We start from the raw sequence: 57,671 nt of genomic DNA on the forward strand, positions 1-57,671 counted from the left end.
AAGGCGGCGGTCTATCCTGGCAATGATCTTGAGAGCGAGGTGAAGCCTGTGGAGGTGAAGGGCGGCAGGCAGATTACGCTCGTCGGCGAGACGGTAAAGCCTGTGAGCTTCAACAAAGACCGTTCTCAGGATGATCTGTATCGCTGGAGTCAGCTGCGGTCGCAGTATCTGGGTGAGGCGAACGTTAATCTGGCGGCACAGTACGCCGGGTATGGTCCTGAATATGGCTACGGCGGATTTGCACCTGGTTGGGCATGGGATCCCTATCTCTACGGATATGACTGGCTGCCGGGCGGTGGGCCGTTCTTCAGTCCGTTCGGCTACGGCTTCTACTCGCCGTACTACCTGTATGGCGGCGGCTTTGTGTATGGCCGTGGGTTCTATGGGCGTGGGTACGGCTACCGTGGCGGCTATGGGTTCCGTGGCGTCAGCGGCGGCTACCGTGGCACAGCAGTCGCAGGTGGAGGCTTCCACGGCGGTGGTGGATTCCAGGGCGGTGGTGGTGGCGGTGGATTCCACGGCGGCGGCGGTGGTGGCCACCGGTAAGTCCGGGTTACACACGCGAGAGAGGGCTGGATGGTCGAAGACGATATCCAGCCCTCTTCTTTTTTGTTGACTCTGTCGACTGGAGTACAGACATGCCGTGTCCAGAGGCACAGCATCTTGCCAACGCATGAAGAGGTCGGTGGAAAGGGACGAGACCATTCGTCGGGATCCTTCACTGCGCTCAGGATGACAGCAAAGACTAATACGCCAGCTTGATACAGCTTCGCCAGCTTGATACGGCTTCATCAGCCCAAGACAAAACGTGTGGACTGACAAGCTTCCTTCGCTGGAAGAAGTTGTGTAACGGTCTTTGGATTGAGGTCACTACTATGGCGTTGCCGCTCTTTCGCCAGTCTGGTGTCTTGGCGGAGCAGGCTGGCGTGAAGGAGTGGCGTATCCGATGGAAGGGTTTGAGTCAGGTGAGCCTGGAGTAGAATCCGGCGGCTATCGGGGTTATCTCGAGGCTTCGGCGTGACGGATTTTTATGTATGAATTCGTCGCGGATACCGCATAATTGTCCAACAAACCGCGTTTGAATGTCTGTAAGGCTGACGAATAGGTGGCGAGTATCAGGGTCCCCGCTTAGTGAATGCGACTAGTGCGAAGACCCCAGCGGGAGGGTCCGGTATTTTGGTCTGTAGTCTTTTCCGTTGTCTTCAGTAGAGTTGGTCCAGGCAGCGGTTGGCCCATCGCAGGATGGTCTGCGCTGAGTTCTCATTCTGGGCTGTCGTTCCTTATAAATTTTTGTTTTGTAAAAATCTCATTCGCTATCGCGCGAACGATGGTTTGTGGACTATTGTTCTCGTTCAGGGTTTCAAGGTTTCAGGGCTTTACGGTGATGGCCAGGTTGCTGTCATCGGACAAGGTAATAAACGCATCCCGCGTGGCCTCTGGGTCAAGGCCAAATCCAAGTGCGACGATGCCCGGGTCCCCGATGAACTTTGCTTTTCTTCCCGATCTTCTGGCGTTGTTGATCCTGATTGTGATCCTGATGCTGCTGCGCAAACGGCATCCTCAGGAGCGTGCCGACCTGTGGCTGCTGGGCCTGTTCTTTACGCTGGTGGAGGCGGCGGCGCATACGTTCTACGCGCCGAACGGACCGCCGCAGAAGATTCTGCATGTGGTCGTAATGGACTGCTACCTGCTAACGGGGATGATCTTTGTGTGGGCGTCGGGAGTTTACCCGGTCTCGAAGACTGCGCGGATGCTTTACCTCTCGCTGAATACGCTGCCGCTGCTGGCGCTGTGCACAGTGTATGGGCTGCACTTGAATCAGGGGATTGTCTTCTTTCCGTGCATGGCGGCGGGGATGGTGATCGGGGTTTCGAGCTCGCTGTATCTTCGCCGCAGCTGGATAGCGGCGGTGCTGCATGTGTGCGGGTGGATGGCGATGGGATATCTGATCCACATCTCTGACTACCGGGCGGCGGTGTACTGGAGCCTGTGCTGCGTGTACGCGACCGCGGCGCTGAACTTCCAGCGGCGGCTGCCGGCGGGAAGCACGGGCAGACTGGCGATTGTGACCGGCTTTACGATCTGGGCGCTGTGCCTGTTGCTGCATCCGTGGATCGTGCAGTATCGCGCGTATGCCGATATTGCCTCGCATATTTGGAATATGCAGAAGTCGCTGATCTCGATCGGGATGATCCTGGTGATGCTGGAGGAGCAGATCTCGAGCAACGAATGGCTGGCGCTGCATGATGAGTTGACGGGGTTGCCGAACCGGCGCCTGTTTGCCGACCGGCTGACGATGGCGATCGACCGGGCCGACCGCACGCGCAACCGGCTGGCGCTGATCGTTCTGGATCTGAACGGCTTCAAGAAGATCAACGACACGTTGGGACACCAGGCGGGCGACGCGGTGCTGCTTGAGGTTTCGAAGAATCTGCGCCGGGGTGTGCGGACGTCGGATACGCTGGCGCGGCTGGGCGGCGATGAGTTCGTGATTGTGGCGGCGGATGTGGAGCCGGAGCAGGGACTGGATCAGCTGATGGAGACGGTTCGCAGAGCGCTGGAGCGGCCTCTGGTGGTGGAAGGAAAGCAGATGGTGGTGTCGGCGAGTGTGGGGATGGCGGTGTACCCGCAGGATGCGCAGGATGCGATCCGGTTGCTGCGGGTGGCGGACCAGAGGATGTATGCGTCCAAGCACCGGCCAGGAGCCCAGTCGGCCAAGGGTATTGGTGGCTTAACTGCGGCGGCGGTGGACTCGCAGATGGCTGCGGTGGCGAGTGGCAGAGGTCGAGTTTCAGCACTGTGAGATGAGCGAGTGAAAGACAAAGGGCAAGGACTTTGAACGGTCTGTGCCCTTTTTCTTGGGCCTTTTTTCTCGGCCGCAAAACTTTTTGTGACTGCTTTGGTTGCTAACCATTTTTTGTGTAACTGCTTTGGTTGCGAATCAAACCGATGTCCTCCGGCTGTATGTCCGCGGCCGTCGCGCAACTCGTTGCCGTGGAAGTTCTCCAAGTGGTCTACGCAATTCGGCGGCCTCTCTAGAGGCCGCCGAAAGGGAAAAATGTTGAATCGGTTGAGGATTAGCGAGTTGCTGCGGCTGGTTCGCTGATCTCGCTGAGACGTTTTTCGAGGATCACTTCGAGATCGACGATGGCCTTGGAGAAGCCGTCGATGCCTTCCTTCAGCTTGTCGGTGGCCATGCGATCTTCGGCGTGCATCTTGTCGAAGGTGGCTTTGTCCATGGGGATCTTCTTGATGTCCAGGCTCTGTGCTTTGGCGGGATCGAGCTTGCGCGGCAGCGAGCCCTGGGCTTTTTCAAGCTCGTCAAGCAGCTTCGGTGCGATGGTGAGAAGGTCGCAACCGGCGAGCTCAGTAATCTCACCGATGTTGCGGAAGCTCGCGCCCATGACGACAGTCTTGTAGCCAAATTTCTTGTAGTAGTTATAGACGGTGGTGACGGAATGAACGCCGGGGTCATCGGCAGGAGCGTAGTCCTTGCCGGTGTCTTTCTTGTACCAGTCGAGAATGCGTCCGACGAAGGGCGAGATGAGGGTGGCCTTGGCTTCGGCCGCAGCGATGGCCTGGTGAAGACCGAAGAGCAGTGTCATGTTGCAGTGGATGCCCTCCTTCTCGAGGATCTCGGCGGCACGGATTCCCTCCCAGGTGGAGGCAAGCTTGATGAGGACGCGGTCGCGTGAGATACCGGCCTTGTCATAGAGAGCGATGATGGCGTGGGCTTCGTCGATAGACTTCTCGGTGTCGTAGGAGAGGCGGGCGTCAACCTCAGTGGAGACGCGGCCGGGGACTATGTCGAGGATCTTGAGGCCGAAGGCGACTTCGAGAGGCCGGAAGGAGGCTGCGGCGATTTCTTTGTCCGAAAGGTTGGGGCCTACTTCTTTGCGTACTGCCTTGAGCACGTCGTCGACGACGGACTGGTATTCAGGTTTCTCGGCGGCGGCGGCGATCAGAGATGGGTTCGTCGTCGCATCCTGTGGGCGGAACTGCTGGATGGCGTTAAAGTCTCCGCTATCGGAGACGACGGTAGTGTATCCGCGGAGCTGTTCGAGTAACGATGCCATAATTGTTCTCCTTGGCTGTTGGTACAGATTTTATCAAGCTCTGAGCGATTGCGCTGTCTGTTAGAGCGCGGCGGGGGCTATCCGGCGGCAAATTGATTTTCGAGGACGCCGAGACTGTCTATTTCCACTTGGATGCGGTCACCGGGCTGAACGGCTCCTACTCCTGCGGGAGTTCCTGTGGGAATGAGGTCGCCGGGCTCGAGGGTCATGGTGGCGGTGATGTAGCGGAGCAGGTCGGCGATGGGGAAGATGAGATCGCGGGTGCTGCCCTGCTGCTTGACGACGCCGTTGAGCCGGGTGGTGATGGTGACGGGCGACGGAGCTTTGGCATCGGGTCCGTTTGGGAATCCGACCGGGTCGATCTCGTCCGAGACGATGGGGCCGACGGGGCAGAAGGTGTCGAAGCCCTTGGCGCGGGTCCACTGGCCGTCTGACTTCTGGATGTCGCGGGCGGTGATGTCGTTGACGCAGACGTAGCCGCGAATGTAGGGGCGGACGTCTTCGTCGGGACCGATCCGGTAGCAGCGGCGGCCGATGACGATACCCAGTTCCCCTTCGTAATCAACGCGGTTGGAGATGGCGGGCATGCGGATGGTGCCTTTGGGGCCGAGCAGCGAGGAGGGCGGCTTGAAGAAGAGAAGTGGCTCTTTGGGGACTTCGTTGCCTAGCTCGGCGGCGTGGTCGCGGTAGTTACGGCCTACGCAGAGGATCTTCGACGGGGTGACGGGAGGCAGGAGATGCAGGTCGTCGAGCGGAGTGGGGTCGAAGTCGACTGCGAGGGTGGGGATGGGGACGCCGCCGAGGATGCGGGTGTTGAGGTCTTCCTGCGGGGCTTGCATGGGAAGCGTGGCCCAGAGGATGCCGTTTCGCTTCTCGACCAGGGCATAACGTGGGAGAAAGGTGCCGTTTTCAGACGACAGATACTTGCAGTAACGCATGTGTTTTTTTATTGCTCCCTTAATGTTTCCTGCACGTCAGCGCTTGGGGCGCTCTCGTTACCTGTGGCATCAACCGCGGTGACGCGATAGGCGTAGTGATGCCCTGGGATGGCGGTTTGATCGCGGTAGGCAGGACCGACGATCGGGGATGGGTTCAGGCGCGTTGCTGGTCCCGCAACTTGGCCTGTCGAGCTAACTTCCTGTCGATACACACTATACCCGGCAAGATCGACATCTGTGTTGGGGGTCCATGAAAGATCGATGGATCGGTCGGATGGGGTGGCTCCTCCGGGTACGGCTTCTAGGCCGGTAGGGATGGCGGGGGGGAAGGTGTCGAGCATGGTGATGGTGACCGGGGCGGAGACCACGCTGCGAGCTTCGAGCGAGTGGCCGGCGAGGGAGAGCTTGCGAATGCGCCTGGCCGTGTATTGGTAGCTGTCGCCCTTCTGGGTGGTCTGGTCGATGGTGCCGCCTGCGTCTGCTGCTTGTTTTGGAGTCTCCAGCTTCACTTCGTCCAGGGTCTTCGGCGAGGTTGATGGTGTCGCCTGAGGCTTGGCGGAGGAGAAGGCGGAGGGAGGCGAGACCTTTCTGGATTTGCTTCGCAGTGCAGGCTTCGGTGTGGTGGAGGAGGCTGCATTTGCTGGGGTGGAAGTTGGAGTCCCCGTGGAGGGCGAGACCAGATGGCGGTCCAGCTGGACCTGCGAGTTTCCTGGGACCTGCGAGTAGCCTGTGGTAACCCCTTTCGGCTGCTGCCACTCGAGCTGAATGCCCGCCCGGACGGACGTTGCGCGGAGCTGCTCGACTGGCGGGGGGGCGGCGCCGGCGGCGGCGAAGGCTTCGGCGGAAGAGCCTGCGGAGCGGTTGTGGGGGTTGAAGAGCTGGACCTTGTAGGCGAGGAGCGAGGGCGGATCTGCCATCAACGAGCTAGGAAGAACCTCTTCGGCGTGGCTCGGTCCACTTTTCACCGGGAGACGCTTCACCACGGTGCAGGCGGGAGTAGAAGCGGGCGCCGGGAGAGAGGTGCGGCAGATCTCCGCGGTGATTATGCCTTTGATTGCAAGGTGATCGGTAGTCTTCTCAGGGGTCGTCCAATGAAGTATGACGCTGTCGCCGACTCTTTCGGCGGTGAGGTCCTTTGCGACCTCGGGCAGATTGAGGGAGGGGGCATGGGGCGGGCCGGGACTGGCGCAACCCAGGGCGAAGACGATCGGCAGCGCGGCGGCTGCGAGGGGGAGCCATCGCCAAGTCTGCGAACGGCTGGGGATGAGCAGAGACTTCATGGTCTGTGACCATCATAGGTCATAGGCTAGAGTGTCGAGTTCGATAGACCGGAGGGTCGGAGAGCGTGGGGGTCCGGCGCGGGATCTGGACTGGCGCTTCGTAACAGATCTTTTTTCGAAGAGCGCCGTGTGCAGATTAAAAACCTGCATCCAATCCAAGAAATGAGGCCATCCGTACATCTTTTGACTGGGTATCAACGTCTGTTGGTGTAGCGAATAAAATCTATGAGCAAAACTATCTCCTCCCCCCTTCTACCCCCCGCTGAGATTCCCGCTCTAACTGACAGCCTGATTCCAGGCAGCGAGGCAAGGCGGTCGATAGGCGTTCGCCACCTGCAGATCGATGGGGAGGCCGCCGAGTCGTTCATCGCCGAAAAGCGCATTGGGGAGCGCATCAAGCACCTGCGGCTGAAGAAGTCGATGGGCCTGGTCGAACTGGGCCGCCACACAGGACTGTCGGCCAGCTTTCTGTCGCAGTTGGAGACGGGGCGCGTGGTGCCGACACTGCGCAATCTGGCGCGCATTGCGATGGTGTTCTCGAAAGACCTGAGCTACTTCTTCGATCCTGAGCCGCAGACGCTGTTCCGGGTGCATCGCCGGGACGAGCGGGTGCGCCTGCCGCAGACCGGGGCCGACGATCCTGCCTACTTCTTCGAGAGCTTGGGTTATTTGGTTCCCGATCGCCAGCTTGACCCTTACTTCGCGGAGTTTCTGCCGGAGAAGGAGGGCCGTTTGCCGCGCGCACACCAGCACGTTGGCTGCGAGTTTCTTTACCTGCTCTCGGGTACGCTCGCTGTGCGGCATGGCGAGGCGGTTCATCATGTGGAGGCAGGGGACGCGATCTACTTTGACGCGAACACGACCCACAGCTACATGTGCACGGGCAAGACAGCGGCGACGGCTGTGATCGTGACGCTGCAGCATCCGCTGCTGATGCAGCTTGGGAGTGGAGCGCGGTCGGTGAATTCAACAGCCAACGGCAAGGTTCGGGGCATTCCGGGCTCGATGCTGTCGCAGGCTGCTGCCGCATCTGCCAAGAAGGCTTCTCCGCAGATGCACTAGGATTCGCGGAGGAGTTTGCTTAGCGGGCCGACGAGATCGTCTTTGCCGCCGGTAGCTTCGCTACTGCCGGCAGCTTTGGAAGATTGACCCTCATGACATCGAGGCGTTGAAGCACTTTGCGAGCCAGCCCAGTGAGCGGCCTGGAGTTCAGCCTGCTGGTCGGGACCCAGTGCAGATCGCCCTTTGCGGCGGGAACGGCACGGCGCAGGCCGCGGTCCTGCGGTCCACTGGCGGCGTAGACCTGCACATAGTAGTTCGTGTTGGTGATGGCGTGGCGCAGGCGCAGCAGAGGTTCGCGGCCCTGGACTGCATCCTGCGGCAGCGGCGGCAGCTCGTACATATTCGGCATCAGGCTGGCTTCTTCGGCGCGTAGCTCGAGGAGAACTTCGGTGAGGGTGCCGCGCTTTCGCAGGCTGAGCAGGTACGCGGCAGGACGGCTAAGCTGCGCGACGCGAGGCGGTGTGAGGTGCTCACCGCGGGTCTTGCACATCGCATAGACAGGGCAATGAAGACAGAGCGGAGCCTTGGGCAGACAGATGGTTGCGCCGAGCTCCATCATGGCCTGGTTGTGATCGCCGGCGGCGTTGGTCTGTTCGCCGATGCGCCGGTTCGGCACAAGGGCAGTGGCCTGTTGCTGGACGAAGGCACGGCCGGCGGCGTCTCTCTGCTCCGGCCTTCCGGTGAGGCGCAACAGGACGCGTTCCACGTTGCCGTCAACAACGGCAATACTTTCTCCGAAGGCAATGCTGGCGATGGCGGCGCTGGTGTACTCGCCGATGCCGGGGAGAGTGCGCAGCTCCGCGGCGGTGCCGGGCAGGATGCCACCACGCTCTTCGATGAGGAACTTCGCAGCCTTGTGCAGCATACGCGCCCGGCGGTAGTAGCCAAGGCCCGACCACAGGGCGAGAACTTCAGCCTCGGGTGCGAGCGCGAGAGCGAGGATGGTGGGGAAGCGCCGGAGAAAGCTCTGGTAGTGCTCGACGACGGCGGCGACGCGTGTCTGCTGCAGCATGACCTCGGAGAGCCAGGTGCGGTAGGGATCGCTGACGTGGCGCCAGGGGAGCTCGCGTGCGTGGGTACGGTACCAGCTCATCAGCCTTCGCCGGAAGAGGGCGGCGTCGAGAGGTGTGCTTCTGGGATGCACTCGATCTTCGTTGATGATCGCTGGCCTGGGTAGGGAAGACATCGCTGCAAGTCTATAGCTTCGTGGAAGGATGCATACTGAAAATTTAGTCGAGCAGATACCCCACAGTGCGTTCATGGAGATAGAGGCGAAGAACAGACCGGGCAGAGCCGCTAGCAGTTCTGATACAGCGGCTAGCAGTTTTGATACTTCCAGTTGCGCTGCTTGCCCTCGGCAATCCACTCGATTGCAGTGGCGACGCGTCTTTCGCGTGTCTCGGGGCGTTTGGCGTCGGCGATCCACTCGGTATACTCGCGCTTGCAGCTCGGGCTGAAGGCTGCGAAGACTGCGGCGGCCTTTTGGTTCTTCTTCAGGGCGGCGGCGAGCTCCTCCGGGGCTTCGACCGCAGCCTTTGGAGGCTTTACCACTTTGTTTCTGCCTGCCATAGGGCTGGTGTACTCGCCACGGTCGATGAAGCCGGTGGCCTGGCGGATGAGGGAGAGCATCTGCTTGTCGGAGGGCAGGTCCTTGACGGTGGTGATGCGGCCAAGCGTGCCCATGCCGCCCCGCTGGACGATGCCTGCCTCGTCTAATACTGCGCCGATCTCTTTGCCCCAGAAGCCGAAGCTGCAGTGCTCTTTGAATGCCGCCATGTTACCGAGGTTGACGCCGCCATACTCGAAGAACGGCATGCTCCACTTGATGCTCTCTTCGACGTTGGGACAGGCTTTGTGGATGAGGCAGCGTAGATGCTCCAGGATTGGCTGCGCGAAGGGCTTCGACTTCGCGACGTACATGTCTACCCGGGGGTTGAAGTTTGCAGCTGGCATGCTTTCTCTCCCTGTTTTCGAGGACAGCAGTTTACACGGTGCTCGACCTTACACGGTGTTAGACCGTCTCGCCCTCCTTGGTTTTGGGCACGATGGGTTCGGGTTTGACCGGGTACGGCGGCCCCTTGGAGAAGACCTTCTGCATCTCGGTGTCGTAGTTGTAGATGTCGTCGAAAAAGTGAACCTCGCTGTCGTCCTCGACGATAGCGGTGAGATAGAAGATGACGATCGGGAGAGGCGTCTTGAGGCTGACGGTCTTGTTATCCGGGCCGCTGTTCATCGCCTCCTGCACCTTGTCGAAATCCCAGTCGCCCTGGCCCTGGAGAACCCAGGCGGCGAGGTCGGCGGGCTTCTGGACGCGGATGCAACCGTGGCTGAAGTCGCGGCGGGTCTGCTCGAAGAGCGAGACGGCCGGGGTGGAGTGGAGGTAGATGTCGTACTGGTTGGGGAAGATGAACTTGACCAGGCCGAGGGAGTTCTTGGGGCCGGGCTTCTCGCGGACCATCACGGCGCCCTGTGCCACCTGATGGGCGGTGTAGTCGGTTTGGACGATGCCCTTGTTGTTGGTGACCTCAAAGTTTTTGCTGGCGAGGTAGCCGTGGTTGGATGCGATGTGCGGCACCAGCTCCTTGCGGGCGATATCGACCGGGACGCTCCAGTAGGGGCGGAAGACGAGGTACTTCATCATGTGCGTGAAGACGGGGGTTTCGTGCTGGCCCATCACTTTGCCGACGACGACGCGCATGGTGAAGTCGAGCTTGTGGTCGGGGTCATAGCCGCGCAGAACGAACTCCGGCAGGTTGACCATCAGGCGGGCGTGGAGGTAGGGCTCGGGGAGCCACCGCCAGCGCTCGAGAGAATCCTGTAGCTGGGCTACGCGGAAGTCCATCGGGACGTTGAGCGACTTGATCGTCTGCGGCGTGAGCTTGCCGTCTTCGGTTAAACCGTGGCGATGCTGATAGTGCTTGACGGCATCAGAGAGTGTGGCATCGAATGTTATGGGCATCGGTGGTACGGGGTCGCCTGGCGCTGGCAGGTCACCTTCAAGTCGAAGCCGGGTCACTAGCGCGCTCTCTCCCGGATAGGTGCCTCCAACTGAAACAGCCTTGGTCACTGTCGGGAGCGGCTCTTCGTTTGCCTGCGACTGCAGTTTGGCGAGGTTCATGTAGTGTGCCAGTGCAGCTTCGGTCTGGCGATATTCTTCGGAGTCAGGTTCGACTCCGAAGATGAGCTTCGGCACGTCGGTGGCGTCTACGGCGTTGTCGGAGACGAACTCGGCGAGGTCGTACTTCTTGTCCTGTACGGGGATTTCGAAGTTGAAGTGCGATGGATTGACGCGGCCTATGCGCAGATCGGAGATGTAGCGCATCACGTTGACCGTCATCGCCACGTCGAAGAGGGAGATGGCGTCTTCGGATTTGCTGTTGAGGGCCTGAACGCGGTCGGCCCAGCGAGGTGCGTCGTAGTCTTCTGGGATCAGACCCTTCGTCGCGGCGTCCTGGAATGCCTGAATGAAACCCTTTGCTGAGACGGTGGGTGCTCCGTCGCGAGTCCAGGCGACCTCGTAGTTGCGGTCGTCGTAGAAGGTGGCCACGATGGATTGGTAGTCGGAGAAGTTCGGCCAGCGCAGGTTGGGAACCTTGGTGGTGTCGACCTTTTCGGGCGGCAGCACTTTTTTCTCAACCATCTCGTGCAGCTTGTCCGCGTACGCCGTCGTGTTGGGTTGTGACTTCGACTTGCGGTGACGGTGGCATCCGCCCACCAGCAGCAAAACCGTAAGAGCAGATGCGGTGCAGGCGGTGCGGAGAGAGACTTTCATCATTACGGACGAGACCATCCTTCAGGGCGCAGCAAATTTATAAGGGTGCGGACCCATTATGCCGTATCTCCGGACAATTCCGCGCAAATCGGCCGGGCGAACAGTGGCGATGCGGATACAGTTCGGCTTCGCGACTGCCGGTCCTGCCGGACGGGCCCGCTGCGCGCGGAGCGGGCGTTCACACTCCTTTTTAGAGCTTCGCGTGGTCCTCCCGTTGGTCGGAATCAACATCCTCGCGACCAACGGGAGCGCCAACCGAAGGGGTACACCCATCACGAAGTGATCGCCTCCCGCGCAGGGAGCCCGTCCGGCAGGACATGGCTTCTAACGCGCGATCTCCGGTAGCAGCGAGAGGCAGAGAATCGCCTGCATGAAGAGGATTGCACCGGAGAGCACGAGAAACATCCTGCGCTGGCGCATCTCCAGCACGTCCGCAAAGACTCCGCCGACGAAGGTGAAGAGAAATGGCAGCGCCCACAGCCAGGGTTGCGATACCGTCTGCGTAGTGACCAACGGAAAGAGCAGCAGAATCATGACGAGCGGCGCGGTGTTGCCAAAGTAGCGGCAGCGCCGGGTGGAGACGTAGAGCAGGAGCGCCACGAGCGTCGCTACGACGATGGGTGCATTCGCGGGGCTGAGGAAGAAGCGTTTTGCTCCATCAAGCGAAAACCAGAGACGCGCTCCGCCGCCGGTGAAGATGTAGCTGAACGGCGCGAGGCGGAAGGCATAAGACGCGAAGAGGATCGCCAGTGCGCCGACGGCCGCGAAGACGAGAATCTGCATGACGTAGCTGCGCCGGCGCTCCGCGAGATACATCATCCAAACGACCGCCATGACAAAGCCGATGATCGCTGCGAGCAGATGCGCAGCGGCGGTGAGTCCGAGGGAAAGAGTGAGCAGCGCGATTCGCGGCCGCCATTTACGGCGCGGCCCCTGCATCGCATGGGCGACCCCCATCGCGGTGTAGACAAGGCCATAGAGTCCCCACATCGCCAGAACTTCGTTGTTGGGTGTTACGGCGGACCGGACGATTGCAGGACAGAAGCAGTAGAGCCCGAGCGCGAAGAATCCGCCTTCGTTGCCGAAGAGCCTGCGCGAGACCCACCAAAGGCCGCCGCCAAGCCAGATCGCGAAGAAGAGGAAAGGCAGATGCAGAAGATATTTGACGCTGAAGAGCTCGTGCCGCGCCTCCCACGTCGAGCCGTTCAGCGAACCCTGTGTGTAGAGCCGGTTCTCAGGCTTACGAATCTTGTCCGCGCCGAGCATCACCAGCCGCTGTACTGTGAGTGGAAGGCCAGCTACGCGATAGGCGAAGGTGCCGTCGCCGTTGAGATTGCCGCAGGTGGTGAAGTAGCCGGCCAGCGGCGAGGGGCGCTCCCACATCTCGCGGCCGCACTCAGCGTAGCGATAGTCCTGTTGCGAGAGCTGCTGTCGGCTGACGACCCAGAGGCACTCGGCGAGAAAGACCAGCAACAGCAGCGCAGCCAACTGCTGCGGTCGTCCGAACTTGATGCGGGGGAGCTTCATTCCCATTCTGAGGTATGCCGGCCTTTATCTTTCTTTCGAGTCTGATCTCGCATCCGGTTGTCCGGGTGCAACTGGCGTGCACTTTGCCGCGTGACCTGCACCGCCGGAGGGCTTCGGCAGCCGCCTCATCGAGTGTATCGTGAGAGATATGCAGTCGCTCTCTTTTACCCCTGGCCGTGCCTTTCTCTCTGTCAACTCGCCCGTCGTTCCGTGGACCGTGGTCTTTGAAGACGAAGGTGTCGCCGGATACTTTTATGCCTGCGATCGCTCGCAGGAGGTGCATGAACACAGCATTATGGACGCGATGCTGATCTACAACGTGGCCGCGCTGGCCAAGAGCGACGCCGAGCTCAACCGCCCTGAGCCGCAGCGCATCGCCTCGGTGGAGTGGTCGCGCGATGGGCTGCAGGCGGTGCTCTATCTCGATGGAACCGCGCAGGCTCTCTATGACTTTCAAGCGCGATGCGGGTACTGCCGCATGAACTTTCCAAACTTCATGTCGGAGCAGGGCGATACATGGCGCAAGTCCAGCCATGCATGGTCGGATGCCGCGTTGCAGCGCTTTGAGTCGAGTCTGTACGCGTGACGAAGCGGCTTCGAGCCGCAGCTCAGAAACGGCTTCGCGGGTCAGCTCAATAACAGTTTCTCGGTCAGCTCAAAAACAACTTCTCCACGTCGAGCCAGTCGTTGACGCGCTTGTAGCCTGTGACTCCGGCGTTGTGGGGTGAGCTGTAGAGGATGCCTTCGCCCATGAAACGTCGGAGCTGCCGCGGGTTGTCGTCTATCAGATAGTCTGCGCGGAGGATGCTTTTGTCGCCACAGTAGACGATGTTGGATGCGGGGATGAACGGGAAGTGCTTTGCCAGCCAGCGGTACTTCGCCTGGAAAGAGGTCGGCACCTCCATCGCGGCGGTGGCGATAAAGACCTCGTAGTTACCGTGCAGCCGCTCGAGGACACGCTGCGACTCCGGCATCACGGCCAGCACCTCGAAGAAGTCGTCGGACCGCAGATAGGCGTCGAGTATGGCATGACGATCTGTTGAGACGACGTCCCACAACCACTTACCTTGCAGGTCTTTGAGGGTGACGTTCTCGCCGAAGTGCTGGTTGTAGCGCAGTAGATGCTCGCCGAGCGCATCCGCCATCACCTCGTCCATATCGATGCAGATTCGGGGGATTGCCATCAGATCTTTGTTTTAGCAGGTGTCCACGCAGGTGTCCAAAAAAAGCGGGCCCGTGCCCTTCTCGACCCGCTCTTTGGGTGCTTCGCGCGCGCGAATCGCGATAGGCTAAAGTCAATGCTCACGATCACCCTCCGCAACCTGCTCCTCAGGTTTTTCCTGGTGTCCTGCAGTCTCTCGCCGCTCTTCTCCCAGACTTCTAAGCCTGCTGCCAACGCAACGACGCCGCCAGCGATCAACGAATCAACGCATAAAGAACCCACCCACGCCGACCTTCTGCGCGGAGCCTACGGGCCCTATCGCGCCAACAACGATCTTCTCTTTTATCGTCTCGACCTGCGCGTCGATCCTGAAAAAAAGTTCATCAGCGGAAGCAATACGATCCGCTTCAAGATGCTTGCGGATGGCACGCGCATTCAGCTTGAACTCTTTGCTACTTTGCAGATCGACAAGATTTCTATGGGCAAGACCACGTTGAAGTATGAGCGCGATGGTGGAACCTTCTTCGTTGACTTCCCCAAGACTCTGCACGCTGGCCACACGTACTCGATCGACGTCCACTACTCGGGAAGCCCCGTGGAGACTGGCCGTTTCGGCTGCTTCACGTTCAAGCAGGACACAGCCGGCCATCCCTGGATCAACACCGCCTGCGAAGAGACCGGCGCGAGCGTCTGGTGGCCAAATAAAGACCAGTGGCGCGACGAGCCGCAGGAAGGAATGGAGATTAACGTCGCTGTTCCGAACGGCCTGATGGATGTTTCGAATGGAAAGTTCATGGGAAAGAAGGATCTTGGCGACGGCTTCACGCGCTGGGACTGGAAGGTGCACTACCCCATCAATAACTACGACGTGGCGTTGAACATCGGCAACTACGTCCACTTCGACGACAAGTTCGGCGACCTGCCTCTGGACTACTACGTTCTGCCGGAGGATCTTGACGGGGCGAAGCGCCAGTTTGCGCAGGTGCCCGGCATGATGAAGGCTTACTACCACTACTTCGGCGAGTATCCGTTCAAGAAAGACGGCTACAAACTCATCGAGGTTCCGTACGCGGGCATGGAGCACCAGAGCGCCGTGGCCTACGGCAATCACTTTCACAACGGCTATCTCGACCGCGACTGGACCGGCGTCGGCATCAGCCCGCGCTTCGACTTCATCATCATTCACGAGAGTGGACACGAGTGGTTTGGCAACGCCATCACGGCCGCCGACAAGTCCGATATGTGGATCCACGAGGGCTGGACCACCTACCTGGAGTGCCTCTACGTCGAGTACAACTACGGCCACGAGGACGAGGTGAAGTACGTCAACGCGCTGAAGAAAAAGGTGAAGAATGACCGACCGATCATCACGGCACGCGGCACCAACGCCGAGCCTCCGCAGGATCAATACTTCAAGGGCGCACTCTTTATCAACACCCTGCGCAGCATCGTGGATGACGACGCCCGCTGGTTTGCGCTGATCCATGACTTCTATCAGCGCTTCAAATATCAGAACATCATGACCGAAGATGTCGTACAGTACTTCAACCAGCAGACCGGGAGGAACCTGACGCCGGTCTTCGATCAGTACCTGCGCCATACGGCGATTCCCACGCTGGAGCTGAAGTTCGACGAGCCCGCGGGCACGGTCCAATACCGCTGGCAGGCCGACGAAAAAGACTTTGCCATGCCTGTGCGCGTAGGCTTGAAGGAACATTGGGAGATGATCCATCCCACCACCGAGTGGCAGACCATGAAGACGCCGCTCACCAGAGATCAGTTCGATGTGGCGACCGATCTGTACTACATCAACGTCGACAAACAGTAAGGCGCATACTTAACAACTGGCGAAAGCAGTGCTAGACTTCGAGTTTTCCGCTGTAGTTGAATTTTTTCAGCGATCGAAGTGAGTGGAAAGAGAGACGTCAAATGCATCCGGATCTTGAAAAGATGATCGTATTGCAGGCGCACGACGTAGAGGCCAACCGGCTTCGCGATGAGATGGTGGCTTTGCCGAAACACGTCTCGGCGCTGGAGACCAAGGCGAAGGCGTACCAGGGTCAGCGCGCCGTCATCGTCGACCTGATCGCCAAAGAGGAGGCACTGCGGCGGCGGCAGGAGTCCGATGTGAAGGATCAGAAGGCCAAGATCGACCGCACGCGCAAACATATGGACCTCGCCACGACGACCGTGCAGGTAACCGCGTTCGAGCACGAGATTGCCTTTGCGCAGGCAGAGATCAGCAAGCTCGAAGATGCCGAGATCGAGAGCATGGAGCGTAGCGAGGGGCTGGAGTCGCAGAAGAAACTTGCTGACGATGCCGTCACCGACGCGACCGCAACGCTTGAGCGTGAGCGAGTCCGGGCGGCCGACACCATCGCTGCGGATAAGACCCTGCTGGCTGCGGTTGAGGAGAAGCGCATCGCCGTGCGTGCTGAGATCGGCGAGGCCGCGCTCTCCACCTACGACCGCATCGCAAAGGCGAAGGGAACGGCCGTAGCCGAAGCGCTCAATCAGAAGTGCATGGCCTGCCAGATGATGGTGCGGCCGCAGCGCTGGAACGACCTTCGCGATCGCAGCAACGACGAGACCATGATGACCTGCGAGAGCTGTGGCCGCCTGCTCTACTACGATCCGGCGCGCGACGCCCCCCAGCGCAAGACCGTACCAGTGGAGAGCATCGCGGCGTCAATTATTCGATCGCTCTAAAACCATCAAGCACAATACCGGCAGTGGTCTGCGCGAGATCTTTTAGAGCGGGCCTTTGCGTGCGGTCTGTCTTGTCCCTGGCGAGGCACCCTCGGCTTTTCAACGGCTCTCGTTCAGCATTTTGTCCGAAACTCTCTGAATCCCGGCCTCGCCGATAGAAATCTAATTCCCACACATGGCAGCTACCGTAGTCGACCTCCCCGAGGCCCAGCTCTCTGAAGCGAGTAGTCCAGAGCACCACCCCACTGTGGAACGCCCCTGGCGTCCGCGGATCAACCCGTGGATCATCGCCATGACGGTGACGCTGGCGACGTTTATGGAGGTGCTTGACTCCTCGATTGCCAACGTCGCGCTGCCACATATCGCCGGCGGCCTGGGCGCTACGCAGGACGAGGCCACGTGGGTGCTGACGGCGTATCTGGTCGCGAATGCCATCATCCTGCCTGCCGGCGCCTACATGACGACGTTCATCGGGCGCAAGAAGTTCTACATGATCTGCGTTGCGCTGTTTGGCATCAGCTCCGCTCTCTGCGGCTTTGCTCCTTCGCTTCCGATCCTGATCTTCTGTCGCATCCTGCAGGGCGTTGGCGGCGGCGGTCTCGCGCCGTCAGAACAGGCGATTCTTGCCGACACCTTTCCTCCCGAGAAGCGCGGGCAAGCCTTTGCGATGTATGGCCTCGCCGTCGTCTGCGCGCCCGCGATCGGGCCCACGCTGGGCGGCTACATCACCGACAACTTCGACTGGCGCTGGATCTTCTTTCTCAACGTCCCCATCTGCCTGATCTCGCTGTTCCTCACCTCGCGCATCGTCGAAGATCCGCCTTATGTGAAGAAGCAGGTCGAGCTCTCGCAGAAGGGCGGCATCAAGCTCGACTTTCTCGGCTTCGGCCTGCTGGGTCTCACCTTCGGCTCACTCGAGTTCATTCTCGACAAGGGCCAGGAGGACGACTGGTTCTCCTCTCACCTCATCACCTTCTTCGCGGTGACCATGGTCGTTGCGTTCATCGCGATGATCTGGTGGGAGCTAAAACAACTGCGCGAAGGCCATCGCCCGATCCTCAATCTCACACTCTTCAAACGCCGCAACTTCGCCATCAGTTTCCTGCTGATGTTCGTGCTGGGCTTCTCGCTCTACGGCACGACGATCCTGATCCCGCAATTCGTGCAGACACTGCTTGGCTACACCGCCGAACTGGCCGGGCTTGTCCTCTCGCCTGCAGGACTGATGATGATGTGCATGATGCCAATCGTTGGCCTTCTTGTGGGCAAGGTCGATCCGCGCAAATTGATCGGCTATGGCTTCGTAATGTTGACGCTGTCGCTGATCACGATGCATACGCTGAACCTTGGCGTCAGCTATGGCTATCTGGTGTTTGTACGATGCTTCCAGGCATCGGGACTCGCCTTCCTGTTCATTCCGATCAACACGATCGCTTATATCGGCGTGAAGCAGTCGGAGAACAATGATGTGTCCGGCCTGACGAATCTGGCGCGAAATATCGGTGGCTCTGTAGGAACCGCGTTCGTCGCCACGATGCTCACACGCCGCACGGCGAACCATGAGACGAACATGGTCCGCAATCTTACGACGGGCAATGCTTCCTTCATGGACCGGGTGGCAAAGCTGAAAGGAATGTTCGGCGGCCATACCAGTGGCAACCCCATGACTGGCACCGGCTCCCACACCGCCCAGGCTTATCTCTACAACGAGCTGCACCGTCAGGCAGGGATGCTTGCCTATCTCGACATCATCCAGTACATGGCAGTCTTCTGCGCCTGCATGCTGCCTCTGCTCTTTTTCATCCCGCGGCCGCCCAAACATGCAAGCCCTTCCGCCGGCCATTAGACCTGTGCAAGTTACAAATTGCCGATTCCTACGCCCGGGATAACTCTACGCTGAGCAAAAAGCACGATCGTCTGCACGAAGCTGCACCTTCGAAGCAAACGCCTGAAACCACTTCCCAGACTGCATTCATTTTCCTGTCGGGGCCAACATCAACAGCCTCTCTCATCCCAGGCAGAGCTTCCACATTGACATTCCTTGCGGCAAGGCGCACCATCTTTGCGTTATCAGGAATCGATGGGTTGCAGCGTTGAACCGCAGACAAGTTCAAGACTCCCCTCGGTAATTCCCCGGCCCCTCCTTAAACCCGGCCCCGAAGAAGGAGAAATCTATGAAGAATCTCACAGCTAAAGTGTTGCTTACCGCGGGCCTGGTCACGCTCGTGGGCGCCATCCATCACACCGCTCGTGCCGACGACGAAGATTCTTTCTTCATCGAACATCAGCGTATCGCCGAAGGCTTCAGAATTGCACCGGTACGGCTCAATCTCGAGCATAAAAACCCGGAGATGGTGGGCCTGGGCAGCTATCTGGTAAATGCCATCGGCGGCTGCAACGATTGTCATACCAACCCCAGCTATGCCGTTGGAGGCAACCCGTTCCTGGGCCAGCCCAAGCAGATCAACACGGCTGGATATCTCGCCGGCGGCCAGACCTTCGGTCCGTTCATTTCGCGCAATCTCACCCCTGAAAACGGACTCCCGGCCGGCCGTACCTATGCAGAGTTCAAGAACATCCTGCGAACAGGCATCGACTACGATCACCTTCACCCACAGATCAGTCCGCTTCTCCAGGTGATGCCGTGGCCCACTTACCAGAGCCTGAAGGACCATGACATCAAGGCCATCTACGAGTACCTGAGCGCCATTCCATCGATTCCGCCCAGTTCGTAATTAGGTGATTTTAACTGCCGGACTCACTCGGATCTTCCGCGATCTTTGCACCGCAGTCTTGGGACGACGAGCACCTCGGCTCGCAGGAGCCGTCCAGTCCAATACAAGAGCAGTGGTGCGCCAAATGGGGTCCTTATCAGACTGATGCGACCTAATTGAATTGCAACTCCGTCGTAGGGCGAGCAGTCCTTTACGAATTCATTATGCCTTCTTGACGAACTCGTTATAGCCGGCTCGTTAGGCTCTGAATATCAGCGCCCTGCGGCATGGCAGCTCCTTCTGCCAGCCACCGCGGCTGGTTGGAATGGAGAGCTTCAGTGAAAAACAGGATAACGTCATGCGGCCAGCGATTCGGTCTGGCTGCATTCACCTTTGCAGCGGGAATGGCTCTTTGTACAAGCGATCTCCGGGCTCAGACGGCAGAGCCGAATCTGCAGACGGCCGTAGAAAATACTCAGGCTACACCGGAGCATCAGACAGCTCAGGATCAGAAGATTCAGCAACTGCAGGACAAGCTCGAAGAGATCCAGAAAGAGCTGATGGAGCTCAAACAGGCAAGTTCCTCGGCTCCGGAGACCCACCACACCACGACGGCGAAGGCCTCAGTTGCCGCGGCCGATCTGAGTGAAACGGAGTCGGAGGTCACCGACCCAGCCAGCCCGCACTCAGAGCCGTTCGCCTTCGCCGACTTCACCTGGCTCACCGGCAACCCACGAACCAAGGACACACCGTATGCCACCAAGTTCTTCACGCCGGATATACGTTCGGACGTGAGTTACACGTACGACTTCCGCCATCCGCAGGACGACACGATCGTAGGGTCGAGCGAAGTGTTTCGCTCCAGCGAGGTTGCACTGACGGACCTTGGAATCGGCGGCGACTTCCACTACAACAATGTGCGTGCCCGCGTTTTGAGTCAGATCGGTCTTTACGCCACGGCCACGCCGCGCAACGATGCCAGCCCCTCGCGCGGCCAGTGGGACCTTGCCGACGCCTATCGTTATGTAGGTGAGGCCAACGCCGGCTACCACTTCAACCTGCAACACGGCCTGAACGTCGACGCCGGCATCTTCCTCTCCTACATCGGCCTGTTCTCGTTTTACCAGTTCGATAACTGGGCCTATCAGCCGTCCTACGTGTCGTCCAACACGCCCTGGTTCTTCAATGGTGTGCGCGTGCAATGGTTTCCTACGGCAAAGTTGAAGATTGAACCCTGGTTCATCAACGGCTGGCAGTCCTACGGCCGGTTCAACAATCGGCCCGGGCTGGGCGGATCGATCCTCTATCGGCCAAACGGGAACTGGTCAATCGTCGGCAATCAGTACGGCTATGGAGAGGATGCGCTGGGCGTAGGGTCACGTACCCGCTACCACACCGACGATAGTGTTCAGTACAAGTACTACGAGCGGCGCGACTCCTTCCTCAGCAAGGCCGCCGCAACTCTGACCGGCGACGCAGGTTGCGAAAGCGGCGGCGGCGTAAGCTGCTTTGGCAACGGGAAGACTGGACCGAAGCAAAGCTTTCTCGGCTTCATGGCCTACAACCGCTTCTGGTTCGACCATGACATCTTTGGCCTGACCCTTGGTGGAGGACGCATCAACAACCCAGGCCGTTACTTGGTCCTTCTTCCACCGATCAACGGAGCGACCGCTGCTTCAGGAACACCCTACTTCACCGAGAACCCGGGTGATCCGTTCAAAGCGTGGGACGCCTCCGTGACGGCAGACTACATGCCGAACCAGTACTTCACCTATCGGCTGGAGTACAACCACCGTGCGGCGAACGTCCCCTACTTCGCCGGCCCCGGTGGCGTCACTCCGCCCGGAGGCAACACCGGCGCGGCGGGTTCTCTCGTCTCAGGTTGGAGCCCGGACCTTCGCAACAGCGAGAACCGCCTGACCGTGGCGTTTCTGATGAAGTTCTAAACCGCCGACAGAGCCGCAATGCAGTTCAATGCAGTTTGAGGGAGCCTCCGGCAATACGCCTGAGGCTCCCTCTTTTTTATTTGAAGCGATCTCGCTGGTGGAGGGAAAGATGGACTTGGAAATCGGCGAGGCCCACAGCGCTCTACGAGCCTCGAGATCATCGCCAACTCCACGTACCTAAACCGGGAACGGATTCCGTTCATGGAACTGGACCTGGTGCCAGTACGGATAAGCCTTCGGCAGCTCGCTCGCCTTATCGAGCTTAGCCACCTGCTCTTTGGTGAGCTCCCAGCCGATGGCTCCGAGGTTCTGCTTTAACTGCTCTTCGTTTCTCGCGCCGACAATCAAAGTTGAAACCGTAGGCCTGCGCAGCAGCCAGTTCAGCGCGATCTGCGGCACGGTCTTGCCGGTCTCCTTCGCGATTTCGTCGATGGCATCCATCACGGTGTAGAGATACTCGTCTGGAACCTGCGGCCCCGCATCAGTCGCCAGCTTCGAGTTCAATCGACTCTCCTTGGGAATGCCGGTGTCACGGCGGATCTTACCGGTCAAACGTCCCCAACCCAGCGGCGACCACACCAGCGCGCCCACACCCTGATCGGCGGCCAGCGGCATCAGCTCCCACTCGTAGTCGCGCCCAACCAGCGAGTAGTACACCTGATGGCCAACATAACGCGACCAGCCGTAGCGCTCGCTTACGCTCAGGGACTTCATCAGATGCCATCCCGAAAAATTAGAGCAGGCGATGTAGCGAACCTTGCCTTGGCCCACCAGGTCATCGAGCGCACGCAGCGTCTCCTCCACCGGCGAGGTGGCATCGAACGCATGCAGGTGATAGATATCGATATAGTCTGTGCCGAGCCGCTTCAGCGAGCGCTCCGCGGATTGAATCAGATGGTAGCGCGACGAGCCCACATCGTTCGGCCCCTTGCCCAGCCGAAAGGTCGCCTTGGTCGAGATCATCACATCGTCGCGATTGTGCTTGGCCAACGCCTTGCCCAGCGCCTTCTCGCTCTCGCCATCGGAGTAAACATCTGCCGTATCGAACAGGTTCATCCCCGCATCCATACAGATATCGACGATCCGGTTAGCTTCCTCCTGCGTCGTCTCCGACCAAGCCTTGAAAAACTCGTTGGCAGTGCCAAACGTCCCCGCACCGAAGCATAGCTCCGGCACCTTCAGGCCCGACCTTCCAAGCTGTCTGTATTCCATGCGAATTTGGATGCAGCCAGAGGTCATTCCGCACTAGATTTTTACCTCTGCTATTTTTGTTTTGGTTTTTTTCGGTTTGTGGGCCGCGTTATCCATTTAACTCCCCAGTTGGAGATAGGTCAGATACTTCCGGTCCCCGACCGAGGTAAAAGGAACCATCTTCACCGGCCCGTTGGTGCTCTCCAGTATCCACTGGCCTTCCTTGTCCTGCTGTACAGCGAGGGCCTGCGCCCTGCGCGCCACCACTGGGCCGGAAGCCAGCGCAAACAACACCCTCGGTCCAAACATTACTGCTACAGTCTCCGGATGCGCCTCATCCAGTATCTCGATTCTCGGCTTCATCGGCAGTTCCAACTTCACCGTATCACCCGTTCGCCATCTGCGTTGAACCGTCGCAAAGCCCGACCTGACCGTCATCGGGACAGGGCTTCCATTTACTTCTAGTGAGGCTGCATCCGCCCATGCTGGAATTCGCAGCTTCAGCCCAAACAAGGCCGGTTGCGAGGTCTTCATCCGCAGACGAATCTCCGGCGACTCCGGGTAAGTTCCCTCCTGCTCCATCTCTATCTTTGCTTCACCCTCGGCCCACCGCAGAGTAGAAGAAAGATAGAGATTCACCGACACTGCTCCGGGCTCGTGAAAGTACCCGTTGATCCAGTAGTCTGCGACAACCTGCGGCAGCGTACCCGAACAGCAGGGCCACCGGTGGACCGAATAAACTCTCTCGCCACCAGATCCAGCGACGCCGCTGGACGAAGGACGTGAGTGATAGTCCGAATAGTAGAACGCATGCCCATCCTGTTGTAGCGGCATCGCTCCGAGGACGGTGTTGTACATCACTCGTTCCATACTGTCGCCGTAGCGCCCTTCGCGTGTGCATCGCAACAGATAACGGGTCAGCTTCATGTGCGCATACGATCCACAGGGAGTCTCGAAGCTGTTATGGCTCGTCGCGAGACTCGCAAAGACCTTTCCCGAATCCGGCGCCTGCAACATCTCATCGGGTCCCCACCCGCCAGTCGCAAAGCTCTGAGCAAGAAGCATATCGAAGCCATTCTTCGCTGCCTGCAGATGTTTTTCACTTCCTCCCACCATGTAAGCCTGCATGGCCGAACACAACGCATTCACATAGCTGTATGCGTGCTTGCCGCCGAGCACGTTCTCCCCACGCGCGAGAGGGTCGAAGTAGGTCGCGTCATCCATATAGCGCTTCGCCATCTCGCGATATTCGCCTCTCTCGGCTCCCATCTGTGCCGATACGAGATACAAATTCTCCGGAAGCGTGTAGCTCTCGTCCCAGGTCCAGGAGACATCCTTCCCATTCCGCCAGATCACTTCGCGATCCACTGCGTGCCCTGGCAGTTCAGGTAATGCGGCCTTGCGTGTGCGCTCAAGAATCGCGAGAGCTTCCTCGTCGCCGGCCAGCCTATGAGCATCCATCAAGCCGCAGACCAGCTTGTCGAAGCAGTAGGCCGGAAATCTATTCTTCGCGAAATATTCGGTTGCAATCGTCTGTGAGTAAAGCTGGTTCAGATGCACGGCTCGCTCACGCAGCGCCGGATCGCCCGTGATCGCATACATTCGCGACAGTGCCGAGACCCACTGTCCAAACGTTGCACTCGGCGCCAGCCCCGCGTCTTCTTTCCTGTAGTCGTAGTCCGCCCGGTATTGATACCACCCGCCGATATCTTCGCCCGGCGCATCCTGTCCCACCATCTTTCGGAAAGGCATCAGCAGGCTGTCATCACTAAGCCCCATCAGAACAGTCCGAACGTTCTCGATCTGAGCTAGATGCGGCGTACTAGTCAGCGTCACCTGACCGTAGCCCACCTCTTCAAGCGGCTGTGCACCGACCGCGGCGAACCCCACTCTGTGCAGCGCTCCGCCCGCGGCTACGGCGGCTCCCCCCTGCAATAACGCGCGTCTGGAAATCCCAACTCTCACTCAAACATCCTCCGCCTGAGCAGACACATCTGTCACTAACCAGCCACATTAGGAGTAAAGAATCCGTCGGCGTGCAACTAATTCGGCTGCTCCGAGCTACTTCGCGTATTGCGCATGTTGATCTTGCAGGTGGCGGACTCCGGCGGATTTCGCCACCATATCTGGAAGTCGCGGGTGACGTCGGTCAGGCACATCGAGCGAAGCTGAGCCTGTACATCCGGATCGCGGTCGGTAAAGTACGGGACGTGCGTCGTGTCCTCGACCACCACCTCGGCCGCGCGAACACCGGCGAGGATGCGCTCGCGGTCCGCAGGAAGCTGCTGGTGCGGCATCAGAAACCATGCGTCCGGAGAGCCGATCGTTGGATAGTAGCCGTGGACTCCCGTCGCGTTCGACATCATCAGAACTTTCTTCGTCGAGGCAATCTCGAGAATCTTCGCCATCTGCGCAGCATACTCGGGCTCTGCGTAGAGGTTCTTTGTAATCAGGGAGCGATGAGTGCCCCTCCACTCGGCCAGAGTGAGCCGAGCCTGCCCCAGCTGCGCACAAAGTCCGATGCCGATAAAGAGGATCAGAGCGCGATTTTGCCAGCGAGGAACGACGAGCAGCGAGATGCCAAGCAGCACACCCGCCACAACGATGGGATCGTAGATGATGTGCTGCCCGTCGCCCTTGTAGGCTGCGAGTGCAAAGAAGATCTGCAGCGCAGCGCAAAATGCGACGGCGGCGTGCCTGGGATCGGGTTTACCGCTGCGGATCATTACGGCGATCGCCCGGGCTCCCATAACAGCCAGGGCGAGCGTGCTGAGGATCCACCATGTAATCGGTGTGACGACGTAATACGCTAGGTAGTACTTCAAACTGTGGCCGGCGGGGTGCAGGAAGCCCTTCAGGTCGTTGTAGTCCATCTTGCCCGACGACCCGTAGTAAAACTTTAATCCCAGCATGGGGAACGCCGTTACCAGAGTGGATTGAACCCCGAAGTATGCGCTTAGGCCAACGAACAAGACAACGTACGTTAGAACGCCGGGAGCAAAGCGCCGGACCAGAAGCCGGATCGAACGGTCGCTGTTGAACCACCAATCCGCTGCGAGATAGACAGCGAGAAGGCCGGTGAGAAGCAGCGGCAGCGAGGGAACGCTGAAGCAGCCAACCACGGAGACGGCAAGTGCCGCGTCCGCTCGCCCTTCCACGAGAAGGAGCAGAGCAAACAACATCGACAACTGCACCAGCGAATAAGGGAAGTTGGGGTTGACCCACAGAAGAAGAGGAGCGACCGCGACCACCGCAGCGAGATAGAGCCATCGCGAGGAGAGGCCACGCAGAAAAGACGCCCAGAACACCGCCATCAGGATCAACACAACGACGGTGCAACCGATCATCGGCCAGTAGCCGCGACCGAAGATCGCAAACAGGACGTGCTGAATCAGGACTGGAAGAAGTCCGTACTGATAAAAGGCATCCACCCCCAGGCGAAGATGTTCGGCCAGCATGTAGTCGAGATTGAGGAAGTTGCTTCTGTCCGCAAAGACCCAGAGGTAGTACGAAAAAAATATGGGCAACGAGAGGAGATCCAGCAGGACGAAGCTGATCAGTAGGACGACAAATTGCGTTACCCTGCCTGGCGTGTGGCTGTCTTCGATCATCGTCTCCCCGACGAACTAGGTGGCTGTGGAACGCACTCTAGCAGGCAGACGGAGCCATAGCAACTAAGAAATAGGAGTTCTGTTCGTACGCTCGGCGAGCACGGGAGACTTCTTTCGCTGTAGTCCCTCCGACGCGCTTTCGCTCTACTCCACCGGCTTGTCGACTTGAGACTGATACACCTCTTCCACCCGCATTACGGTATCAATCTCGCTCACCGGCTTGTCCGTCCGGATCTTCAGGATGCGCGGAAAACGCAGCGCAAATCCGCTCGCATGACGACCGCTGCGCATGATGTTGTTGAACGCTACCTCGAGCACCATCAACGGTTCCACCGTGCGAAAGAACCCCTGGTCGTCGAGGGTGTGCTCCATCATCCAGGCGCTCATCTCGCCGATCTCGACGTCCGTCAGGCCCGAGTAGGCTTTGCCGACGTTGAGCAGCTCGCCCTTATCGCCGCGCACCGCAAACGTGTAATCGCTCAAGATCCCTGCGCGACGTCCATGCCCAAACTCCGCCCCAGTCACCACCACATCGAGCGTCGCCAGCTCGCGCTTCAGCTTCACCCACGCCAGCCCACGCCGGCCCGGCTGATAGATCGACCCCGCGGCCTTCAACATCACTCCCTCGTTCGCCCGTGCCCTGGCATCGGCATAGGCCCGGTCGATCTCTTCGGCCGACTCCACCAGCCGCGACGGCGACATTATCAGCCTCTCCACTGAGGCACTCTCCTCGGCTGCAAACAACACCGCCTGCGAATCACGCGCCCGCTCATCCACCACCAGCGGAGAGGCCACGCGCTCCACCAGTCGCTCCACCACCGCCTCCAGCCGATTGCGCCGCTCCCGCAACGGCAGCTCCAGCAACAGTTCGCCGTCGGCGTACATCAGGTCGAAGGCCATAAAGACGACCGGCACCTGCTGCCGCCACTCGTTCGAGACGCGCTTGCGCCCTATCCTCTGTCCCAGTACGGCGAACGGCAGAGCACGCCCCTGCTCGAAGTCCCACCCCAGAATCTCCCCGTCGAAGATCAGGGAGCACGGGATCAGCGAACCCGCAGTCGCACCCACCTCCGAGCGAACCTGCGCAAACGCCTCCTCGAGCTCCGGAAAGCTTTCGGTCACATCTTCTTTATTGCGCGAATAGATTGCCACGCGCCCCGGCTGATCGGGGTCTCCGCAGTGTATCTGCGCCCGCATCCCGTCGTACTTGTCTTCGAGAAATGCTTCCACGCCCTGGATTACCGCGGCGTTCGCGACCGGCACCTTCGCAGGCTTTTCCGTAAACCGGTCCATCGCCTCCTCGGGCGTCTCCACCGGCGAGGCAAGCATAAAGCCCAGTGGATGAAACAGCCGCATCCGGGCCTCATGCAGGGTCCCGGAGAAGGCTCGCAGCACTGCGTCGCCGAGATCCGCCTCCAGCATCACCGCTCGCCGCACCGCGTCCACGGAAGCTCCAGCCGCAGCCGCAATCGCCTCCTCCACCAGGCTCTGCTTCACCCCAATCCGCATATCGCCCAGCATCAGCTTCAGCAGGTACTTCGCCTCAAGCGGAGTCGCTCGCCCCAGCAAGCCCTCGACCAGAGCCGCACGAATCGCCGTCGTCTTCGCCACCGCCATCGCAGCAAACGTCTCGGCCACGTCGGCCAGCGTCAGCTCGGGATCCTTCTCCGCCCTCGCCGCGGGCAATAGATCGAAGGCCGCCGCACCCATATCTCCGTGCCGGCGGTAAGCCGCTGTCAGCATCTGGTCGCTGGCTCCGCTGACCGCCAACAACGCCTTGGACAGTAAAGCCCCGCCAGCGTTCAGCTTCCGCGAATCCGCCTCAGGAAACGGCGTTCCGGCAAGATAGAGCGCCAGCAACCCTGAGTCTTCACTCTCCGGGCTCGCTGCGTGCATGGCCGAGATCGTCTCAGCGATCGCCGCGCGTTTTTTCAGCTTCCCAGCCTCCTTCGCCAACCGCTCCGCCAGCTCCGCGACCACCGCAAACAACGCCATACCTTCAACCCCTCACCGCGCGTGCCCGATTCCCCGTTTGGTATCAACTGATTCCACTCCAGTAAAGATGCCAAAAACGGGCTGGCTGCACCCTGCGGACAAGGAGTAACATCTAAATAGATATGAACGCAGTCGCAAACACGGTGTCTCTCTCCCGCGTGGCCCAGTCTCCCGACCGCCACGACTTTGCCTAGCTGCGCCTCTCCTCGACCCCGACTCTTCTGATCCCCTAATCCTTTTTTACTCAATGGAGTAGCTATGTTCGACCGCCTCGATCAACTTGAAGCCCGTTACGAAGACCTCGGCAGGCAGATGTCCGACCCCACGCTGGTCAACGACCAGAAGAAGTTTCAGGCCATCGCCAAGCAGCACCGCGACATGGAGCCCACCGTCGAGAAGTTCCGCGAGTACCGCAAGATCCGAGACGGTATCGCCGAGGCCAAAGCCATGCTCGCCGATCCCGACCCCGAGGTAAAAGAGATGGCACAGGCCGAGCTCGACACGCTTGAGCCGCGCCTCGAGCCAGTTGAGGAGCAGCTCAAGGTTCTGCTCCTCCCCAAAGACCCCAACGACGAGAAGAACGTCATCCTCGAGCTGCGCGCCGGCACCGGCGGCGACGAGGCCGCACTCTTCGTCGCAGAGGTCTTCCGCATGTACATGCGCTTCGCCGAGCAGCACAAGTGGAAGGTCGAGATCCTCTCCCAGACCGAGTCCGGCATCGGTCACGGCCTCAAGGACATCACCGCCATCATCGAAGGCGAAAATGTCTACTCGCAACTGAAGTACGAGTCCGGCGTCCACCGCGTGCAACGCGTTCCCGCGACCGAAACTCAAGGCCGCGTCCACACCTCCGCCATCACCGTCGCCGTGCTGCCCGAGGCCGAAGAGGTCGACATCAAGATCGAAGCCAAGGATCTGCGCATCGACACCTTCTGCTCCTCCGGTCCCGGTGGACAGTCGGTGAACACGACCTACTCGGCCGTGCGCATCACGCATCTGCCGACCAACACCGTCGTCAGCTGCCAGGACGAAAAATCGCAGATCAAGAATCGCGAGAAGGGAATGCGCGTCCTCCGCGCCCGTCTCTATGAAGTGGAAGCCGAACGCATTCACCAGCTCCAGGCCAAGGACCGCAAGCAGCAGATCGGCTCGGGCGACCGCAGTGAGAAGATCCGCACCTACAACTTCCCCCAGAACCGCCTCACCGATCACCGCATCGGCCTCACCAACCACCAGCTCGCGATGGTGATGGAGGGCCAGATCCAACCCACCATCGACGCCCTCATCGCACACTACACAGCCGAAAGACTTAAGGCCGACGCAGAGGCTGCCTGAGGCTGCTTCCCGCCGGCGTGGCAAAGAACGACGAGACGGCTGACGTGAAACTCCTAAAACTCGAGAGGAGGATTTCGCGTCAGTCTCTTCCAGAGGATTACCTATGATCAGGCAGCACCGGAGCGGTCACCGCTCTGCCCGTCCCGCGATGCACGCCGTCTTTCTCGCCGTTGTTTCAGCTCTCTTCGCACCTCTTCTTCACGCACAGCCCGATACCAAGACGCCGCCCTTCAACGGCATCGCCCATGTTGCTCTTCGCGTCCACGATCTCGCCGCCTCCGTCGCCTTCTACGAGAAGCTGGGCTTCGAACAAGCCTTCGATCTGCGCAAAGACAACGTCCCCTACGAGTCCTTCCTCAAGATCAACGACACCCAGTTCATCGAGCTTCACGCGGCCACCCCAACCGAGCCCGATACCGGCCTCCTGAGCCTCTGCTTCGAAGGCGCCGATCTTCAGGCGATCAACGACGACTACCGCAGCCACGGCCTTACGCCCACGCCCATCCTTAAAACAAATGCCGGGAACCTCCGTTTCATCCTGGGAGGCCCCCTTCAAACCTCTAGTCCACAGACCATCGAGTACACCCAGTACCTCGCCGGCTCGCTCCACAGCGAAGACCAGGGCAAGCACCTCGGCCCCGACCGCGTCGGCGAGAAGCTGATCGTGGTCTCGGTTCCGATGGCAGACCCCGCCTCTGCTCGCGACTTCTACATCAACCAGCTCAACTTCAAGCCCATCGCCAACGATCCGATGAGCCTCCACATGCCCGGCGAGAGCGGCCAGGAGCTTGAAATCATACCCGCAACCACCGGGGCGCACGCTCGTATGACGCTCGAATCGAGCAACCTCGCTAAGGCCGCGCGCCACCTGCACAAAGAAGGCATCTTCGCCGTCAAAAACGGAGCCACCCTCACCGTAATCGACCCCGACGGCAACGTGCTGATCCTCGAAACCCGCTAGCGAACCATCTCCCTTCTGCTAACGTAAAGTCACGCATGCGCCTCTCTCCACTTCTCGCACGCCTGCCTCCCGTCTGCCTTCTTGGCTGCTTCGCCGCTGTCCTGGCCCAGCAGCCCGCCCCCGCACTCGAACAGATCCTCTCCCGCATCGAAGCCAACACGGAGCAGTACAAGTCCACCGTCCCCAGCTTCCTCTGCGACGAGCACATCACCTCTCAGGAGATCCACAACGGTCAACTCAAGCACGAGACCACCGTCGAAGCACTCTTCCGCGTCACACGATCGCCTTCGCCAGATGGCATCGTCGCAGAGTCTCGCGAAGTGAAGTCGATCAACGGCAAACCATCGAGCATCAAGAAACTCAACATGCCGATCTCGTTCAGTGGAGGCTTTAGCGGCGCACTCGCGAAGTTCCTCTCCGCCGATCGCCGCGAGTGCTTCGACTACCAGTCCGATCGCTCCTTCCCAGTCTCTCCCGGTATCGAAGCCTTCACCTTCGCCGCCCGCGAATCTGCCGCGAAACAACCGGCCTGCGCCTCAATCCAGCCTGGCACCACCGGCAAGTTCGTCATCGACTCCGCCACGGCGCAGGTTACGCACATCGAGCGCACCGTTCCCAACCCCGTTGGCAAAGATCAGGCAGTTCTGGGCACAGCCTCGGTTGACTTCGCACCCGTCACCCTGAACGGGAGATCCTTCTGGCTGCCCACCACGATCGTCGCCTTCACGACCGAAACTCCGAAGACCAACGCCTTCCGCTTCACTGCGAAGTACAGCAACTACCATCGCTTCGCCGCCAGCTCCACCATTCTCCCCACAACCTCAGACACCACTCAGCCGCAGTCAAGGTAGCCGCAGCATGACCCTTCGCCAGGCCATCACCAACGCCTCTGCCGAGCTGGCCGCCAACCCACACCTCAGCGAACACGCCCACCGCGACGCCGAACTCCTTCTCCTCCACACGCTTCAGATCTCCCGCGTCACACTCATCGCATATCCCGACCGCGACCTCTCCCCTGCCCAAGACGCGCTCTATCAGATCGCCATTAGACGCCGCCTCCAGCTCGAGCCCATCCAGTACATCACCGGCGAGCAGGAGTTCTACGGTCTGCGCCTCCACGTCAGCCCCGCGGTCCTCATCCCACGCCCCGAGACCGAGCATCTCGTCGAAGCCGTGCTCAAGCTGCTCCCCACAGACCGGGGTGTAAAGCTCGTCGATATCGGCACGGGGTCAGGAGCCATCGCCATCGCACTCGCCGTCCACCTTCCACTGGCCACGATCACCGCCGTCGACCTCTCCCTCGATGCTCTCGCCATCGCAGAGCAAAACGCCCGCGAGCACAACGTAGCCGATCGCATCCAGTTCCTTCCCTCCGATCTCCTCGCCGCTGTCAAATCTCACGGCGAAACCTTCGACGCCATCGTCAGTAACCCACCCTACATCCCCGAATACGACCGACCCACCCTGCACCCCCAGGTTCGCGAATACGAACCCGCCGCCGCACTCTTCGCAGGCGAGACCGGCCTCGACCTCTATCGCCGGCTCATTCCGGAAGCCCTGAGCGCACTCAAACCAAACGGCATACTCGCCCTCGAAATTGGCTACGGCCAGCAGCAGTCGCTCACCCATCTGCTAGCCGGATGGAACCATGTCACCTTCATCGACGATCTGCAGCAGATCTCCCGCGTCGCCCTCGCGCGCAAGCCGAACCCCTTCGACCCGAACCGATAAAATCTGTCACAATGAAACCGTCGACTCTGTCGTTCGTATTACAGTTGGAGTCCTTGTTCCATGAAAAAGACCGAACTTCAAGACCATCTCTACGCACTCGAAGAGCGTCTCCTCCATCCCGACCGAGAGGCCGACCGCACCGCCCTCCTCCCACTCTTCGCCGACGAGTACAGGGAGTTCTGCACCTCCGGCCGCGTCTTCAATCGCCAGCAGACCATCGACGTGCTCTTGTCCAGCTCAGCCCGCCCCGCAACCATCCACCACTTCTACATCGCACAACTCGCAGAGAATGTCGTCCACGCCACCTATCGCGCCACCACCTCAGTCGCCGTATCCCACCGCTCCTCCCTCTGGGTCTTTCGCGATAACCGCTGGCAGCTCCTCTTCCATCAAGGCACCATCGCCAGTTGACGCATGTCCTGCCGGACAGGCCCACTACGCGTGGGGCGGTCACTTCGTGACGTATACCGGTCTGGGCAGGATGGTCTGCGTAGGGCCTCCCGCTGGTCGGCTTTGAGATTTCTTATTCCGACCAACGGGAGGACCGCTGTTGCTCGGTCAAACGAAACAAGGCATACAAGTCACGAAGTGACCGCCCTCCGCGCAGGAGGCCCGTCCGGCAGGACATAAGCCTCTAAAGTCCTGCGTACCAGTCGTACCCCAGCTTCGTCCAGTAATCGTCGGGCCGCATATCCGTGTACGCGATCAGTCCAATCCGCTTGATCTGTTTGTAACCGTACTTGATCGGCATATGTAACCGTATCGGTGCACCATGCCACTGCGCCAGCGGCCGCCCCGCCATCTCAGTCACCAGCAGGCTCTGCGGATGCATACAAGCCTGCAGGCTAAACCCACAGTAGTAGTCCCCATCCGGCGTCTCCATGTAGACATACTTCGGCAGCGATCCATCCGGCTTCCTCTCCGGAGGATACTTCGCAATCAAATCCGCCAGCCGATACCCACCCCAGTGCACCACCTGACTCCATCCTTCGATGCACTTGAACTCCGTCACCAATTCGTGGTGCGGCAGGCTCGTCATATCGTCCATCGTCAACAGCAGCCCCGGCGTCCCTGCGTCGAGCGTGTTGTCAGACATGCCCGCCTCCTCCTGTCCACGCGGCCGCTTATTCCCCTGGGACTTCTTCAACGCCGCAAACGCCGCCGCAAACGCGGGCGGCATCTTCACATCACTCTTCTTTTCTCCGTTCCCGCCGACCATCGTGCTCGCCGTCCCTCCCTGCATCATCGGCCCTTCGCCCATGCCCGCGTCGCCATTCGGATCGACCTTAGCCTGTGAACCATCTCCTACTACCACCAGTGCCTTAGGAGCCACCTTCGTGTCATGCTCCACTGGGCCAGCTTCTTTCTTCGTTACGTACTGATACTCCCACGCCGTCACGTCATCGACATAGTGAGGAAGGTCCTTCGCATTCGCCACCCCCACCATCTGCAGCCGATAACTCTCAGGCACCAAATCCATCTTCAATCCATAGTTCCCGTTGGTCCGCAGCTCCATCGATCGAGCCACCGGATACGTCGGCGCCAGCCCGCGCTCATCGAATACGCCGCGTGACATCTTTGCATTGAACTCCAGCGTCTTACGCAGCGGCTTCGGTATCAACTGGTCGCCCGGGCTACGATCGATCCACCGGTAAAATCCATACCCTCCCGCCGCTGCCGCAGCCGCAACCAGAAAACTCCGGCGCGTCCCCTGCCCCAACTGCGCCTTCACCTCCGCATCCAACGCCTCGACCTCTGCGGCACGCGAATCTCTCCGCTCCCGCTCTCCATCGCGCTCCCAGTAACGGTCCAGATCGTCGTCGCGATCCTTCTTCTCCTTCTCCCACTTGCGCCTCTGTTCCTGCTCCTCGCGCTCCTCCCGTCCGTCGCTCATCCCACCCTCCTCTCCTCTTCCAGCGGAGCCTTCGCCGCCGGAACAATCTCATACCCACTCACCATTGAGCGGAAGTTATTCCACCCCGCAAGGATCACTTGCACCACATGCACCACAAAGAATGCGCAGAAGCCCATCGTCAGCCAGAAGTGCTCCCACCGCGCCATCTCATAGCCGCCCAGCAGCGACGTAATCCAGTGCACCTGGGTCGGCTTATAGATCGAAAGCCCCGTCACCAGCGACCCCAGCCCCATCAGAACAACCGACGTATAAGCGATCTTTTGCGCGCCATTGTACTTCTTCTGCGGCGGCAAGCCCTTGCGAAGATGCAGATCCACCAGCGTCACTTGGATCGCATCCAGAAAAGATCTGCGCTCCGGCACCAGCACCCGCCACTCCCCCGAGATCAACAGATACGACACATACAAGATCCCATTGATCGCGAAGATCCACATAAAGAAGAAGTGATAACCCAGTCCCTCGGTCACCCGATAGGGCGCATTGATCAGCTTCCAGAACCACGGAGGAAACAGCCGCACCACCGTCAGCGATCCAACGCCCACCCGATACACCGCATGCGGATGCTGATAAGCGTTATCAGAATCATTCCAATAGATCAGCAACCCGCTCCAGATCATCGTGAACAGCACCGGAAAGTTCACCCAATGCATCCACCGAATCGCCAGGGGATGCTTCTTCTCAAGCCGTACCGTCGCCACCGCAGGCTCTCTTGCCTCTACGGGCGTGACGACTGCATTCGCAGCAACTGGCAAAGTCTGATCCGTCGAAGGTGCAGAGACAGCGACCGCGGCCGGCTCTTCCGCCGCTTGATCACGCGCTTCCACCCTCGGAGCCACAGAGATCTCCGGCGCAGCCTCGACCCTCTCCTGTGTAGTCCCAGCGGCCGGCTGCAACTCTTCGATCGGCTCACGTCTGTCTGTAGGTTTTTCAGGCATTTGAGCTCCCATCGTGCACTCTGGCGCACAGCTTTTCAACCCATGAACGTCCGCAACGTTAGAGTTTCTTCTCCCGGCAAAGGTTACGCGTTTTTTTTGCGAAGCGGCTGACCTACCTCAACTGCACCTGCACCTGTGCACCCGTCTCGTCAGCAAACGTAACCTCCTTTGCGCTCATCACCGCACGCGCCCCCGCCCCACGTCCATCCAGCGGAAAGACGGTCGCATGATCGGCATCGGTCCAGCACGCCAGCCCCTGGACGCAGCCCAGAGTTTGCGGCACCCCCGGAACCCCGCTCCAGCCCTGCACCAGGTATCGCCGCTCTGTCCCCGGTTCCTCCACCAGCACATCGTTCGAAAAGTTGATATACAGCCGTGCCCCATCGACTGCCACACCATTCCGCTCCATCTTGCCCAGCGGATCACGCAGAAAGATCCGCTGCCGGAACACCGCCACGAAGATCACCAGCAGCAACGTCCCCACAACCAGAATCCTTGTCACTTTTTCTCCTCGTGATACTCCTGCTCCGTGTTGATCCCCCACAGCGCAGCTTTATCTACATGCCCAGCAACAATACCATCTACGGCCGTCATTGCAGTCAACATACTGTGGTCCTGGTTGTTGTACTTATGCATTCCGTTTCGCCCCACCAGAAACAGATTCTCGAACCCATCGGTAAACTCTCTCAACTCATCGAACCGGTCATACGTCCCGAAGTACGCCGGATAGGTCTTCGGCACCCGCACCACATGCCCATCGGAAACATCCTCTGCATTCAAAATCCCGATCTTCGCCACCTCGGCAATCGCAAACTTCTTCAACTCTTCATCCGGCATCTTCCACAGATCGTCGGTGTCGTAGCAGAAGTACTCCAACCCAATCCAAACCTTCGTCGGGTCCGCCACCAGGTACGGGCTCCAGTTGTTGAAGATTTGTAACCGTCCCAGTACCACATCCGGCTCCTGAACGTAGATCCACGTATCTTTCAGCAGCCCACCATCCGGCTCCTTCACCTTCAGCCTGTCCACCAGCAGCCCCACCGTAATAAAGTCGCGATATTGCAGACCCGCGCTCACCTCGCGCACGTTCTCGGGCACCGGAGCATCCAGCGCCTCCACCAGCTCGCGCATCGGCATCGTGGAAAAGAAATAATCTCCCGCGAAGGTCTGCCGCTCTCCCTCCGCATTCACCGCGTCGATCGACACCACCCGCTTCACGCCGCCTTCCACGGAGCAGTGAATCTGATCCACCTTCCAGCCCATGTGGATCTCGCCTCTGCCCTCGCGAACGAGGTCCGCAACATGCTCCCAAAGCTGCCCCGGCCCAAACTTCGGATACATGAACCGCTCAATCAAGCTCGTGTCCGTGCCCTTCTGCGCCAGGTCGCCCGTCTTCACCCTACCTCCAACCGCCTTCTTCAAAAAGTGCTTCACCGCCGTCGTCAGGCTCAGCCCCTTGATCCGCTGCGCCCCCCACTCCGCCGAGATCTCATTGCAAGGCGTCCCCCAGACCTTCTCTGTATAGCTCTTGAAGAACGTCAGATAGAGCTGCCGCCCAAATCGGTTAATCAAAAAGTCTTCAAGACTCTTCTCCGGCACAATCTGGCTCATCTGCGACTTCATATAGCTCGTACCAACACGAAACGTCCTGGCCAGCCCAAGATTCTTCAACGTCGTCGCGGTCAACGTAATCGGATAGTCAAAAAACTTCCGCAGATAGTAGATCCTGCTCTTGCGCGGACGAATCAGCATCACCAAGTCTGGATCAGGATCAGGCGTTGCAGTCACCATCATCTCAACCGCCTCTTCGCTCTCCGTCTCATCCTCTGGCTCCTCCGCGGCATGCGGATCGATCGGTCCTGCCCCACGCAGCACGGGCTCCTCCGGCAGACGCGCCGGCACCGCTACGACTCGCTTCTTCCCCTGATAAGAGATCTCCGACTCCGACCCCGCATCGCCCACATCGGGCGGCATCAGATCCACCCACCACTGCATCACTCGATCGCTCTTGGAGAAAAACCGATGGCCGCCGATATCCATCCGGTTGCCCTTGTACCTGATGGTGCGTGAGATTCCACCAATCTCCTCACTCGCCTCCAGGATGATCGGTTTCACATCCGACCGTCTCAGCAGCTCCAGCCCTGCGGTCAGCCCTGCAGGCCCCGCTCCGATAATCACTGCTCTCCGCGACATGCGCCTGCCCGCTCCAGACGCGCACACCGCGCCAAACCCAAGCTTATCGTAAACAAATCGCTCACTGCCAGAGCGCAACCCCGGTCCACTGGCTTCATCTCCATTTGCTACACTGTGCCCATAGCCCGAAGGCAGCTGGCGAAGGAGCCCTTACAAAAAACATGCCCGAGCCTCCCCCGCGCAACGTCTCCTTGTCCGAGCGCCTCCGCGCCCACCTCGCCATCGCCAGACTCGATCACTCCATCAAGAATCTCTTCGTTCTGCCCGGCGTCATCGTGCCGCTCAGCGTCTATCCGGCGCTCTTCACACCCCATCTCCTCGTCACGCTTCTGCTGGCGTTTGTCGCCGTCACGCTCATCGCCTGCAGCAATTACGTCATCAACGAAGTCCTCGACGCGCCCTTCGACCGCCTTCATCCCACCAAACGCAATCGCCCCGCCGCGCGCGGCCTGGTCAACATCCCCGCCGCCTACGTGCAATGGCTCCTGATGATGGCCGCCGGAATCGCCATCGGCCTCACCATCTCGCGCATGTTCGCCCTCGTCGCGCTCATCCTCTGGATCATGGGCTGCCTCTACAACTTCCCGCCTGTCCGCACCAAGGACGTACCCTACCTCGACGTCCTCACCGAGTCAATCAACAATCCTCTCCGCATGCTGCTCGGCTGGTACGCCGTCACCAGCGTCCTTGTCCCACCCGTCTCGCTGCTCATCGCCTACTGGATGCTCGGCTGCTACTTCATGGGCCTCAAGCGCTTCAGCGAGCTCTCCGAGATCGGCGATCGCGCCGTCGCAGGCGCCTACCGCGCATCCTTCAAGCGCTACACCCCCGAGTCGCTGCTCGTATCCGTAGTCTTCTATGCCTCCACCGCGATGCTCTTCCTCGGCGCCTTCATCATCCGTTACCGTATCGAGCTCATCCTCGGCTTTCCTCTTGTAGCCTTCACGATGGCGATCTATCTCAAGCTAGCCTTCAAGCACGACAGCGCCGTCCAGAACCCAGAAAAGCTCTACCGCGAACCTCTCCTCATGGCCGCCTTCACCTCAACGGCTCTCGTCATGGGCCTCCTCCTCTTCATCCGCATCCCACGCCTCGAAATGTTCTTCACCCCAACGCTACCCTCCGCCACGCCGCCAGTCGTTCAGCCCGCGCCGGTCCTATACACTCAGCCCGGCTCAGAGCAGCAGCGGCTTAGAACCTCCGTAAAGATATGATTTCGTCGCAGAACTCCAGCATTGAAAGCAGATCCGACAGTCTTGCTCTCCCCTGGACAGCCGTCGCCTTTCTGATCCTCACCGCCGTCCTCTCTCTCCTCTGGTCGCACCACAAGCTCATGTCGCAGGACGAGTTCTTCGTCCTCCAAACCGACAGCGTGCCCAGCTATACCCAACTCCTCCGCATCCAGCGCAGCTATCCCATCTCGCTCGATCCGCTCGTCTACCACACCCTCGCGCACTTCGCGATCAGCGTCGTCGGTGCAGGAGCTTTCGCCCTCCGGCTTCCCTCTCTGCTCGGCTATCTCCTCATGCAGCTCTGCCTCTTCTACTTCGTGCGCCGCATCGCCAACGAACACGCCGCGATCTTCGCCATGGCCTTTCCCGCGATGACGGCGACTCTCTTCTACTCCGCCGAAGGCCGCCCCTACGGTCTGCTGCTCGGCTTCTACGGTCTCGCCATGGTGAGCTGGCAGCGTGCAACCCGTCGCCAGTCGCAACGCACCGGCTCCCTCATCCTCCTCGCACTCGCGGTCGCACTCACGCTCAACACGCACTACTTCGGCGTGCTGTTGCTCCTTCCCCTCTGCGCCGCAGAGCTCTTTCGCACCATCCAACGCCGCCGGCTTGACCCTCCCGTCGCCGCAGCCATCATCGCCGGCATGGCCTGCATCGCCTTCGCGTTACCATTCGAAAAGTCCGCCGCCGAGTTTCGCAAGAACTACTACAACGCCGGAGACGTCGGCTACCACGCTATCACCCAGGCCTATCGTTCGCTCTTCATGGACTACACCCACGCGAGCCTCCGCATCCAGCACCTCGCCGCCATCGGCCTCATCGTCTTCGCAGCTCTGCTCGTCTTCGGCAGCGTCCGCCAGCTTCGCAACAAAGAACTCCATCTCCCCAACGCAGAGCTGGTCTTCGTCCTCGTCCTCGCCGCACTGCCTTTCTTCGGCTTCCTGCTGGCCTTCTTCGTCACGCACTCCATCGAGGTCCGCTACGTCCTCGGCGCAATCCTCGCGCTCAGCATTCTCCTGGCGATTGCCCTATTCCCGTTACTTCGAAGCGCCAATACCGCCACCCTTACGCTGTCCGCACTCGCCGTCGCGATCCTAGTCACGGGAGCCATCCGCATCCACGCCGAGCAGGCTAAGACGCGAGACTTCATTGCCTCGCTCACACTAAGCCCACAGATCAAGGCCGCCATTCTCTCGAGCCCAAGCGGCCTGCTCTACCTGCAGGAGATGGGCACCTTCGAAGTAGCCAGCTACTACGAGCCCGACCCCGACGTGCGCTCCCGCATGGCCCTGGTCTACTCCAGCCCTCAGGAGCTGCTGTGGAGCCGGCGCGACACCGAGTCTCTCACCGCGGAACACATGCGCCACTTCACCGGCTTTCCCATCATCCCCTACGAGCAGCTCGCCACCGAACCCGGCAATCACGTCTTCGTGCTCCTGCACAGCGGCTGGAACTGGACCGACCAGGCCCTCGCCGCCGCACACGCCGACATCACTCCGTTAGGCCCCGCCATGGGTGGCGACGCAGCCTCCGTGCAATTCGCACCCGACTCCCAAACGCAATCCTCAAAATACTCTCGCGACCTCAGCCACTGAGGAGCTATCAAGCAACGACAGTCTCGACAGCTTCAGCACGATGGGCCAACCGCATCAGCAGCACCAGCAACAGCAGCGCTCCAAAGTACATATAGGACTGCAGCACATTCCATCCGCGCCTGCCTGCCAGCAGATTCGTCGCGGCCAGAAAGTTGTCGCAAAGAAAAAACGCCAGCCCCCACAACCACGGCCTTTTACTCTCCCAGCACCCATACGCAAACCAGAACCACGCAAAGATTCCGAACACAATGCCGTAGTGGTGCTCCCAGGCCATCGGCGACGCCGCCACCGACGCCAGCCCCATCGCCGCAATATCCGCCGTCGATCCGCGCAGCCTTCTCCACGGATACAACAACACTCCCCCAATCAGTACCAGCGAAGTCAGCACCGTCGTGCGGTACACCCACGCGACATATGGCGTATAAACATGCGGCGTGTACCCCAGATTCTCGCCGTTGAAGATCATGCGATTCAAAGTCCCGAACATCGACTGATTCGCGTCGTGCGACTGCGCCTTATGACTCAGGCTCGCCAGCACGCCCACGTAATCGAGATTGTTATGCCAACCGAAGACCGCCACCGACATCGCCACCAAAACAACAGAGCAGATCAGAAACGCCCACATCGCGCCCCATCGCCTGCGCACCACCATCCACACCAGCAGCAGCACATACTGGGGCTTCACAAACGCAAGCAGCGCCGCCACAACTCCCGCCTCGCGCTCACGCCCCGACGTCCACAGAAAAAGCATCAACGCGAATCCAAACGAAAGCATCGTCTGGGCGTTCCCCAGCGCGTATCCCTTTAGCAGCGGGTAACACCCCAGACAAGCGAGGATCACCGCAAGAATATCCATCCAGCTCAGATCCGCTCCGCGCCTCCGCAACAACCTGCGCCCCATCGCCAGCGACACCGCCGCAACCCCAACCACCGAGAGCCACGAAAACACAGCCAGCAGACGAAGCATCGCAGCATCGCCCACCCCCAGTCTGCGCAACGCAACCAGCGGCAGCTCGCTCGCCAGCGAGTAGATCAGCGTGTCATACAGCGGAGCCGCGTAGATCGGCTTCGTAGGATTCGCGTCGAAGTAATCCAGCGACTTCATCATCGGCAGCCAGGAGTCGGTCCACTGACGCACATGCATAAAGTCAGCCACATAGCTCTTGATGCTGCCAGGATTTCCCAGATGCAGCGCGCGGCAGATCCCCCACTGAACCACATTCGCAAGAAGTAGACTGCACACCACGAAGAGGAGCAGTCGTCTGTCGTGCGTGCCCACGCTGGAGTTGTCCACTGTTTTGACCGTCACGCTCTCACTCTATCAAACGGTCACACTCGCTGAAACGAACAGAACAATCCTTCTCTCGAACTTCCAGGTACACACATGATCTGCGCAACTTCACGCAACACCGATACTCACAAAAAACGAGCCCGCCATAGCAGACGGGCCCGCATCCTCACGAAGCACTTCGACCTTACGAAACCGCAACCTCGCGGCCTTGCACTTTAAAGTCAAGGCCGTTCTTCCCCGCGGTCACCACCACATGGTCCCCATGCAGCACGCTGCCGTCCAGAATCTTCACCGCCAGCTTGTCCTGCACCAGCCGCTGAATCGCTCTTTTCAAAGGCCGCGCTCCATAAGCTCGGTCGTACCCCGCTTTGAAGATCGCCTTCCTCGCACCGTCGGTCAGCTCCAGCGTAATCTTTCGATCCGCCAGCAGCCTCTCCAGGTCCTTCAGCCGCAGATCGACGATATGGGTCAGCTGCGCATCGGCCAGCGGATGGAAGATCACAATGTCGTCCACGCGATTCAGGAACTCCGGCTTGAAGTGCTTGCGCAGCTCATCCATCACGCGAGCCTTCGCCTCTTCAAACCCCTCCTCGCCCTGCGCCCACGCCGTCGACATCTGTCCCGCGCCAACATTCGAAGTCATGATCAGCACAGTGTTCTTGAAGTCCACCGTCCGTCCCTTCGAGTCCGTCAGCCGTCCATCATCGAGCACCTGCAGCAGCACGTTGAACACATCCGGATGTGCTTTCTCAATCTCATCAAACAGAATCACCGAATATGGCCTGCGCCGCACCGCCTCGGTCAACTGTCCGCCCTCGTCATACCCAACGTATCCCGGAGGCGCGCCAATCAGCCGCGCCACGGCGTGCTTCTCCATATACTCGCTCATGTCGATCCGCACCAGCGCGGCCTCGTCATCGAACAGGAACTCCGCCAGCGCCTTCGCCGTCTCCGTCTTCCCTACGCCCGTCGGCCCAAGAAAGATGAACGAACCAATCGGCCGCTTCGGATCGCTCAACCCCGCACGCGAACGACGAATCGCATTCGCCACCACACTCAGCGCCTCATCCTGCCCAACGACGCGCTCGCGCAGACGCTCCTCCATCTGCACCAGCTTCTGCGTCTCGCCCTCCAGCATCTTCGAGACCGGAATCCCGGTCCACTTCGACACCACCGCGGCGATATCCTCCTCGTCCACCTCCTCCTTCAACATCCGCGAAGGCCGCTTCGCCACACCGGCAACAGCGCCCGACTTCGCCTCCGCCTCATCCTCGCGAACTGCGGCATCCTGCTCCGCCGTCAACTCGCGCAACTCCGCCTCGCGCTTCGGAAGCTCGCCATACTGCAACTCCGCCGCACGTTGCAGATTGCCCTTGCGCGTCTCTTCGCCCATCTGGAACCGCAGCGACTCCAACTGCTCCTTCAGTTCCGCAATCTTGCCAATCGCACCGCGCTCCTTCTGCCATCGCGCACGCAGCCCGGCCGACGCCTCCTTCACCTCGGCCAGTTCGCGCTCCACAATCTCCAGCCGCTCCTGCGAGCCCGCGTCCTTCTCCCGCTTCAACGCCGCGCGTTCAATCTCAAGCGAAGTGGCCCTCCGCTCCAGGTCATCAATCTCCACCGGAACCGAGCCAATCTGAATCGCCAGCGCCGCCGCAGCCTCATCCACCAGATCAATCGCCTTATCCGGCAAAAACCGATCCGAGATATACCGATGGCTCAACACCGCCGCAGCCACAATCGCCGAATCCTTGATCCGCACCTTGTGGTGAGCCTCATACTTCTCCTTCAGCCCACGCAGAATCGCAACCGTATCCTCGACATTCGGCTCGCCCACATACACAATCTGGAACCGCCGCTCCAGCGCAGCATCCTTCTCGATGTACTTCTTGTACTCACTCAGCGTCGTCGCGCCAATCGCCCGCAGGCCCCCGCGAGCCAGCGCAGGCTTCAGCATGTTGCTCGCATCCAGCGAACCCTCGCTTGCACCCGCGCCCACCAGAGTATGTAACTCATCGATGAACAAAATGATCTCGCCGTTCGACTCTTCGATCTCCTTCAGCACCGCCTTCAGCCGATCCTCAAACTCCCCGCGAAACTTCGCCCCGGCGATCATCGCGCCAAGGTCCAGCGAGCACACGCGCTTGTTCTTCAGAATCTCCGGCACATCGCCCAGAAAGATCCTTCGCGCCAACCCCTCCACAATCGCAGTCTTCCCCACGCCCGGTTCGCCAATCAGCACGGGATTATTCTTCGTCCTGCGACTCAGCACCTGCACCACCCGGCGAATCTCCTCGTCCCGCCCAATCACCGGATCGAGCTTCCCACGCCGCGCCAGGTCCGTCAGATCCTTCGCATACTTCTCCAGCGCCTGAAACTTCCCTTCAGGATTCTGATCCGTCACCCGCTGACTCCCCCGCACCGTACTCAGCGCCTTCAGGATCGCCTCATGCGTCCCGCCCAGCGCCGCCATTGCCAGCTGCACCGGGTCATTCTTCGCCTTCGACAGCGCCAGCAGCAGATGCTCCGTCGAACAGTACTCATCCTTGAAGTTCTCCGCCTCTTTGAACCCCTGCTCCAGCACCTTCTGCAGCGCATTCGACATCCCCGGCTGCCCCCCGCCCTGCACCTTCGGCAGCTTCGCAACGCCCGCGTTCACCCCCGACAGCAACTGCTCCACCGGCACCCCAATCTTCTCCAGCACCGGGATCACCACTCCCTCCCGGTCCTCAAGCAGCGCCGCCATCAGATGCAGCGGCAGCACCTCTGGATTGCCATTCTCCGCGGCATATCCGCTGGCCGTCTGCATCGCCTCCTGCGACTTCACCGTCAATCGATCCCACTTGATCGCCATAACTCCCTATCTCCTCAATAAATTTGAGCTCTTCGCCTAAATTAGACGCATCAGCGCACCCATAGGATGCGAAAATCTGATAGCAAGTCACTCACATTCTACGCCTTGCCCATCCCGGCCAATTCCTCCGACTCCCTTCGTGGTTCGCGGTGCCAATCTCAGCCACCACTCACTGCTAGCTCCCTTATTAATCAGCTTTGTTAGCCCGTCACAGACTGCCGTATCGATCAGAGTTAGTCTTTCTGGTGAGAGCAACTCTGACATGCAGGAGAGTTTTTGCGCGAACGAATCATAAGAAGTCGACCGAAACCATGGAAGGAAGTCGCGGCAGACTCACGCTCGTGGACGCGCGTGTTCAGGCACTTCGAGTGGTACACCTCCTGGGTAGCCTGGGCTCTCGGCAACTGGGCGTTTCTGGACGTATTGGACCATCTCGGAACTTTTTCCGTACTGATCGCGGTCATCTTCTATTTTTCCGAGAGCGGAGACCGAAAGAAGCAGAGACACTACCAGGCCTGGCAGGTGATCAACACCGCCCAGGGAAAGGGTGGCAGCGGTGGCCGCATCGAAGCACTCCAGCAGTTGAACGCTGATCATGTCTCATTGACCGGCGTCGATGCGAGCAATGCCTTCCTTCAAGGGATTCATCTTAGCGACGCAAACCTCAGCCGGTGCGACCTTCACGCATCCGATCTCCGCGGCAGCAATTTCACAAACTCGCTCTTCACCTTTTGCATCATGAACGACGCAAATCTCCGAGGTGCAACTCTCTCCGGAGCGAAGATGGAGAACGTCAATCTCAACGGCGCGGATCTGAACGGTGCGAGTATGCAGAATGTAACCTTGTCAGGCGCTAATCTGGATGAGGTCGATTTACGAGGGGCTGATATCGAGAATATTCATTGGGTGGGGATCGATTCGATTCGCCTGGCCAACCTCGCTGGAGTAAAAAATGCTCCACCTGAGTTCCTGAAGTTTGCCTCCCAGCACGGCGCAGTAAGCCTCGAATCGGACGACCAATGGGGAAAGCTGATGCAATGATTCGTCAGGAGAAATAACCCCCCGGAAAGATAAAAGCCACCTCTGCAGGGTGGCTTTTGTCTTCTTCCGACTGCGATCTACTTCCCGTCCTCAGTCCCCCGGATGAACCCAGCCACATCCGCATGGAACTGCTTCAGCACCTCCTCGTTCACATACACCATGTGCCCGCTCTGGTAGTAGTGGTAGCTGATATTCGCCTGCAGCTTCTGCGGAATCTGCAGATGGTGCATCTCGAACTTGCCTTCAAAGTAAGGCGTCGCCAGGTCGAAGTACCCACCCGCCAGCATCACCTTCATCTTCGGGTTGGACTTCATCGTGTACGCCAGGTCGGGCATCACGTTCGTCCCGCCCTCCTGCTGATTCGCCGGCGGTCCCCCCGGAGGCTGGTGCCGCAGATCCCACGAAAAGTCAGCATCCACATAAGCCCCCGGCTTGTATGTCTGGTTCTCGCCATACTTCAACTCCGTCCGCATGTACTGGTTCAACGCCGCCGTATACGCCGACGAGATCGCATTGCTCTGCGGGTCATACTCCGCGTCCGCGCTCAGCGGATCGATATCCGGCCCCTTGTACCGAGTATCCAGCCGCCCCGTCGTCGTCTCATCATCCAACTGAAGCTGCTTGCTGAACGCAGCCCCGGACACTCGCAGATTCGCCCTCATCAAATACGTCACCGGCAGCCCGGTATATTGATGCAGCTTCTCCGCCACCGCCTGCTTCCTCGCCTCCGGCAACTCCGATCCCTGCAGCAGCGCGTTCATATAGTCGCCGATCGCATACTGCTCCACCTCGGCCAGAAACGGCTCCAGCGCCGCAGGCTGCGTCGGCAGTTTGTGATGATAGAACGCGCTCGCCGCAAAGGTAGGCAGCCCTAGCGCATAAGCCTGATCCACACCAGGATTCCACTTCGGACCATCGATGCTGTTATCGAAGCTCAAAATCTGCGAAAGCAAAACAATCCCATTGAGATCCACATTCTGCAAAGCAGCCGAAAGCACCGCGCTGCGCGGCGTCCCATAGCTCTCGCCCAACAGATACTTCGGAGAGTTCCACCGGTTGTACTTCGTCAAAAACCTGCGAATGAACCGGTCGAACGCATGCGCATCCTGATCCACACCCCAGAACGCCTTCTCTTTGTCCTTGCCCATAATCCGGCTGAACCCGGTCCCCGGCGCATCGATAAACACCACATCGCTCACGTCCAGCAGGCTGTAATCGTTATTGACGATCTTGTAAGGCGCTCCCTCATCATGCTGCGCGTCCGTCGTCACCACTCGCTTCGGCCCAAACGAGCCCATATGCAGCCACATCGTCGCCGACCCCGGTCCGCCGTTATACAGAAACGTCACCGGCCGTCCCACAGGCGCATCCTTTTTGAAGTACGCAACATAAAACATCCGCGCCGTCGCAGGAGCCTCCTCAGGCTTGTCCGGATCGGGCGTCTTCTCTCCCGTATCCGGCAGCAGCTTCCCATCCAGCCCCAGCATCGCATCCTGCGAATCGGTAGATCCCACCGTCAGCGTCCCCGCCACCGCACGGTAAGCGATCGTCTGCCCACCCACCGTCACCGAGCCATCCGTACTCGAGTCCATCGGCGGCTCCGCAGGTTCAACCACAGGCGTCCCCGTCACCACCAGCTTCTGGTCCTTCTTCTTCTCGCTGTCCTTCTTCTCCTGCGGCCCAGCCCCCATCGCCATCGCAGAGGCAAGCAACACGCCACAAGACACACTGATCCGAACCAGATTCCTCGACATCCTCGCACTCTCCAAAAGGCATATTTCCAGTGCCAGCAGTATATCCGCACGGGTTTCTACAAGCACGAACGCAATTTCGCTCGCGTTTAACTTCGGCTGACCCTTGACTTGAGACCCTGCCCTTGAAGAAGAATGGGACGAATTACTCCGCCCGCAACGCCTCCACCGGATTGATCGAAGCCGCCCTTCGCGCCGGAATATAACTGGCCAGCAGAGCCGCGGCAGCAAGCAGCAGAGCCACTCCGCCCAGAGTCTCCACATCCCACCTCTGCGCCCCAAACAGCACACTGCGCAGCAGTAGCGTAGCCGCCAGCGAGCACACCAGCCCCAGCGCAATCCCCGCCATCGCCAGCCGTCCACCCTCCTTCAATACCATCCGCTGCACCATCTCCCTCTGCGCCCCCAGCGCCATCCGCACGCCAATCTCCCGCGTCCTCTGGCTCACCGAGTAGGCAATCACCCCATACAGCCCAATCATCCCCAGAAGCAGCGCCATCACAGCAAACCCACCCACCAGCCACGCCGACGAACGATGCAGATAAGCCGTCTGAGAATCGTTGATGTGCTCCAAGATCGTGGACTCATCCGGAACTCCGATACCCGGATCGAACTCATGGACCGCAGCAACAATCGTAGGCAACAAAGTCTTTTCGTCCTGCGAGGTGCGAACGATCACGTTGAAGTAAGTATCCGGGCTCTGGTCCGCAGGAGCGTAGATCGCCGGCAGAATCGGCTGATCGAGCGAAGCCTCCCGCAGATCATCCACCACCCCAACAATCTCCCTGATCGACTTGGGCGACAGCGCCGTATCTCCGATCCTCGCGCCCAGCGGGTCCTGATTCGGAAAGTACAACCGGACGAATGCCTGATTGATGATCACCACACGAGGCTTCGTCCCATCCTCGTCGGGAGTGAAGAACCGGCCCCGAATCAACCGCGTCTTCACCGTCGAAAAGAAGTTGGCAGTGATGTCGCGCTCGTTCACCTCATTGTGTTTGCCGTTGTACTCCCGCCCGACAAACCGTATCCAGTCCGTATTGCCGTTTGACGAGGCCGGAAGCTGGCTCGTCGTCGCCACCGCGACCACCCCCGGCAAGGCTGCAATGCGATCGAGCAGCTGCCGCCGCGCTACTACGATCTGCTCCTCCTTGGGGTAAGTCTTGTCCGGTAAAGAGACCGAAAGCGTCGCCAGATGGTCCGGCTGAAAGTTCAAATCGACATGCAGCAGATGATAAAAACTCTTGCCCAGCAACCCCGCTCCCACCAGCAAAACAACTGCGATCGCCAACTCCAGTACCGTGAGGTTCGCTCCGATTCGTCGCCAGAGAACACCGGCAGAGCCGCGCGAACCCTCTGTCAGACCCTCTCGCATCTCGTCGAACGAGAGCCGCACAATCGGCGTCAACGAAAAGATCACCGCAGCCAGCGCCGCAATCGCCAGGGCAAAGCACGCAACGTGAAAGTTCAGTCCAAGTCCGCGAAGATAGGGCATATGGCGCAGCATGTCGAACGGGATAAGCCGTAGCAACGCCTGCGAGGCAAAGACCGCACACACCAACCCAAGCAAAGAACTCCCAAACACAAGCAGAACACCTTCGGTTACAAATTGCCGTGCCAGCCGCAGCGGCGAAGCCCCCAGCGCTCCCCGCACCGCAATCTCCCGCCTCCGGCTCTCCGACCGCACCAGCAACAGGCTCGCAACGTTCACACACGCAATCAACAGCAGTAGCCCCGCACCCGCCAGCAGCAAAAGCAGAATCGGGCGAATATCCCCGACGATCAACTCCGACAGCGGCTGCACCACGGCACTCTGTCCCCGATTCGAGTCAGGATACTGTCGCTCCAGCTGCTCCGCTATGGCTTTCATATCTGCCAGCGCTGCCGCAACCGACACGCCATCCTTCAGTCGCGCCACACCGTACATCCCATGGCAGCTGCGTCTCAAATCGCACTCATTGGCCGAGCCTGCATGCATCGTCGTCCAGAACTCCGCGTTATTGTGCGGCGCAAACTCAAAGCTGTCCGGCATCACCCCCACAATCGTGTACGGCGTGCCGCTCAACGATACCGCCTGCCCCACAATATCTTTCCTGCCGCCAAAACGCTTCTGCCACGTCGAATAACTCAACATCACCGTACGTGGCGCGCTCAACAGATCCTCTCCCGCATAAAAGTCACGCCCCAGCAAAGGAGCCACGCCCAGCGTATGAAAGAATCCATCCGTCACCCGCTCCCCCGCCACCGGCTCAACCCCCGACGGCGTACTCAACAGATAGCCCGTCCCCTCGTACGCATCGAGCGAACGAAAGCTGCGATTCATCCGCTTCCAATCGAAATAATCGGGATAAGAGAGATTCGAACGCGGAAACAGAGCCGCGCTCTCCGTAACGTCAGCAAGGCCTTCAGGATTTGGATAAGGAAGCGGTCTCAAGAGAGCAGCATCCACAAACGCAAAGATCGCAACACTAGCCGCAATCCCGAGCGAAAGCATCAGCACTGCCGTAATCGTGAACCCAGGATTCTTCCCCAGCTGCCGCAGCGCAAAGCGCAGATCCTGCCACAGCGTCTCGAAGAAGGGGGCCGTGCCCCGCTCGCGATAAGCCTGCCGCGTCTGCTCCAACCCGCCAAGCTTCAGCAGCGCATCCCGTCGCGCATCCTCCTGCGTCATCCCCGCGCGCACGTTGTCCTCGATATGCATCTGCAGATGCCCTTCAATCTCGCTGGCAAACTCCTGCTCCCGCCGCCCGGCAGAGAACATCCCAACCAATCGTCGCAACGCCGCACGCAGCCTCTTCATGCCGGATCCTCCGTCCCCCCCAGAAACCGCGCCAGGATCGCTGTCGTCTGCTCCCAGTTGCTGGTCTCTCTTTCAAGCTGCTTCCGCCCCACCCGCGTCAGCTTGTAAAACTTCGCCTTGCGATTGTTCTCCGACACCCCCCACTCCGACACAATCGCCCCCTCCTGCTCCAGCTTCAGCAGCGCCGGATACAGCGTCCCGTAGTTCAGCGAGAGCACATCCCCGCTGGTCTGCTCAATCCGTCGCGCGATCCCATACCCATGCAGCGAGCCCATGCTCTCCAGCGTCTTCAACACCATCAACGCCAGCGTCCCCTGCCACACATCCGCCTTCTCACCCATTCCAAGCTCTCCTATTGCCTTCAAATAGGAGTATGCACCCGCCTCTATTGGAAAGCAATAGAAGACAGCAAAGCATCCCCAACCAAAGCCCCTCAACCAACGCCGCTGCTCGTCTCTCTCTCTCTCTCTACGCACTGTTCACTTGCGAACGAAGTAGTCCGTTTCCGGACAAATTCACCTCCACCACCACGGCAGCCCGCCCGCATCTGCAGAAAATAAATTACTTGCAGCCCACACTGTTTGGCGGGAAACGTGCCACCATCTCTCCGTAGGCCCCTGTCCCCGGAGGATTTTTTTAATGCAGACCCTGCTCCAGAACCTGCGCTTTGCCATTCGCCAGCTACGCAAGTCGCCCGGGTTCGCCCTCACTGTGGTGCTCACCCTGGCCCTTGGCATCGGCGCCAACGCAGCCGTCTTCACCCTCTTCGACCAGGCCTTGCTCCGGATGCTGCCCGTCCAGCATCCCAAAGAGCTCGTCCGCTTCGAGTGGTCTGGAGGCTTCTCCGGTTCGGCCAGCAGCTTCGGCGGCGATCTCACTAACTACTTCTCCTACCCCATGTACAAAGATCTCCGCGATCAGAATCAAGTCTTCTCCGGAATGATTGCCGCGATCAGAGCCAGCAGCGGAATCTCCTGGCACAACCAGGCAGAAGATAACGATATCGAACTCGTCAGCGGAAACTACTTTGACATGCTCGGTCTCAAGCCCGCCCTCGGACGCCTCATGAACGCCCAGGACGACACCGCGAAGAGCGCCAATCCTGTCGTGGTTCTCAGCTACGACTACTGGAAGACTCGCTTCGCCGCATCCCCCGACGTAGTCGGCCAGACCGTTCTCATCGAAGGCCACCCCTTCACCATCCTCGGTGTCGCTCCAGCCAACTTCCAGTCAGCCATCGGAGGCTACAAGCCCGGCGCCTTCATGCCGCTCAGCATGGTCGAGATCGTCCTGCCCGGAACCGCCTCCCGCGACAACCTGAACAACCACCAGTCCATCTGGCTCACACTCGTCGGCCGCCTCAAACCGGGAGTCTCCGCAACTCAAGCTCAAGCCAGCCTCGAACCACTCTGGCACAATCTGCGCGCCCACGAGCTCACCCTCTACAAGAACAGAACCGACCACTTCAAAAAACGCTTCCTCGACGACTCGCATCTCAAAGTCCTCGACGATTCAACCGGCTTCGCCCCTGACCGCATGGACCTCAAGACGCCGCTGATCATCCTGATGAGCATGGCCGGACTGTTAGTCGCGATGTGCGCCATCAACGTAGCAACCCTTCTGCTCCTCAAAGCCTCCAGCCGGGCCCGCGAGATGTCCATGCGCTACGCCCTCGGCGCGAAGCAGAGCCGGATCGTCTCGCAGCTTCTCCTCGAAGGCGGACTCCTCGGTCTGGTCGGCGCAGCAGCCGGCCTGCTCATGGCTCCGCTCGTCACCAACACCCTGGTCCGTCTTCTCACCAGCGCCAACCCCGGCGAAGAGCCCTACTCCAGCGCCATCGACGCCCGCGTGCTCCTCTTCACTCTGGGCGTAGCTCTCATCGCAAGCCTGCTCTTCAGCATGGCGCCCGTACTGCACTTCCTCCGTCCCGACCTCGCCAACGCACTGCGCCAAAGCACCGGAACCGCCTCCAAAAGCTCGCAGAGATTCCGCAAGGTCGCAGTCGGCGTGCAGATCGCTCTCAGCGTCTTGTTGCTCGGCGGCGCAGGCCTGTTCGTCAGAACCCTCAACAATCTTCACCACCAGCAGGTAGGCTTCGACACCAGCCATCTGGCCACCTTCAACTTCGATCCCTCAGACTCCGGCTACGGAGCGGACCGCATGATCCCAACCGTGACCAACGCGCTCGATGCCGTGCAGCGCATCCCCGGCGTCCTCTCCGTCGCAGCCACCAACGATGCAGAGCTCACCGGAGACTCCCACTTCAGCGGCTTCTCCGTCGAAGGCCATAAGTTCACCGACGACGAGAAGACAGACTTCGAAGCTCCCTGGATCACCTCCGGCTACTTCGCCACGCTCAAGCAGCCGTTGCTCGTCGGAAGAGAGTTCACCGTCGCAGACTCGCACGAAGCTCCAAAAGTAGCCGTCGTCAACCTGACCTTTGCCAAGCGATTCTTCGGATCGGCGCAGAATGCCCTCGGCCGCATGATCTCCGAAGGAGGAGACACTCCAACCCCTCCCGACACAACCATCATCGGTGTCGTAGGCGACATCAAACATCAGAATCTGCGCACAGAGATAGGATTGGCGGTCTATCGCCCCTATCCACAGATCAAACACCCACTCGGAGTAAAGATCTACGCACGCACCACCCAGTCTCCCGAGATGGTCGAATCCGCAATCCGCCAGGCCATCCACGGAATGGATCCCACCCTCGTCGTCGACGGCATGCGAACCATGGACGAACAGGTCGATCGCGTCACCGCCGACGAACGCGCGCTGGCTCTCCTCGCAGTCGGCTTCTCAGCACTCGCTATCCTGCTCGCAGCGGTCGGACTCTACGGCGTACTCGCCTACTCCACCGAACAGCGCACCCGCGAGATCGGCGTACGCCTCGCCCTGGGATCGCAGCGAAGCGGAGTCGTCATGCTCGTCGTCCGCGAGATGTCGATCATCGCCGCAATCGCCATCGTCGTCGCCCTGCCCTCCATCGTCTTACTCGCAAGGCTCTTCCGCAGCCAGCTCTACGGCGTCACCACATCCGACCCCGTAACCCTGATCGTAGCAGTAGCTCTAGCAGTGGTCATGGTCACACTAGCCGCCGTCCTCCCCGCCCGAAGAGCCGCCTCCATCGAACCCATGCAAGCCCTCCGCACCGAGTAGCCCGATCCTGAGCCGACTTTTCGGACAAGTGACGAGACGCGCGTTTATGAGGACTAACCTGCGCGTCCAGTCCAAGCTCAATAAGTGCATTGGCCTGCTATGACTTATTGAGGTCGTGGAAGTGCACGGCTATGAGTAAGCTTATTTGATGCAAGGGGCAGCAGGCTCAAGCAGGTGGCATGTTCGATAGACTGCTGTCTTGTTGCTTTGCCGTCACGTTTGTAAATCAGTTCCACGCACTGTTCACCAATGTATGGCGACGTGCATCCAACACATCGTGCCGCTGCCATTGCCATCGCCGATCCTGCCCATGCTCGCGAAACGGGTTGAGGGGATTCCTGCAAACGCAGAGGGGTGGAGCTTCGAGCCGAAGTGGGATGGTTTTCGCACGGTGATCTTCCGCAACGGCGAAGAACTACTGATTCAAAGTCGCGACGGAAAGCCGCTCGACCGCTACTTCCCGGAACTCCGCGATCCTCTGCTGCAACAACTGCCGCCACGATGCGTTCTGGATGGCGAGATCGTTATCGCACGTGAAGGCGGTCTGGATTTCGATGCGCTAACGTTACGTATCCACCCCGCGGCGTCGCGTGTGAAGACCCTCGCCGCACAGTCTCCGGCATCGGTTGTCTTCTTCGACCTGCTTCAGCTTGAGGATCGTGATCTACGTGACGAGCCTTTCGCCGTAAGGCGCCGTGAACTCGAACGAATTCTTGCCAATGTGCAGACTCCGCTGCATATGACGCCTGCGACGCAGGATCGCGCTACTGCGAAGGACTGGTTCACGCGCTTTGAGGGCGCAGGCCTCGACGGTGTGATAGCCAAGCCTGTTGCGGGGCCGTATACGCCCGACAAACGCACCATGCTCAAGATTAAGCACGAACGCGACTGCGACTGCGTCGTCGCCGGCTTCCGCTGGCACAAAGACAATGAAGGGACTGCCGTTGGTTCGCTGCTGCTGGGTCTCTACAACGACGCAGGGAAGCTACAGCATGTTGGAGTCTGTGCCAGTTTCACCGCGGCAAAACGCAGGGAGCTGGTAGAGTTTCTCGCACCCTATCGCGAAGGAGCCCTGCGCGACCACCCGTGGGCAGACTGGGCCGACGAGGGGGCACAAGCGAGTGGCCGCATGCCCGGCGGCCAATCGCGATGGAACGCAGGCAAAGACCTGAGCTGGCAGCCGCTACGTATTGAGCTTGTGGTCGAGGTGGCCTACGAGCACATGCAGGGCGACCGCTTTCGCCACCTCGCCCACTTCCGGCGCTGGCGTCCTGACAAGCCAACAGGAGACTGTACCTACGAGCAGCTCGAGGTCGTTCCACCGCAGGAGTTGATGAGCATCTTCCCGGAACGCGCCTCCTGAGATAGATCCACTAAGCAGTGGTTCATGATGGCTGCTCTTTCGACTCGCGCCATGCCCGGGTTGGGTCATCATCCGGATCAGGCACCCCCTGCGCGGGTCTCGATTCCTCTGGTACGTGGCGCAGGTTCACGCGAATGCGATACCAGACATAGGCCGACCCGCGCATCCGATCTACCAGCACATCATCCGGGGCCAGTAGTGCCGCGGCTTCCGGGTGCTGTTGCTTCCAGCGTTCCAGCCCGGCCTCCGCCGCAGCCTTATCGGGTGACTGCGCAATCACGATGAGCGGCATAGTCGACTGCCGGCGACCCTTCTTCGCAACAGGATCAGCAAGATCCACGTCTTCTCCCACCGCCTTTGTGATCTTCTTCTTTACGGTCTTCTTCACGGCAGAGGTGCGAGACTTCGAGGGTTGCACTCGCGCGGGCTCGCCCTCCATTTTGCGGAAGTGCGGTGGCCATGGAGCATCGCCAACGCCCTCTGCCTCATCACGGGCAGCCATTTCCAGCAACGCATCGAGCACGCCTGCATGCTCATTCATCGCGGCGTGCGGGTCGCCAATCTTCGCAAAGCGATCTGGCATCGTCAACACGGTAAAGTCGGCAGGATCGCACGTCATCACTTCATCCCACCGTAGCGGCGTACTCACGCGCGCGTCGGGGAGTGGCCTTACCGAATAGGCCGAACAAGTGGTGCGATCTTTCGCGTTCTGGTTGTAGTCCAGAAAAACACCATGACGCTCTTCCTTCCACCACTTGCTGCTCGCCAGCGAACAGCGTTTCTCCACCGCGCGCGCCAGAGCCAGCGCCGCTCGGCGTACCTCGGTGAAGGTCCACCGTGGCTCGATCCGTATGTTGATGTGAATGCCGCGTGACCCGCTGGTCTTCGGCCACGCTACCAGTCCAAGCTCATCAAGGAGAGCCTTTACCTCCATGGCTACCGCGCGTACATCGGTCCAGACCACTCCGGGCTGCGGATCAAGGTCTACGCGTAGCTCATCCGGATGATCGAGGTCTCCGGTACGCACCGGATGCGGATGCAGCTCCATACAGCCGAGGTTGACGATCCACGCGAGGCCGGCCGCGTCATCGACGACTACTTCCTCGGCGGTACGCCCCGAAGGGAACGACAGGGTCACCGTGCGCATCCACTCCGGCAGGTCACTGGGTGCGCGCTTCTGGTAGAAGGGCTCTGCCTCCGCACCATTCACAAAGCGTTTCAGAACGACCGGACGATCCACAATGCCACGCAGCGCACCCGGCGCCACGGCCAGAAAATAGCGGACGATATCGAGTTTTGTGAGCTGCACGCCGCGCGTGAAGTATGGCTTGGACGGGCTGCTGACGCGCACCATGCGGCCAACTACCTCCAACAACTCCGCGTCGTCTACCTTCGCCATCCCGACCCTCACCGACCAAGTGTGATGCGTTCTGTACGCGGCACGTCTCCAATAACTCCGTTCAAGTTAGCGGCAGTAAGATCCCCCAAACCTGTCAAGCCCCAAAGCCACGAATCACCGCGTCAATCCAGCACATTCGCGTGGCGTATCAGTTATCCTCCAACCGCTATACTGGAAGCATGGGAATAAAGGCCCCGATTGAGCGAGGGGCTTTCCTTATGACCCCGTAACTCATTCATTCAAAGTATTTTATACGCAACTCACTTAGAATCAACATTCTACAGACACCACCCATCGCCAAATGACTGAAATAAAACAACTTCCGTCCAAAATACCCCAAGGGGGAGGGGGAGGGGTCCAGCCGGCAGAAACGCTATGCGACCATGGAAAGATGCTTAGAAAAGTAGAAGATCGGGCCCCGCGCGTCGTCGCGGCCCAGCAGCACGGACCAGCCGCAGCCATCACCCGCCGCGCCGCAGACCGCCTCCGAGCCGGACACCTGTGGGTCTACCGCTCGGACGTCGAGTCCCTCGTCCCCCCGATCGGCGCCACCGAGATCGAGCCCGGAGCCCTCATCACGGTGATGGACAGCCGAGGCATCCCCCTCGGCACCGGCCTCTACAGCGCCGCCTCGCAGATCGCAGTAAGAGTCGTCTCAAACGAAGCCGCACTCTCCCGAGCCGCCTACCTCGAGCAGCTCCGCGAACGAGTCCTCGCCGCCCTCGCCCTCCGCGACGAAGTAGCCCCCGAGTCGATGGAAGACGACGCCTGCCGACTCATCTTCTCCGAGGCCGACAACCTCCCCGGCATCGTCGCCGACCGCTACAACGACCTCGTCATCCTCCAGCTCCTCACCCAGGGCACCGCCCAGGACGACGTCCGCAACCTCCTGACCGAAGTCTTCCGCGACCACTTCCGCACCGACACAGGCGGCATCATCCTCTGGGAGCGCCCCGACCCCAAGATCCGCGAACTCGAACAACTGGCCCACCCCGCACCGGGTCCACTCCACCCCCCACACCATCAAGACGCCACCGAAACACCACAACTCACCACCATCTTCACCATCAACGGCCTTCGTTTTCACTTCGACGCAGGCTCCGGCCAGAAGACGGGAGCCTTCCTCGATCAGCGGCTCAACTACGCCGCCGCAGCCCGATACGTAACCGGCTCCGCGCTCGACATCTGCACCTATCAAGGCGGATTCGCCCTTCACATGGCCCAGAACTGCCGCCAGGTCACCGGAGTAGACGCCAGCCGCAGCGCCCTCGAAGTAGCCGACCGCAACCGTGAGCTAAACCCCGATCTTCCCGCTCAGGTCGAGTGGATCGAGGCCGACGCCTTCGAGCTCCTCCGCGAGTACGAATCCACCGGCCAACAGTACGACACCATCGTCCTCGACCCGCCCGCCTTCGCTAAGTCCAAGCGCGCCGCCGAAGGCGCCATGCGCGGCTACAAGGAGCTCAATCTCCGCGCCATCAAGATGCTCCGCCCCGGCGGAACCCTCATCAGCTGCTCTTGCTCCCACCACGTCCCCCTGCAGGAGTTCACCGAGGTCGTCTCCGCCGCCGCCTCCGACGCAGGCCGCCGCGTCCAGCTCCTCGAGACCCGGGGTGCCGCCCCCGACCACCCCGCCGTCCTCACCCTCCCCGAGACCAGCTACCTCAAGTGCCTCATCTGCCGGGTGGGGTAAGAAAAACGCAAGCAATCAGGATCCAAATCGCGGTTCGAAAGAGGCGCGCACACGATCACGAATCCAAAATCACCCGAAGCCACAGAATCTCCGATAGAGAATGACCACAAAACCGCACACACAGAAGGTTGATGTTGTAGTACTCGGCGCTGGCGCGGCAGGAATGATGTGCGCCATCGAAGCCGGCAAACGCGGACGACGGGTGGTCCTGCTCGATCACGCCGAGCGCGTCGGAAAAAAGATCCTGATCTCAGGCGGAGGCCGCTGCAACTTCACCAACATCCACTGCCGCCCGGAGAACTTCCTCTCGGAGAATCCCCACTTCGCAAAGTCCGCCCTGGCCCGCTTCACCCCATCAGACATGGTCGCCATGGTCGAAAGACATGGCATCCGCTACCACGAGAAGACACTGGGACAACTCTTCTGCGACCGCTCCG

The 57,671-nt window shown here is 59.9% G+C and carries 43 protein-coding genes (2 of these 43 only partly in view); 21 read left to right on the forward strand and 22 right to left on the reverse strand.

The genetic code is table 11. The annotated features are described in order from the left end of the window. Both HDF10_RS12840 and HDF10_RS12845 read left to right on the forward strand, forming a co-directional pair. Window positions 1-546, forward strand: partial view of a hypothetical protein gene (locus HDF10_RS12840; protein ID WP_260177868.1) — the 3' portion only. The gene continues 462 nt to the left of window position 1, outside the view; only the last 546 of its 1,008 coding nucleotides appear in the window; its start codon lies beyond the left edge, outside the window; it ends in the stop codon at window positions 544-546. A 934-nt stretch (window positions 547-1,480) separates the two neighbouring features. Next, on the forward strand, window positions 1,481-2,803 hold the full coding sequence (locus HDF10_RS12845; protein ID WP_183814027.1) for a GGDEF domain-containing protein: 1,323 nt from the start codon (window positions 1,481-1,483) through the stop codon (window positions 2,801-2,803). Between the two features lie 274 nt (window positions 2,804-3,077). Here HDF10_RS12845 and HDF10_RS12850 read toward each other — a convergent pair whose 3' ends face one another. From HDF10_RS12850 to HDF10_RS12860, 3 genes are all read right to left on the reverse strand, one after another. Next, window positions 3,078-4,076: a transaldolase gene (locus HDF10_RS12850; protein ID WP_183814029.1), complete on the reverse strand. Its 999-nt coding sequence runs from the start codon at window positions 4,074-4,076 to the stop codon at window positions 3,078-3,080. A gap of 77 nt (window positions 4,077-4,153) precedes the next feature. Then, window positions 4,154-5,014 (reverse strand): fumarylacetoacetate hydrolase family protein, encoded by an 861-nt coding sequence (locus tag HDF10_RS12855; RefSeq protein ID WP_260177869.1) that lies wholly within the window; start codon window positions 5,012-5,014, stop codon window positions 4,154-4,156. 8 nt (window positions 5,015-5,022) lie between these two features. Further along, entirely contained in the window at window positions 5,023-6,294 is a 1,272-nt protein-coding gene (locus HDF10_RS12860; protein ID WP_183814031.1) for a fibronectin type III domain-containing protein, read from the reverse strand. Window positions 6,295-6,519: 225 nt separating this feature from the next. On the opposite strand from HDF10_RS12860, the gene HDF10_RS12865 reads away from it, so the two are divergent. Further along, a complete protein-coding gene (locus HDF10_RS12865; RefSeq protein ID WP_183814033.1) occupies window positions 6,520-7,356 on the forward strand; it encodes a helix-turn-helix domain-containing protein in 837 nt (278 codons plus the stop codon). A 19-nt stretch (window positions 7,357-7,375) separates the two neighbouring features. Here the strand turns inward: HDF10_RS12865 and HDF10_RS12870 are convergent, their stop codons facing one another. The 4 genes from HDF10_RS12870 to HDF10_RS12885 all read right to left on the reverse strand — a co-directional run bounded on the left by HDF10_RS12870 (window position 7,376) and on the right by HDF10_RS12885 (window position 12,655). Next, window positions 7,376-8,500, reverse strand: a complete 1,125-nt coding sequence (locus tag HDF10_RS12870; protein WP_311732750.1) for an A/G-specific adenine glycosylase — start codon at window positions 8,498-8,500, stop codon at window positions 7,376-7,378. A gap of 173 nt (window positions 8,501-8,673) precedes the next feature. Then, complete coding sequence (locus tag HDF10_RS12875) at window positions 8,674-9,309, reverse strand: YdeI/OmpD-associated family protein (protein ID WP_183814037.1); 636 nt, start codon at window positions 9,307-9,309, stop codon at window positions 8,674-8,676. 58 nt (window positions 9,310-9,367) lie between these two features. After that, window positions 9,368-11,131 (reverse strand): L,D-transpeptidase family protein, encoded by a 1,764-nt coding sequence (locus HDF10_RS12880; protein WP_183814039.1) that lies wholly within the window; start codon window positions 11,129-11,131, stop codon window positions 9,368-9,370. Window positions 11,132-11,452: 321 nt separating this feature from the next. Then, window positions 11,453-12,655 carry a hypothetical protein gene (locus HDF10_RS12885; RefSeq protein ID WP_183814041.1) on the reverse strand — a complete coding sequence of 401 codons (1,203 nt, stop codon included), beginning with the start codon at window positions 12,653-12,655 and terminating at the stop codon, window positions 11,453-11,455. A 148-nt stretch (window positions 12,656-12,803) separates the two neighbouring features. Here HDF10_RS12885 and HDF10_RS12890 point away from each other — a divergent pair, with 148 nt between their 5' ends. Continuing rightward, window positions 12,804-13,241: a DUF2251 domain-containing protein gene (locus HDF10_RS12890; RefSeq protein ID WP_183814044.1), complete on the forward strand. Its 438-nt coding sequence runs from the start codon at window positions 12,804-12,806 to the stop codon at window positions 13,239-13,241. Between the two features lie 64 nt (window positions 13,242-13,305). Here HDF10_RS12890 and HDF10_RS12895 read toward each other — a convergent pair whose 3' ends face one another. After that, complete coding sequence (locus HDF10_RS12895; RefSeq protein WP_260177870.1) at window positions 13,306-13,839, reverse strand: 5' nucleotidase, NT5C type; 534 nt, start codon at window positions 13,837-13,839, stop codon at window positions 13,306-13,308. 114 nt (window positions 13,840-13,953) lie between these two features. Here HDF10_RS12895 and HDF10_RS12900 point away from each other — a divergent pair, with 114 nt between their 5' ends. The 5 genes from HDF10_RS12900 (at window position 13,954) to HDF10_RS12920 (ending at window position 21,186) form a co-directional block, all read left to right on the forward strand. After that, complete coding sequence (locus tag HDF10_RS12900; RefSeq protein WP_183814046.1) at window positions 13,954-15,645, forward strand: M1 family metallopeptidase; 1,692 nt, start codon at window positions 13,954-13,956, stop codon at window positions 15,643-15,645. Window positions 15,646-15,746: 101 nt separating this feature from the next. After that, the gene (locus HDF10_RS12905; RefSeq protein ID WP_183814048.1) at window positions 15,747-16,526 is read left to right on the forward strand and encodes a zinc ribbon domain-containing protein; all 780 of its coding nucleotides are present in this window, start codon (window positions 15,747-15,749) and stop codon (window positions 16,524-16,526) included. Window positions 16,527-16,701: 175 nt separating this feature from the next. Beyond that, entirely contained in the window at window positions 16,702-18,372 is a 1,671-nt protein-coding gene (locus HDF10_RS12910) for a DHA2 family efflux MFS transporter permease subunit (RefSeq protein WP_183814050.1), read from the forward strand. 328 nt (window positions 18,373-18,700) lie between these two features. Beyond that, window positions 18,701-19,261, forward strand: coding sequence for a cytochrome C (locus HDF10_RS12915; protein ID WP_183814052.1), 561 nt, complete (start codon window positions 18,701-18,703; stop codon window positions 19,259-19,261). 317 nt (window positions 19,262-19,578) lie between these two features. Continuing rightward, window positions 19,579-21,186, forward strand: coding sequence for an outer membrane beta-barrel protein (locus tag HDF10_RS12920; protein WP_311732751.1), 1,608 nt, complete (start codon window positions 19,579-19,581; stop codon window positions 21,184-21,186). Window positions 21,187-21,363: 177 nt separating this feature from the next. On the opposite strand, the gene HDF10_RS12925 is transcribed toward HDF10_RS12920, so the two are convergent. The 4 genes from HDF10_RS12925 to HDF10_RS12940 all read right to left on the reverse strand — a co-directional run bounded on the left by HDF10_RS12925 (window position 21,364) and on the right by HDF10_RS12940 (window position 27,983). Then, a complete protein-coding gene (locus HDF10_RS12925; protein ID WP_183814054.1) occupies window positions 21,364-22,398 on the reverse strand; it encodes an aldo/keto reductase in 1,035 nt (344 codons plus the stop codon). Window positions 22,399-22,494: 96 nt separating this feature from the next. Then, window positions 22,495-24,342 carry a beta-L-arabinofuranosidase domain-containing protein gene (locus HDF10_RS12930; protein WP_183814056.1) on the reverse strand — a complete coding sequence of 616 codons (1,848 nt, stop codon included), beginning with the start codon at window positions 24,340-24,342 and terminating at the stop codon, window positions 22,495-22,497. Window positions 24,343-24,419: 77 nt separating this feature from the next. Further along, the gene (locus tag HDF10_RS12935) at window positions 24,420-25,988 is read right to left on the reverse strand and encodes a hypothetical protein (protein ID WP_183814058.1); all 1,569 of its coding nucleotides are present in this window, start codon (window positions 25,986-25,988) and stop codon (window positions 24,420-24,422) included. A gap of 144 nt (window positions 25,989-26,132) precedes the next feature. Then, window positions 26,133-27,983: an ATP-dependent DNA ligase gene (locus HDF10_RS12940; RefSeq protein ID WP_183814060.1), complete on the reverse strand. Its 1,851-nt coding sequence runs from the start codon at window positions 27,981-27,983 to the stop codon at window positions 26,133-26,135. A 258-nt stretch (window positions 27,984-28,241) separates the two neighbouring features. Here HDF10_RS12940 and prfA point away from each other — a divergent pair, with 258 nt between their 5' ends. The 5 genes from prfA (at window position 28,242) to HDF10_RS12965 (ending at window position 32,421) form a co-directional block, all read left to right on the forward strand. After that, complete coding sequence (gene prfA / locus HDF10_RS12945) at window positions 28,242-29,318, forward strand: peptide chain release factor 1 (protein ID WP_183814062.1); 1,077 nt, start codon at window positions 28,242-28,244, stop codon at window positions 29,316-29,318. A gap of 103 nt (window positions 29,319-29,421) precedes the next feature. After that, window positions 29,422-30,279, forward strand: coding sequence for a VOC family protein (locus HDF10_RS12950; protein WP_183814064.1), 858 nt, complete (start codon window positions 29,422-29,424; stop codon window positions 30,277-30,279). Between the two features lie 35 nt (window positions 30,280-30,314). Beyond that, window positions 30,315-31,130 carry a hypothetical protein gene (locus HDF10_RS12955; RefSeq protein ID WP_183814067.1) on the forward strand — a complete coding sequence of 272 codons (816 nt, stop codon included), beginning with the start codon at window positions 30,315-30,317 and terminating at the stop codon, window positions 31,128-31,130. A gap of 7 nt (window positions 31,131-31,137) precedes the next feature. Further along, on the forward strand, window positions 31,138-32,010 hold the full coding sequence (gene prmC / locus HDF10_RS12960; RefSeq protein WP_183814068.1) for a peptide chain release factor N(5)-glutamine methyltransferase: 873 nt from the start codon (window positions 31,138-31,140) through the stop codon (window positions 32,008-32,010). Window positions 32,011-32,070: 60 nt separating this feature from the next. Beyond that, window positions 32,071-32,421, forward strand: a complete 351-nt coding sequence (locus HDF10_RS12965) for a nuclear transport factor 2 family protein (protein ID WP_183814070.1) — start codon at window positions 32,071-32,073, stop codon at window positions 32,419-32,421. 223 nt (window positions 32,422-32,644) lie between these two features. Here HDF10_RS12965 and HDF10_RS12970 read toward each other — a convergent pair whose 3' ends face one another. The 4 genes from HDF10_RS12970 to HDF10_RS12985 all read right to left on the reverse strand — a co-directional run bounded on the left by HDF10_RS12970 (window position 32,645) and on the right by HDF10_RS12985 (window position 37,053). Next, the gene (locus HDF10_RS12970) at window positions 32,645-33,904 is read right to left on the reverse strand and encodes a molybdopterin-dependent oxidoreductase (RefSeq protein WP_183814072.1); all 1,260 of its coding nucleotides are present in this window, start codon (window positions 33,902-33,904) and stop codon (window positions 32,645-32,647) included. After that, window positions 33,901-34,860, reverse strand: a complete 960-nt coding sequence (locus HDF10_RS12975) for a cytochrome b/b6 domain-containing protein (RefSeq protein WP_311732752.1) — start codon at window positions 34,858-34,860, stop codon at window positions 33,901-33,903. The genes HDF10_RS12970 and HDF10_RS12975 overlap by 4 nt, the downstream gene beginning before the upstream one ends. A 112-nt stretch (window positions 34,861-34,972) precedes the next feature. Beyond that, window positions 34,973-35,362 carry a hypothetical protein gene (locus tag HDF10_RS12980; protein ID WP_183814074.1) on the reverse strand — a complete coding sequence of 130 codons (390 nt, stop codon included), beginning with the start codon at window positions 35,360-35,362 and terminating at the stop codon, window positions 34,973-34,975. Continuing rightward, window positions 35,359-37,053: an NAD(P)/FAD-dependent oxidoreductase gene (locus tag HDF10_RS12985; protein ID WP_183814076.1), complete on the reverse strand. Its 1,695-nt coding sequence runs from the start codon at window positions 37,051-37,053 to the stop codon at window positions 35,359-35,361. The genes HDF10_RS12980 and HDF10_RS12985 overlap by 4 nt, the downstream gene beginning before the upstream one ends. Before the next feature lie 161 nt (window positions 37,054-37,214). Between HDF10_RS12985 and HDF10_RS12990 the strand changes: the two genes are divergently transcribed. Further along, a complete protein-coding gene (locus HDF10_RS12990; protein WP_183814078.1) occupies window positions 37,215-38,267 on the forward strand; it encodes a UbiA prenyltransferase family protein in 1,053 nt (350 codons plus the stop codon). Beyond that, window positions 38,264-39,880: a glycosyltransferase family 39 protein gene (locus HDF10_RS12995; RefSeq protein ID WP_183814080.1), complete on the forward strand. Its 1,617-nt coding sequence runs from the start codon at window positions 38,264-38,266 to the stop codon at window positions 39,878-39,880. Before HDF10_RS12990 ends, HDF10_RS12995 begins: the two co-directional genes overlap by 4 nt. A 7-nt stretch (window positions 39,881-39,887) precedes the next feature. Here HDF10_RS12995 and HDF10_RS13000 read toward each other — a convergent pair whose 3' ends face one another. Together HDF10_RS13000 and clpB are read right to left on the reverse strand one after the other, a co-directional pair. Next, window positions 39,888-41,189 carry a glycosyltransferase family 87 protein gene (locus tag HDF10_RS13000; RefSeq protein WP_183814082.1) on the reverse strand — a complete coding sequence of 434 codons (1,302 nt, stop codon included), beginning with the start codon at window positions 41,187-41,189 and terminating at the stop codon, window positions 39,888-39,890. A 166-nt stretch (window positions 41,190-41,355) separates the two neighbouring features. Then, window positions 41,356-44,025, reverse strand: coding sequence for an ATP-dependent chaperone ClpB (clpB, locus tag HDF10_RS13005; protein WP_183814084.1), 2,670 nt, complete (start codon window positions 44,023-44,025; stop codon window positions 41,356-41,358). Window positions 44,026-44,301: 276 nt separating this feature from the next. On the opposite strand from clpB, the gene HDF10_RS13010 reads away from it, so the two are divergent. Next, window positions 44,302-45,066, forward strand: a complete 765-nt coding sequence (locus tag HDF10_RS13010) for a pentapeptide repeat-containing protein (protein WP_221271693.1) — start codon at window positions 44,302-44,304, stop codon at window positions 45,064-45,066. Between the two features lie 77 nt (window positions 45,067-45,143). Here the strand turns inward: HDF10_RS13010 and HDF10_RS13015 are convergent, their stop codons facing one another. The 3 genes from HDF10_RS13015 to HDF10_RS13025 all read right to left on the reverse strand — a co-directional run bounded on the left by HDF10_RS13015 (window position 45,144) and on the right by HDF10_RS13025 (window position 49,958). After that, window positions 45,144-46,820, reverse strand: coding sequence for a S10 family peptidase (locus tag HDF10_RS13015; RefSeq protein WP_260177871.1), 1,677 nt, complete (start codon window positions 46,818-46,820; stop codon window positions 45,144-45,146). Between the two features lie 142 nt (window positions 46,821-46,962). Further along, on the reverse strand, window positions 46,963-49,617 hold the full coding sequence (locus HDF10_RS13020) for an ABC transporter permease (protein WP_183814088.1): 2,655 nt from the start codon (window positions 49,615-49,617) through the stop codon (window positions 46,963-46,965). Then, a complete protein-coding gene (locus HDF10_RS13025; protein WP_183814090.1) occupies window positions 49,614-49,958 on the reverse strand; it encodes a PadR family transcriptional regulator in 345 nt (114 codons plus the stop codon). The genes HDF10_RS13020 and HDF10_RS13025 overlap by 4 nt, the downstream gene beginning before the upstream one ends. Before the next feature lie 298 nt (window positions 49,959-50,256). Between HDF10_RS13025 and HDF10_RS13030 the strand changes: the two genes are divergently transcribed. Together HDF10_RS13030 and HDF10_RS13035 are read left to right on the forward strand one after the other, a co-directional pair. Then, window positions 50,257-52,779: an ABC transporter permease gene (locus HDF10_RS13030; protein ID WP_183814092.1), complete on the forward strand. Its 2,523-nt coding sequence runs from the start codon at window positions 50,257-50,259 to the stop codon at window positions 52,777-52,779. A gap of 253 nt (window positions 52,780-53,032) precedes the next feature. Then, window positions 53,033-54,142, forward strand: coding sequence for an ATP-dependent DNA ligase (locus HDF10_RS13035; protein ID WP_221271695.1), 1,110 nt, complete (start codon window positions 53,033-53,035; stop codon window positions 54,140-54,142). 22 nt (window positions 54,143-54,164) lie between these two features. Here the strand turns inward: HDF10_RS13035 and HDF10_RS13040 are convergent, their stop codons facing one another. Next, a complete protein-coding gene (locus HDF10_RS13040) occupies window positions 54,165-55,541 on the reverse strand; it encodes a DNA polymerase domain-containing protein (RefSeq protein ID WP_183814094.1) in 1,377 nt (458 codons plus the stop codon). A 391-nt stretch (window positions 55,542-55,932) separates the two neighbouring features. Between HDF10_RS13040 and HDF10_RS13045 the strand changes: the two genes are divergently transcribed. Then, the gene (locus HDF10_RS13045; protein WP_183814096.1) at window positions 55,933-57,234 is read left to right on the forward strand and encodes a class I SAM-dependent rRNA methyltransferase; all 1,302 of its coding nucleotides are present in this window, start codon (window positions 55,933-55,935) and stop codon (window positions 57,232-57,234) included. A 100-nt stretch (window positions 57,235-57,334) separates the two neighbouring features. Continuing rightward, a protein-coding gene (locus HDF10_RS13050) for a BaiN/RdsA family NAD(P)/FAD-dependent oxidoreductase (RefSeq protein ID WP_183814098.1) crosses the window boundary here: on the forward strand, window positions 57,335-57,671 show its 5' end (the start). 857 nt of this gene lie beyond the right edge of the window; only the first 337 of its 1,194 coding nucleotides appear in the window; the start codon lies at window positions 57,335-57,337; its stop codon lies beyond the right edge, outside the window.

The sequence above is a fragment of the Tunturiibacter empetritectus genome (genome assembly GCF_014201375.1).
Lineage (GTDB): Bacteria > Acidobacteriota > Terriglobia > Terriglobales > Acidobacteriaceae > Edaphobacter > Edaphobacter lichenicola_D.

Bases quoted from the DNA above. Each gene is read 5' to 3' on its own strand.
- HDF10_RS12965 (WP_183814070.1), top strand. From the start codon at position 32,071: ATGAAAAAGACCGAACTTCAAGACCATCTCTACGCACTCGAAGAGCGT.
- prmC (WP_183814068.1), top strand. From the start codon at position 31,138: ATGACCCTTCGCCAGGCCATCACCAACGCCTCTGCCGAGCTGGCCGCC.
- HDF10_RS12955 (WP_183814067.1), top strand. From the start codon at position 30,315: ATGCGCCTCTCTCCACTTCTCGCACGCCTGCCTCCCGTCTGCCTTCTT.
- HDF10_RS12940 (WP_183814060.1), bottom strand. From the start codon at position 27,983: ATGGCGTTGTTTGCGGTGGTCGCGGAGCTGGCGGAGCGGTTGGCGAAG.
- HDF10_RS12845 (WP_183814027.1), top strand. From the start codon at position 1,481: ATGAACTTTGCTTTTCTTCCCGATCTTCTGGCGTTGTTGATCCTGATT.
- HDF10_RS12995 (WP_183814080.1), top strand. From the start codon at position 38,264: ATGATTTCGTCGCAGAACTCCAGCATTGAAAGCAGATCCGACAGTCTT.
- HDF10_RS13035 (WP_221271695.1), top strand. From the start codon at position 53,033: ATGGCGACGTGCATCCAACACATCGTGCCGCTGCCATTGCCATCGCCG.
- HDF10_RS12910 (WP_183814050.1), top strand. From the start codon at position 16,702: ATGGCAGCTACCGTAGTCGACCTCCCCGAGGCCCAGCTCTCTGAAGCG.
- HDF10_RS12975 (WP_311732752.1), bottom strand. From the start codon at position 34,860: ATGCCTGAAAAACCTACAGACAGACGTGAGCCGATCGAAGAGTTGCAG.
- HDF10_RS12950 (WP_183814064.1), top strand. From the start codon at position 29,422: ATGATCAGGCAGCACCGGAGCGGTCACCGCTCTGCCCGTCCCGCGATG.
- HDF10_RS12860 (WP_183814031.1), bottom strand. From the start codon at position 6,294: ATGAAGTCTCTGCTCATCCCCAGCCGTTCGCAGACTTGGCGATGGCTC.
- HDF10_RS12885 (WP_183814041.1), bottom strand. From the start codon at position 12,655: ATGAAGCTCCCCCGCATCAAGTTCGGACGACCGCAGCAGTTGGCTGCG.
- HDF10_RS12935 (WP_183814058.1), bottom strand. From the start codon at position 25,988: ATGATCGAAGACAGCCACACGCCAGGCAGGGTAACGCAATTTGTCGTC.
- HDF10_RS12850 (WP_183814029.1), bottom strand. From the start codon at position 4,076: ATGGCATCGTTACTCGAACAGCTCCGCGGATACACTACCGTCGTCTCC.
- HDF10_RS12905 (WP_183814048.1), top strand. From the start codon at position 15,747: ATGCATCCGGATCTTGAAAAGATGATCGTATTGCAGGCGCACGACGTA.
- clpB (WP_183814084.1), bottom strand. From the start codon at position 44,025: ATGGCGATCAAGTGGGATCGATTGACGGTGAAGTCGCAGGAGGCGATG.
- prfA (WP_183814062.1), top strand. From the start codon at position 28,242: ATGTTCGACCGCCTCGATCAACTTGAAGCCCGTTACGAAGACCTCGGC.
- HDF10_RS13045 (WP_183814096.1), top strand. From the start codon at position 55,933: ATGCTTAGAAAAGTAGAAGATCGGGCCCCGCGCGTCGTCGCGGCCCAG.
- HDF10_RS12925 (WP_183814054.1), bottom strand. From the start codon at position 22,398: ATGGAATACAGACAGCTTGGAAGGTCGGGCCTGAAGGTGCCGGAGCTA.
- HDF10_RS12915 (WP_183814052.1), top strand. From the start codon at position 18,701: ATGAAGAATCTCACAGCTAAAGTGTTGCTTACCGCGGGCCTGGTCACG.
- HDF10_RS12970 (WP_183814072.1), bottom strand. From the start codon at position 33,904: ATGAGCGACGGACGGGAGGAGCGCGAGGAGCAGGAACAGAGGCGCAAG.
- HDF10_RS13040 (WP_183814094.1), bottom strand. From the start codon at position 55,541: ATGGCGAAGGTAGACGACGCGGAGTTGTTGGAGGTAGTTGGCCGCATG.
- HDF10_RS12865 (WP_183814033.1), top strand. From the start codon at position 6,520: ATGAGCAAAACTATCTCCTCCCCCCTTCTACCCCCCGCTGAGATTCCC.
- HDF10_RS12900 (WP_183814046.1), top strand. From the start codon at position 13,954: ATGCTCACGATCACCCTCCGCAACCTGCTCCTCAGGTTTTTCCTGGTG.
- HDF10_RS12985 (WP_183814076.1), bottom strand. From the start codon at position 37,053: ATGTCGCGGAGAGCAGTGATTATCGGAGCGGGGCCTGCAGGGCTGACC.
- HDF10_RS13025 (WP_183814090.1), bottom strand. From the start codon at position 49,958: ATGGGTGAGAAGGCGGATGTGTGGCAGGGGACGCTGGCGTTGATGGTG.
- HDF10_RS12895 (WP_260177870.1), bottom strand. From the start codon at position 13,839: ATGGCAATCCCCCGAATCTGCATCGATATGGACGAGGTGATGGCGGAT.
- HDF10_RS12890 (WP_183814044.1), top strand. From the start codon at position 12,804: ATGCAGTCGCTCTCTTTTACCCCTGGCCGTGCCTTTCTCTCTGTCAAC.
- HDF10_RS12880 (WP_183814039.1), bottom strand. From the start codon at position 11,131: ATGATGAAAGTCTCTCTCCGCACCGCCTGCACCGCATCTGCTCTTACG.
- HDF10_RS13020 (WP_183814088.1), bottom strand. From the start codon at position 49,617: ATGAAGAGGCTGCGTGCGGCGTTGCGACGATTGGTTGGGATGTTCTCT.
- HDF10_RS13030 (WP_183814092.1), top strand. From the start codon at position 50,257: ATGCAGACCCTGCTCCAGAACCTGCGCTTTGCCATTCGCCAGCTACGC.
- HDF10_RS12855 (WP_260177869.1), bottom strand. From the start codon at position 5,014: ATGCGTTACTGCAAGTATCTGTCGTCTGAAAACGGCACCTTTCTCCCA.
- HDF10_RS12990 (WP_183814078.1), top strand. From the start codon at position 37,215: ATGCCCGAGCCTCCCCCGCGCAACGTCTCCTTGTCCGAGCGCCTCCGC.
- HDF10_RS13015 (WP_260177871.1), bottom strand. From the start codon at position 46,820: ATGTCGAGGAATCTGGTTCGGATCAGTGTGTCTTGTGGCGTGTTGCTT.
- HDF10_RS12875 (WP_183814037.1), bottom strand. From the start codon at position 9,309: ATGCCAGCTGCAAACTTCAACCCCCGGGTAGACATGTACGTCGCGAAG.